The sequence below is a fragment of the Mycobacterium sp. genome (genome assembly GCF_035640695.1).
Taxonomy (GTDB): Bacteria; Actinomycetota; Actinomycetes; order Mycobacteriales; family Mycobacteriaceae; genus Mycobacterium.
In genome coordinates this window covers 57,672-115,196 of record NZ_DASQVQ010000001.1, presented here as the reverse complement: position 1 = coordinate 115,196, position 57,525 = coordinate 57,672, and the positions used below count along the sequence as shown (strand labels likewise).

At 67.1% G+C, this 57,525-nt stretch carries 55 protein-coding genes, 1 tRNA gene and 1 other RNA gene (2 of these 57 running past the window's edge); 32 read left to right on the top strand and 25 right to left on the bottom strand.

Annotated features, from left to right (window positions below; all coding sequences use genetic code 11):
- From sucB to VE759_RS00530, 5 genes are all read left to right on the top strand, one after another.
- Positions 1–180: the 3' portion of a 2-oxoglutarate dehydrogenase, E2 component, dihydrolipoamide succinyltransferase gene (gene sucB / locus VE759_RS00550; protein WP_324927168.1), read on the top strand. It extends 1,623 nt beyond the left edge of the window; 180 of the gene's 1,803 nt are visible here — the last part of the coding sequence; the start codon falls outside the window, past its left edge; the stop codon is at positions 178–180.
- 5 nt (positions 181–185) lie between these two features.
- Positions 186–1,097 carry a TIGR01777 family oxidoreductase gene (locus VE759_RS00545; RefSeq protein ID WP_324927247.1) on the top strand — a complete coding sequence of 304 codons (912 nt, stop codon included), beginning with the start codon at positions 186–188 and terminating at the stop codon, positions 1,095–1,097.
- Between the two features lie 226 nt (positions 1,098–1,323).
- The gene (gene lipB / locus VE759_RS00540; RefSeq protein WP_324927165.1) at positions 1,324–1,998 is read left to right on the top strand and encodes a lipoyl(octanoyl) transferase LipB; all 675 of its coding nucleotides are present in this window, start codon (positions 1,324–1,326) and stop codon (positions 1,996–1,998) included.
- Positions 1,995–2,954, top strand: coding sequence for a lipoyl synthase (gene lipA, locus VE759_RS00535; RefSeq protein WP_414687801.1), 960 nt, complete (start codon positions 1,995–1,997; stop codon positions 2,952–2,954). Before lipB ends, lipA begins: the two co-directional genes overlap by 4 nt.
- A 29-nt stretch (positions 2,955–2,983) precedes the next feature.
- Complete coding sequence (locus tag VE759_RS00530) at positions 2,984–3,736, top strand: DUF4191 domain-containing protein (RefSeq protein WP_324927162.1); 753 nt, start codon at positions 2,984–2,986, stop codon at positions 3,734–3,736.
- Between the two features lie 10 nt (positions 3,737–3,746).
- Here VE759_RS00530 and VE759_RS00525 read toward each other — a convergent pair whose 3' ends face one another.
- A complete protein-coding gene (locus tag VE759_RS00525) occupies positions 3,747–4,220 on the bottom strand; it encodes an RDD family protein (RefSeq protein WP_324927159.1) in 474 nt (157 codons plus the stop codon).
- A gap of 150 nt (positions 4,221–4,370) precedes the next feature.
- Here VE759_RS00525 and glnA point away from each other — a divergent pair, with 150 nt between their 5' ends.
- On the top strand, positions 4,371–5,807 hold the full coding sequence (gene glnA, locus VE759_RS00520) for a type I glutamate--ammonia ligase (RefSeq protein ID WP_324927156.1): 1,437 nt from the start codon (positions 4,371–4,373) through the stop codon (positions 5,805–5,807).
- Between the two features lie 94 nt (positions 5,808–5,901).
- On the opposite strand, the gene VE759_RS00515 is transcribed toward glnA, so the two are convergent.
- Complete coding sequence (locus VE759_RS00515) at positions 5,902–6,516, bottom strand: maleylpyruvate isomerase family mycothiol-dependent enzyme (protein WP_324927241.1); 615 nt, start codon at positions 6,514–6,516, stop codon at positions 5,902–5,904.
- Between the two features lie 32 nt (positions 6,517–6,548).
- Here VE759_RS00515 and VE759_RS00510 point away from each other — a divergent pair, with 32 nt between their 5' ends.
- Positions 6,549–7,058: a DoxX family protein gene (locus tag VE759_RS00510; RefSeq protein ID WP_324927154.1), complete on the top strand. Its 510-nt coding sequence runs from the start codon at positions 6,549–6,551 to the stop codon at positions 7,056–7,058.
- Positions 7,059–7,149: 91 nt separating this feature from the next.
- Positions 7,150–8,715, top strand: a complete 1,566-nt coding sequence (locus tag VE759_RS00505) for a phospholipase C (RefSeq protein WP_324927151.1) — start codon at positions 7,150–7,152, stop codon at positions 8,713–8,715.
- On the opposite strand, the gene VE759_RS00500 is transcribed toward VE759_RS00505, so the two are convergent.
- The 6 genes from VE759_RS00500 to VE759_RS00475 form a co-directional block, all read right to left on the bottom strand.
- Positions 8,712–9,569: a TIGR03619 family F420-dependent LLM class oxidoreductase gene (locus VE759_RS00500; protein ID WP_324927149.1), complete on the bottom strand. Its 858-nt coding sequence runs from the start codon at positions 9,567–9,569 to the stop codon at positions 8,712–8,714. The two genes, VE759_RS00505 and VE759_RS00500, sit on opposite strands and share 4 nt — an antisense overlap.
- A complete protein-coding gene (locus VE759_RS00495) occupies positions 9,566–12,529 on the bottom strand; it encodes a bifunctional [glutamine synthetase] adenylyltransferase/[glutamine synthetase]-adenylyl-L-tyrosine phosphorylase (protein ID WP_324927146.1) in 2,964 nt (987 codons plus the stop codon). The genes VE759_RS00500 and VE759_RS00495 overlap by 4 nt, the downstream gene beginning before the upstream one ends.
- An 18-nt stretch (positions 12,530–12,547) precedes the next feature.
- Entirely contained in the window at positions 12,548–13,888 is a 1,341-nt protein-coding gene (locus tag VE759_RS00490; RefSeq protein WP_324927143.1) for a glutamine synthetase family protein, read from the bottom strand.
- A gap of 52 nt (positions 13,889–13,940) precedes the next feature.
- A complete protein-coding gene (locus VE759_RS00485; protein WP_324927140.1) occupies positions 13,941–15,464 on the bottom strand; it encodes an alpha/beta hydrolase in 1,524 nt (507 codons plus the stop codon).
- 124 nt (positions 15,465–15,588) lie between these two features.
- Positions 15,589–17,133 (bottom strand): alpha/beta hydrolase, encoded by a 1,545-nt coding sequence (locus VE759_RS00480; protein WP_324927137.1) that lies wholly within the window; start codon positions 17,131–17,133, stop codon positions 15,589–15,591.
- A gap of 186 nt (positions 17,134–17,319) precedes the next feature.
- The gene (locus VE759_RS00475) at positions 17,320–18,711 is read right to left on the bottom strand and encodes a wax ester/triacylglycerol synthase family O-acyltransferase (protein WP_324927134.1); all 1,392 of its coding nucleotides are present in this window, start codon (positions 18,709–18,711) and stop codon (positions 17,320–17,322) included.
- Between the two features lie 142 nt (positions 18,712–18,853).
- Between VE759_RS00475 and panB the strand changes: the two genes are divergently transcribed.
- Positions 18,854–19,705 carry a 3-methyl-2-oxobutanoate hydroxymethyltransferase gene (panB, locus tag VE759_RS00470; RefSeq protein ID WP_324927131.1) on the top strand — a complete coding sequence of 284 codons (852 nt, stop codon included), beginning with the start codon at positions 18,854–18,856 and terminating at the stop codon, positions 19,703–19,705.
- On the opposite strand, the gene VE759_RS00465 is transcribed toward panB, so the two are convergent.
- Positions 19,702–20,358, bottom strand: coding sequence for a helix-turn-helix domain-containing protein (locus VE759_RS00465; protein WP_324927128.1), 657 nt, complete (start codon positions 20,356–20,358; stop codon positions 19,702–19,704). The two genes, panB and VE759_RS00465, sit on opposite strands and share 4 nt — an antisense overlap.
- Before the next feature lie 174 nt (positions 20,359–20,532).
- Here VE759_RS00465 and VE759_RS00460 point away from each other — a divergent pair, with 174 nt between their 5' ends.
- The 4 genes from VE759_RS00460 to VE759_RS00445 all read left to right on the top strand — a co-directional run bounded on the left by VE759_RS00460 (position 20,533) and on the right by VE759_RS00445 (position 25,564).
- Entirely contained in the window at positions 20,533–21,288 is a 756-nt protein-coding gene (locus VE759_RS00460; protein ID WP_324927125.1) for a DUF1989 domain-containing protein, read from the top strand.
- Positions 21,285–21,941, top strand: coding sequence for an urea amidolyase associated protein UAAP2 (locus tag VE759_RS00455; protein ID WP_324927122.1), 657 nt, complete (start codon positions 21,285–21,287; stop codon positions 21,939–21,941). Before VE759_RS00460 ends, VE759_RS00455 begins: the two co-directional genes overlap by 4 nt.
- Entirely contained in the window at positions 21,938–23,935 is a 1,998-nt protein-coding gene (locus VE759_RS00450; RefSeq protein ID WP_324927120.1) for a 5-oxoprolinase/urea amidolyase family protein, read from the top strand. The genes VE759_RS00455 and VE759_RS00450 overlap by 4 nt, the downstream gene beginning before the upstream one ends.
- A gap of 117 nt (positions 23,936–24,052) precedes the next feature.
- Positions 24,053–25,564, top strand: a complete 1,512-nt coding sequence (locus VE759_RS00445; protein WP_324927118.1) for a CYTH and CHAD domain-containing protein — start codon at positions 24,053–24,055, stop codon at positions 25,562–25,564.
- Between the two features lie 7 nt (positions 25,565–25,571).
- Here VE759_RS00445 and rnpB read toward each other — a convergent pair.
- An RNA gene (rnpB, locus tag VE759_RS00440) (RNase P RNA component class A) lies at positions 25,572–25,970 on the bottom strand.
- A gap of 59 nt (positions 25,971–26,029) precedes the next feature.
- Between rnpB and VE759_RS00435 the strand changes: the two genes are divergently transcribed.
- The 4 genes from VE759_RS00435 to VE759_RS00420 all read left to right on the top strand — a co-directional run bounded on the left by VE759_RS00435 (position 26,030) and on the right by VE759_RS00420 (position 28,667).
- Positions 26,030–26,482, top strand: a complete 453-nt coding sequence (locus VE759_RS00435) for an AraC family transcriptional regulator (protein WP_324927115.1) — start codon at positions 26,030–26,032, stop codon at positions 26,480–26,482.
- 10 nt (positions 26,483–26,492) lie between these two features.
- Complete coding sequence (locus tag VE759_RS00430; RefSeq protein ID WP_324927113.1) at positions 26,493–26,924, top strand: VOC family protein; 432 nt, start codon at positions 26,493–26,495, stop codon at positions 26,922–26,924.
- 79 nt (positions 26,925–27,003) lie between these two features.
- A complete protein-coding gene (locus VE759_RS00425; RefSeq protein ID WP_324927110.1) occupies positions 27,004–27,330 on the top strand; it encodes a hypothetical protein in 327 nt (108 codons plus the stop codon).
- 110 nt (positions 27,331–27,440) lie between these two features.
- Positions 27,441–28,667, top strand: coding sequence for a cytochrome P450 (locus VE759_RS00420; protein WP_324927107.1), 1,227 nt, complete (start codon positions 27,441–27,443; stop codon positions 28,665–28,667).
- Here the strand turns inward: VE759_RS00420 and VE759_RS00415 are convergent, their stop codons facing one another.
- From VE759_RS00415 to cobC, 4 genes are read right to left on the bottom strand one after another with little or no spacing between them, the layout of a single operon-like run.
- Positions 28,668–29,834: a bifunctional RNase H/acid phosphatase gene (locus tag VE759_RS00415; RefSeq protein ID WP_324927104.1), complete on the bottom strand. Its 1,167-nt coding sequence runs from the start codon at positions 29,832–29,834 to the stop codon at positions 28,668–28,670.
- Positions 29,831–30,568 carry a zinc ribbon domain-containing protein gene (locus VE759_RS00410; protein WP_324927101.1) on the bottom strand — a complete coding sequence of 246 codons (738 nt, stop codon included), beginning with the start codon at positions 30,566–30,568 and terminating at the stop codon, positions 29,831–29,833. Before VE759_RS00410 ends, VE759_RS00415 begins: the two co-directional genes overlap by 4 nt.
- Complete coding sequence (locus tag VE759_RS00405; protein ID WP_324927098.1) at positions 30,565–31,692, bottom strand: Nif3-like dinuclear metal center hexameric protein; 1,128 nt, start codon at positions 31,690–31,692, stop codon at positions 30,565–30,567. Before VE759_RS00405 ends, VE759_RS00410 begins: the two co-directional genes overlap by 4 nt.
- The gene (cobC, locus tag VE759_RS00400; RefSeq protein WP_414687800.1) at positions 31,689–32,705 is read right to left on the bottom strand and encodes an Rv2231c family pyridoxal phosphate-dependent protein CobC; all 1,017 of its coding nucleotides are present in this window, start codon (positions 32,703–32,705) and stop codon (positions 31,689–31,691) included. The genes VE759_RS00405 and cobC overlap by 4 nt, the downstream gene beginning before the upstream one ends.
- Positions 32,706–32,772: 67 nt before the next feature.
- Between cobC and VE759_RS00395 the strand changes: the two genes are divergently transcribed.
- Genes VE759_RS00395 through VE759_RS00385 form a run of 3 tightly spaced genes read left to right on the top strand, consistent with a single transcriptional unit; the run spans position 32,773 to position 34,713 of the window.
- A complete protein-coding gene (locus tag VE759_RS00395) occupies positions 32,773–33,429 on the top strand; it encodes an HAD-IA family hydrolase (RefSeq protein ID WP_324927092.1) in 657 nt (218 codons plus the stop codon).
- The gene (locus VE759_RS00390; protein ID WP_324927089.1) at positions 33,422–33,916 is read left to right on the top strand and encodes a low molecular weight protein-tyrosine-phosphatase; all 495 of its coding nucleotides are present in this window, start codon (positions 33,422–33,424) and stop codon (positions 33,914–33,916) included. Before VE759_RS00395 ends, VE759_RS00390 begins: the two co-directional genes overlap by 8 nt.
- Entirely contained in the window at positions 33,916–34,713 is a 798-nt protein-coding gene (locus VE759_RS00385; protein ID WP_324927086.1) for an SURF1 family protein, read from the top strand. Before VE759_RS00390 ends, VE759_RS00385 begins: the two co-directional genes overlap by 1 nt.
- Here the strand turns inward: VE759_RS00385 and VE759_RS00380 are convergent.
- On the bottom strand, positions 34,667–35,638 hold the full coding sequence (locus VE759_RS00380) for a cobalamin biosynthesis protein (RefSeq protein ID WP_324927083.1): 972 nt from the start codon (positions 35,636–35,638) through the stop codon (positions 34,667–34,669). The genes VE759_RS00385 and VE759_RS00380 overlap by 47 nt on opposite strands.
- A gap of 35 nt (positions 35,639–35,673) precedes the next feature.
- Between VE759_RS00380 and VE759_RS00375 the strand changes: the two genes are divergently transcribed.
- On the top strand, positions 35,674–36,489 hold the full coding sequence (locus VE759_RS00375; RefSeq protein ID WP_324927081.1) for an oxygenase MpaB family protein: 816 nt from the start codon (positions 35,674–35,676) through the stop codon (positions 36,487–36,489).
- A gap of 14 nt (positions 36,490–36,503) precedes the next feature.
- Complete coding sequence (locus tag VE759_RS00370; protein ID WP_324927078.1) at positions 36,504–36,899, top strand: VOC family protein; 396 nt, start codon at positions 36,504–36,506, stop codon at positions 36,897–36,899.
- Positions 36,900–36,914: 15 nt separating this feature from the next.
- On the opposite strand, the gene VE759_RS00365 is transcribed toward VE759_RS00370, so the two are convergent.
- From VE759_RS00365 to VE759_RS00350, 4 genes are all read right to left on the bottom strand, one after another.
- A tRNA-Val gene (locus tag VE759_RS00365) sits at positions 36,915–36,986 on the bottom strand.
- Between the two features lie 60 nt (positions 36,987–37,046).
- Positions 37,047–37,508 (bottom strand): peroxiredoxin, encoded by a 462-nt coding sequence (locus VE759_RS00360; protein WP_324927075.1) that lies wholly within the window; start codon positions 37,506–37,508, stop codon positions 37,047–37,049.
- Between the two features lie 63 nt (positions 37,509–37,571).
- Entirely contained in the window at positions 37,572–37,994 is a 423-nt protein-coding gene (locus VE759_RS00355; RefSeq protein WP_324927072.1) for a DUF3052 domain-containing protein, read from the bottom strand.
- An 88-nt stretch (positions 37,995–38,082) separates the two neighbouring features.
- Entirely contained in the window at positions 38,083–38,499 is a 417-nt protein-coding gene (locus VE759_RS00350; protein ID WP_324927069.1) for a hypothetical protein, read from the bottom strand.
- A gap of 328 nt (positions 38,500–38,827) precedes the next feature.
- On the opposite strand from VE759_RS00350, the gene aceE reads away from it, so the two are divergent.
- The 6 genes from aceE to VE759_RS00320 all read left to right on the top strand — a co-directional run bounded on the left by aceE (position 38,828) and on the right by VE759_RS00320 (position 47,115).
- Positions 38,828–41,617: a pyruvate dehydrogenase (acetyl-transferring), homodimeric type gene (gene aceE, locus VE759_RS00345; RefSeq protein WP_324927066.1), complete on the top strand. Its 2,790-nt coding sequence runs from the start codon at positions 38,828–38,830 to the stop codon at positions 41,615–41,617.
- 62 nt (positions 41,618–41,679) lie between these two features.
- Positions 41,680–42,966: a PucR family transcriptional regulator gene (locus VE759_RS00340; RefSeq protein WP_324927063.1), complete on the top strand. Its 1,287-nt coding sequence runs from the start codon at positions 41,680–41,682 to the stop codon at positions 42,964–42,966.
- 128 nt (positions 42,967–43,094) lie between these two features.
- Entirely contained in the window at positions 43,095–44,003 is a 909-nt protein-coding gene (locus VE759_RS00335) for an ACP S-malonyltransferase (RefSeq protein WP_324927060.1), read from the top strand.
- A gap of 86 nt (positions 44,004–44,089) precedes the next feature.
- A complete protein-coding gene (gene acpM, locus VE759_RS00330) occupies positions 44,090–44,392 on the top strand; it encodes a meromycolate extension acyl carrier protein AcpM (RefSeq protein WP_324927057.1) in 303 nt (100 codons plus the stop codon).
- On the top strand, positions 44,389–45,639 hold the full coding sequence (gene kasA, locus VE759_RS00325) for a 3-oxoacyl-ACP synthase KasA (protein ID WP_324927054.1): 1,251 nt from the start codon (positions 44,389–44,391) through the stop codon (positions 45,637–45,639). Before acpM ends, kasA begins: the two co-directional genes overlap by 4 nt.
- A 54-nt stretch (positions 45,640–45,693) precedes the next feature.
- Entirely contained in the window at positions 45,694–47,115 is a 1,422-nt protein-coding gene (locus tag VE759_RS00320) for an acyl-CoA carboxylase subunit beta (protein ID WP_324927051.1), read from the top strand.
- A gap of 1 nt (position 47,116) precedes the next feature.
- On the opposite strand, the gene VE759_RS00315 is transcribed toward VE759_RS00320, so the two are convergent.
- Positions 47,117–48,655, bottom strand: a complete 1,539-nt coding sequence (locus VE759_RS00315) for a glycerol-3-phosphate dehydrogenase/oxidase (protein WP_324927048.1) — start codon at positions 48,653–48,655, stop codon at positions 47,117–47,119.
- Positions 48,652–49,230: a helix-turn-helix domain-containing protein gene (locus tag VE759_RS00310; RefSeq protein WP_324927045.1), complete on the bottom strand. Its 579-nt coding sequence runs from the start codon at positions 49,228–49,230 to the stop codon at positions 48,652–48,654. Before VE759_RS00310 ends, VE759_RS00315 begins: the two co-directional genes overlap by 4 nt.
- A 47-nt stretch (positions 49,231–49,277) precedes the next feature.
- Here VE759_RS00310 and VE759_RS00305 point away from each other — a divergent pair, with 47 nt between their 5' ends.
- Entirely contained in the window at positions 49,278–50,858 is a 1,581-nt protein-coding gene (locus tag VE759_RS00305) for an FAD-binding oxidoreductase (protein WP_324927238.1), read from the top strand.
- A complete protein-coding gene (locus tag VE759_RS00300) occupies positions 50,855–51,769 on the top strand; it encodes a diacylglycerol kinase (RefSeq protein ID WP_324927042.1) in 915 nt (304 codons plus the stop codon). Before VE759_RS00305 ends, VE759_RS00300 begins: the two co-directional genes overlap by 4 nt.
- A 72-nt stretch (positions 51,770–51,841) precedes the next feature.
- Here VE759_RS00300 and VE759_RS00295 read toward each other — a convergent pair whose 3' ends face one another.
- The 3 genes from VE759_RS00295 to VE759_RS00285 form a co-directional block, all read right to left on the bottom strand.
- Positions 51,842–52,354 (bottom strand): DUF3145 domain-containing protein, encoded by a 513-nt coding sequence (locus tag VE759_RS00295; RefSeq protein WP_324927039.1) that lies wholly within the window; start codon positions 52,352–52,354, stop codon positions 51,842–51,844.
- 107 nt (positions 52,355–52,461) lie between these two features.
- On the bottom strand, positions 52,462–53,286 hold the full coding sequence (locus VE759_RS00290) for a serine hydrolase domain-containing protein (protein WP_324927036.1): 825 nt from the start codon (positions 53,284–53,286) through the stop codon (positions 52,462–52,464).
- Between the two features lie 119 nt (positions 53,287–53,405).
- On the bottom strand, positions 53,406–54,077 hold the full coding sequence (locus VE759_RS00285) for a TetR/AcrR family transcriptional regulator (protein WP_324927033.1): 672 nt from the start codon (positions 54,075–54,077) through the stop codon (positions 53,406–53,408).
- Between the two features lie 104 nt (positions 54,078–54,181).
- Between VE759_RS00285 and VE759_RS00280 the strand changes: the two genes are divergently transcribed.
- Together VE759_RS00280 and VE759_RS00275 are read left to right on the top strand one after the other, a co-directional pair.
- Positions 54,182–55,141 carry an SDR family oxidoreductase gene (locus VE759_RS00280; protein ID WP_324927031.1) on the top strand — a complete coding sequence of 320 codons (960 nt, stop codon included), beginning with the start codon at positions 54,182–54,184 and terminating at the stop codon, positions 55,139–55,141.
- Between the two features lie 27 nt (positions 55,142–55,168).
- The gene (locus VE759_RS00275; protein ID WP_324927028.1) at positions 55,169–56,248 is read left to right on the top strand and encodes an SAM-dependent methyltransferase; all 1,080 of its coding nucleotides are present in this window, start codon (positions 55,169–55,171) and stop codon (positions 56,246–56,248) included.
- 39 nt (positions 56,249–56,287) lie between these two features.
- On the opposite strand, the gene VE759_RS00270 is transcribed toward VE759_RS00275, so the two are convergent.
- A protein-coding gene (locus VE759_RS00270) for an Hsp70 family protein (RefSeq protein ID WP_324927026.1) crosses the window boundary here: on the bottom strand, positions 56,288–57,525 show its 3' portion. The gene runs 496 nt beyond the window's last position; the window shows 1,238 of its 1,734 coding nt (coding positions 497–1,734); its start codon lies off the right edge, out of view — the gene reads right to left on this strand; its stop codon occupies positions 56,288–56,290.

The following is a 57,525-nucleotide window of genomic DNA, read 5'->3' as shown; positions in this document are numbered from 1 at the left end:
CGACGCCCCCGGGTGATCGTCGACGTGAACGGCAACGAGTCGATCGGCATCAGGTCGGTCTGCTACCTGCCACTGACCTACGACCACCGACTCATCGACGGGGCGGACGCCGGACGGTTCTTGACCACCGTCAAGCGTCGGCTCGAAGAGGGAGCTTTCGAGGCTGACCTGGGGCTTTGACCGACGTGGCGGACGCACTGATCGCGATCGCGGGGTCCTCGGGCCTCATCGGTTCGGCGCTGGTGTCGGCGCTGCGTGCCGCGGACAATCGGGTTCTGCGCATCGTGCGGCGTGCGCCGTCCAATGCCGACGAACTGCACTGGAGTCCCCAAACCGGTGAATTCGACGCCGGCGCGCTGCGCGGGGTGGACGCCGTGGTCAACATGTGCGGGGCCGGGGTCGGCAACAGACGGTGGTCGGGCGAATACAAGCAACAGCTGCGCGACAGCCGCATCGTGCCGACCGAGGTGCTCTCGGCGGCGGCCGTGGAGGCCGGCGTCAAGGTGCTCGTCAACGCCAGCGCGGTCGGCTACTACGGCCACACCCGCGACCGTGTCGCCGACGAAACCGCCCCGCCGGGAACGGGTTTCCTCGCGCAGCTGTGCCAGGACTGGGAGGCCGCAACGCGGCCCGCCCAGCAGGCCGGCGTCCGAGTGGTGTTGGTCCGCACCGGTCTTGTGCTGTCACCCAACGGTGGCATCCTCGGGCGGCTGCGGCCGTTGTTTTCACTCGGGCTGGGCGCGCGGATCGGCAGTGGCCGCCAGTACATGCCGTGGATCAGCCTCGAGGACGAGGTCCGCGCCCTGTTGTTCGCGATATCCCATGACGGCGTGTCAGGCCCGCTCAACTTCACCGGTCCCGCACCCGTCACCAATGCGGAGTTCACCACCGCGCTCGGCCGCGCGCTCAACCGGCCGACACCATTGCTGGTGCCTGCGTTCGCGATTCGGACTTTGCTCGGTGAATTCGCCGACGAGGGATTGCTGTCCGGCCAGCGGGCGATACCGGCGGCGCTGGAACGCGCCGGTTTCCAGTTCCACCAGAACACCATCGGCGAGGCCCTGTCCTACGCGACCACGCCGCGCGACGGCGGCTAGTACCATGACGTCCTCGGCGCCGACTGTGAAACCTCGGCGCCGACTGTGAAACCACGGCGCCGACTGTGAAACCACGGCGCCGACTGTGCGGCCTGGGCGCACACGCCCGGCGATTCCTCGCCCTCAGCGCACACCGGACGCCACCCACTCAGACTTGACGCCCCGCACCCACACTCGACGCCACACTCGACGCCGGCGCCCAACACTTCCTAGTACCGTCAACAGTGTGACGTCTTCGATCCGCGCCGCGGCCACCCCGATCGAGGTGCGCCAACTCGGCACGGTCGACTACCGCGAGGCGTGGGAGCTGCAGCGGCGACTGGTCGAGACCCGGCTGGCCGGTGGCCCCGACACGCTGCTACTGCTGGAGCATCCGTCTGTCTACACCGCCGGACGCCGCACCGAAGCGCACGAGCGTCCACTCGACGGGACGCCGGTGGTTGACACCGATCGCGGCGGCAAGATCACCTGGCATGGTCCCGGCCAACTGGTCGGTTATCCGATCATCGGCTTGGCCGACCCCATTGATGTGGTGAATTATGTTCGGCGCCTTGAAGAGTCGCTGATCAGGGTGTGCGCCGACGTGGGCTTGCCCGCTGGCCGGGTCGCGGGCCGCTCCGGTGTGTGGCTGCCCGCCGACGACACGCGACCCGCACGCAAGGTGGCGGCGATCGGGGTGCGGGTGCAGCGGGCGACAACGCTGCACGGGTTCGCCGTGAACTGTGATTGCGATCTCGCCGCGTTTCGCCCGATCGTGCCGTGCGGCATCACCGACGCGGGGGTGACGTCGTTGACCGCCGAGTTGGGCCACCGCGTCGGTGTCGATGAGGTCCGGGCGCGGGTTGCCGAGGCCGTGTGCGACGTCCTCGATGGCCCACTCGCACTAGCATCGATACCGTGACCGTCGCTTCTGGATCCGATGTCGCTGGCCCGGCGGCTCCGGACGGCCGCAAACTTCTACGCCTCGAGGTCCGCAACGCGCAGACGCCGATCGAGCGCAAGCCGCCGTGGATCAAGACCCGCATGCGGATGGGCCCCGAGTACACCGAGCTGAAGAAACTGGTACGCCGCGAAGGGCTGCACACCGTTTGCGAGGAGGCGGGCTGCCCGAACATCTACGAATGCTGGGAGGACCGCGAGGCCACGTTCTTGATCGGCGGCGAGCAGTGCACCCGTCGCTGTGACTTCTGCCAGATCGACACCGGTAAGCCCACCGAATTCGACCGCGACGAGCCGCGGCGAGTCGCAGAAAGCGTTCAGGCGATGGGCTTGCGCTATTCGACGGTCACCGGCGTGGCCCGCGACGACCTGCCCGACGGCGGGGCGTGGCTCTACGCCGAAACCGTGCGCCAGATCAAGAAACTCAACCCGTCGACCGGCGTCGAGTTGCTGATCCCCGACTTCAACGGCGAGCCGGCGTTGCTCGAGCAAGTCTTTCAGGCAAGCCCGGAAGTGTTGGCACACAATGTCGAAACGGTGCCGCGCATCTTCAAGCGCATCCGTCCGGCCTTCCGCTACGAGCGCAGCCTCGACGTGCTGACTGCGGCCCGCGACTACGGGTTGGTGACCAAGAGCAATCTGATCCTGGGTCTCGGCGAGACCCCGGACGAGGTTCGTGCGGCGCTGACCGACCTGCGCGACGCCGGTTGCGACATCGTCACGATCACCCAGTACCTACGCCCATCGGTGCGCCATCACCCGGTGGAGCGGTGGGTGAAGCCCGAGGAGTTCACCGAGCACGCGGCATTCGCGCAAGCGCTCGGTTTCGCCGGGGTGTTAGCCGGTCCGCTGGTGCGGTCGTCGTATCGGGCCGGGCGGCTTTATGCCCAGGCCATCACGGCTCGGACCCGCGCCTGACGCTGGCGGCTCACCCGTATCCTTGGCGCATGGCGAAAACTCGTGATCCCGCCGCCATCAAGGCCGCCAAGGCGGAGGCGAAGGCCGAGCGGAAGGCGGCGTCAAAGCAGCGCCGCAAGCAGCTGTGGCAGGCGTTCCAGATGCAGCGCAAGGAAGACAAATGGCTACTGCCGTTGATGATCGGCGCGTTCGTGCTGATCGTCGCCGCCGCGACGACGGCCGGTGCGCTGTCCGGCGGCTTCACGATGGTCACGCTGATCGTGTTCGGCGTGGTGCTCGGCGCGCTGGTGGCGTTCATCATCTTCGGGCGCCGCGCGCAGAAATCGGTCTACCGCAAGGCGGAGGGTCAAACCGGCGCGGCGGCGTGGGCGCTGGACAACCTGCGCGGCAAGTGGCGGGTCACCCATGGTGTGGCCGCCACCGGGCACTTCGACGCCGTGCACAGGGTGGTCGGCCGCCCGGGTGTCATCTTCGTCGGCGAGGGATCGCCCGCGCGGGTGAAGCCGTTGCTTTCGCAGGAGAAGAAGAGGACCGCCCGGCTGGTCGGCGACGTGCCGATCTACGACGTCATGGTGGGCAACGGTGAAGGCGAGGTGCCGCTCGCCAAGCTGGAACGGCACCTGACCAAGCTGCCCGCGAACATCACCGCCAAGCAGATGGATTCGCTGGAGTCGCGGTTGACGGCGCTGGGTTCGCGCACGGGCATGGCGGCGATGCCTAAGGGACCGGTGCCGACGGCCGCGAAAATGCGCGGCGTCCAACGCACGGTGCGCAGGCGATAGCCGGCGATAGCTAACGCCGCACCACCGCGGTGCCGGTGATCCGGTCGTGCAGCCCACGGCCGTCGGAGTCGGTGAACAGCGGCGGTATCACCAGTGCGATCAACAGCCCGCGTGCGACGGCGCGACCGATGCCGACATGCCCGACGTTTCCGGCGGCGTCGATCCGTATCACGACCAGTCCGAGCGCGAGCTGCCCAGGGGTGAATCCGAAGAGCCGAACCGCAATAACGCCGAGCCCGCACCAAATCACCAACACGGCGGTCGACAACGCGGCTGTCGAATACACGCCGGCGGTGACGCCGAGCGCGGCGATTCCGTAGGCGATCAGCCAGTCGACCAGCAGCGCAGCGACGCGGCGGCCGATGTGGGCCGGTGACCGGGAACCCGTCGCTGGCAAACCCAGCCGCTCTCCCGGGTAGTCGGTCGCCCCACCCGGTTTTGCCGATTCGGGACCCGACAGCCAAGATGCGCCGGGGCGGTCCATGGCCCCAGGATAGAGGGGTCAAATGCGGGCTCAACCGGCCGCGTCTCACAATGGGATTGCGTAACGTCGGCGCAACATGCGGTTGACGAACGCGCAACATCGGCTCCATAGCGTCATCCCGCGGGTTACTAGATAAAGGAGAGCACTTCAGTGGCCGATATGACGCCCGACGACGTCTTCAAGGTCGTCAAGGACGAGGACGTTCAGTACATCGACGTCCGATTCTGCGATCTGCCCGGCGTCATGCAACACTTCACGATTCCGGCCGCGGCGTTCGACGAGAGCGTTTTCGAAAATGGGATCGCGTTCGACGGCTCGTCGATTCGCGGCTTTCAGGCGATCCACGAGTCCGACATGGTGCTGCTGCCGGACCCGGACACCGCGCAGGTCGATCCTTTCCGCGAGGCCAAGACGCTGAACCTCAACTTCTTCGTCCATGACCCGTTCACCCTCGAGGCGTACTCGAGGGATCCGCGCAACATCGCGCGCAAGGCCGAGAACTACCTGATCAGCACCGGCATCGCCGACACCGCGTACTTCGGCGCGGAGGCCGAGTTTTACATCTTCGACTCGGTTGCGTTCGACTCCACCGCCAACAGCGCGTTCTACGAGGTCGACGCGATCTCGGGCTGGTGGAACACCGGCAACGCGACCGAGAACGACGGCAGCCCCAACCGCGGCTACAAGGTCCGCCACAAGGGCGGCTACTTCCCGGTGGCGCCCAACGACCAGTATGTGGACCTGCGCGACAAGATGCTGACGAACCTGATCAACGCCGGCTTCGTCCTTGAGAAGGGCCACCACGAGGTCGGCTCCGGCGGGCAGGCCGAGATCAACTACCAGTTCAACACGCTGCTGCACGCGGCAGACGATTTGATGCTGTACAAGTACATCATCAAGAACACCGCCTGGCAGAACGGCAAGACGGTCACCTTCATGCCCAAGCCGCTCTTCGGTGACAACGGCTCCGGCATGCATTGCCACCAGTCGTTGTGGAAGGACGGCGGGCCGCTGTTCTATGACGAGTCCGGCTACGCGGGGCTGTCGGACATGGCCCGCCACTATATCGGTGGCCTGCTGCATCACGCGCCGTCGCTGCTGGCGTTCACCAACCCGACGGTGAACAGCTACAAGCGGCTGGTGCCGGGCTATGAGGCGCCGATCAACCTGGTGTACAGCCAGCGCAACCGGTCGGCGTGCGTGCGCATCCCGGTCACCGGCACCAGCCCGAAGGCCAAGCGGCTGGAGTTCCGCTGCCCCGACTCCTCGGGCAACCCGTACCTGGCCTTCTCGGCGATGATGATGGCGGGCGTCGACGGCATCAAGCGCAAGATCGAACCGCAGTCGCCGGTGGACAAGGACCTCTACGAGCTGCCGCCGGACGAGGCCGCGAGCATCCCGCAGGCGCCGACCTCGCTGTCCGCGGTGATCGACCGGCTCGAGGAGGACCACGAATACCTGACGGAGGGCGGGGTTTTCACGCCGGACCTGATCGAAACGTGGATCACGTTCAAGCGGGAGAACGAGATTGAGCCGGTTCAGATCCGGCCCCATCCCTACGAATTCGCGCTCTACTTCGACGTGTAAGCCAGCTAACTCTGACCCGCGAGCAGAGCCTCGCCAGCCAGCCCTGTGCCGTCCGCCAGCGCTTGCCCTGCGGGTTCACATCCGCTGGGACGGCCTATCCCCCGATGTGGCCGGCCAGCTTGGCTTTACCTGGACCCTCCAGATCCGCCAGCGCCGCAGGCCGCGCCGCCATCGCCATCAGCAACGCCTCTCCCGGCCCGCGCACCTCGGGGCCACGACCGGCGGCCCAGTCGAGATCGGTCGCAACCAGTCGCACCCCGCGAGCCCGCCACGCGCCGCGGATCGTCGGCGCGGTGCGTGCGAAGTTCAACGCGGCCAACAGCCGATCCGTTGCGATCGTGCGCGGAAACCCGAGGGCTCGGCGAATATCCTGCTGATGGATCATCCCGTCGGTCAACGCAATCAGGCCGCCGAAGCCAGCAGTCAACCCCGACGGCTCAGCGTGGCGGCGCATCAATTCGACGATCTCGAGCGGCGTGCGGTCGGCGAAATCGCCGACGCCAACCGCGTTGACCCGGTTCACCAGAAACAAGCCCTTGGCGAACCGCTGCACCAACCCTACGGGGCCCAACTCGTCGTAGCTGATCACGTGTGCGGCGACGTCGCGCACCCGCCATCGCTCGCACAACGTCTCCGCCTCCCACTGGTGCGGAGCAAGCCCCTCGAGCATATCCGCGAATTGTTCACGTTCCTGTCGCGCCATCGTCATTGTGTCCATGGCTCTCAGCGTATGGTCAGCTCATGACGACCAATCTCGAAGCCAGACTCAGCACCTACTCGCCCACGGTCCTCAGCATTTTCCGGTTCATGATCGGTTTACTGTTTACGCTTCACGGGACAATGGGCTTGTTCAATTGGCCTCTCGCGCTTCCCATGCAGATCCATGTCGGCGACTGGCCCGGATGGTGGGCATCCCTGATCGAGTTCGTCACCGGACTGCTGGTGATGATCGGATTGTTCACTCGACCAGCAGCATTCCTGGCATCGGGCACGATGGCGGTCGCTTACTTCTGGCAGCACTGGCCATTCAATGCGGGCCCAAAGGTGTTCTGGCCCTTTGATCGAGCCATCGGCGGCAACTCAGGAGAGTTGGCCATCCTGTTCTGCTTCTCGTTCCTCCTGATCCTCTTCGCCGGCCCGGGCGCCTATGCGATCGACAGCCGGCGACGCCCCGCCGGCACGACGGCAGCACGCGGCGGGTACGCCGATCGTGGCGTCGCCGGCTGGCGACGACGGTTCGCACGACGGTAGGCATCTCGCCGAGATCACAATTTGCGATCGCTGCTGATACAGCGGTGATTGGGATGGCGCCAGTTGCTGCGATGCGCCCTACGGTGGGCCGATGTCGGAAGGTCCGTTCGCTGGAATGTCGCGACGCGAATTCCTGGCGAAAGTCACTGCACTCGGCGGAGCCGCTCTTCTTGCGTCATGGGCAGAACCCGTCATCGAAAAGGCTTATGCCATGGGCCCCGGTCCTGGTTCTCTCGACGACATCGAGCACTTCGTCCTGTTCATGCAGGAGAACCGGTCATTCGACCACTATTTCGGCAGGCTCTCCGATGTCGAGGGGTTCGGCCACGACACGCAAAACCCCGCCCCCGTCTTCAAACAAGCGGGCTGGAACCCGCAGACGCAAAAGGTCGACCCGAACGGAGTGACGTTGCCGTTCCGCCTCGACACCACCAAGGGGCCCAGCCTGACCGGCAGTTGCACCAACGATCCCGATCACAGCTGGACCGGGATGCACGAAGCGTGGCATGGCGGCGCCAACGACCAGTGGCTGCCGATGTCGGCGAGGAGCCGCTCAGTTGGCAATACGCCGGCCTTGATGGGCTACTACCAGCGCGAGGACATTCCGATTCACTACCTCCTCGCCGACGCGTTCACCCTGTGCGACCACTACCACTGCTCGGTGCTCGGCCCGACGATGCCGAATCGGCTGTATTGGCTCAGCGCCACCCTCAACCCTGAGGGCGACAAGGGTGGCCCAATGCTGGTGCAGCCCTATGTCTTACCGAAGTTCAAGTACACCTGGCGCATCATGCCCGAGAATCTGCAAGATGCCGGCGTCAGTTGGAAGGTCTACGGCAACAAGGCAGTCGGACCGATCAGTCAGGTAATTTTCGACGGCCTGGTGGGATCGTTCAAGCAAGCGGCCAACCCCATGTCGCCACTGTTCCTGCACGGCATTGTTCCAACGTATCCGTTAATGTTCGCCGCCGATGTGGCGGCCAACAATCTGCCCCAGGTCTCGTGGGTGATCCCGCCGGTCATCGAGTGCGAGCATCCCGCACTGCCGGCCGCGGTCGGCGCCATCGGCATCGTGAACCTGCTGCGCATTCTCACCTCTAACCCGCAGGTGTGGGAAAAGACCGCGGTGATCATCAGCTACGACGAAAACGGCGGCTTCTTCGACCATGTCACGCCGCCAACGCCGCCGCCGGGCACACCGGGCGAATACATTCCCGACTCGGTCAACATCAATTCCGTGACCGGTTCGGGGGGCGTGCGTGGTCCCGTCGGGCTCGGCTACCGCGTGCCGTGTTTCGTGATATCTCCGTACAGTCGCGGCGGACTCGTCGCCCACGAAACGTTCGACCACACGTCGCAGCTGCGGTTGATCGGCAAACGGTTCAACGTGCCAGTGCCTAACCTCACCGAGTGGCGGGCCGGCGTCACCGGCGACATGACATCGGCGTTCAACTTCGCCGCCAACCCTGACCCGTCGCGCCCGGACTGGGGCAATCCGGTGCTGCGCGCTCTGCCCGAATTACCGCTATGCGCACCCAACGCGGCGCTGGGTACCGCGAACCTCGGACTCGCCTATCGCGTGCCGTACCCGCAGACCATGCCGGTACAGGAAACGACGCCAAGCCGTGGGACACCCAGCGGCTACGTCGCCGGCTAAGCCAACGCCAGGTCGCGGCGGAACTTCTTCATGTCGTCGATCTTCTGTGCCAGCGACGCGCCCGGACCCGAGTAGAACATCCACGGCATCGTCAGGATGTGGGTGATGCCGCCCGCCTCTGCACGCTCGTAATCCGCGATCGACAAAGCATCAGTCAACGGCGTCAAAATCGTGAAATCGTCCATCGACAACCCGTTTTCGGCCCGCAACTCTCGCAACCGCCGCGCCGCCGCCAGCGCACTGTCGGTGGTGATCAAGTCTCCGATCCAGCCGTCGTGGCGTGCCGCCCGTCGCAACGCGATGTCGCTGAGGCCGCCGACGAAGATCGGCACCCGCGGCGGCGTCGGCGCCATCTCCAGTCGCGGCGTCTGGTAGAACTCGCCCTCGAATTCCGTCCATCCCGGCTGCCACAGGGCACGCATCAGTTCCAGCATTTCGTCGGTGCGTTTGCCGCGACGGTCGAATCGTTGGCCCAACAACGCGAACTCCTCGGCGCACCACCCCACACCGATTCCCAGCTCAACGCGCTCGTCTGCCAAATAGGCCGCCGTGCCAATGGATTTGGCCGCCGAGTACGGGTCGCGCATCGCCGGAATGTAGACCGTTGTCACGAAATGCAGGCGCTGCGTCACTTGGGCGAGCGCGCCAACCAGTACCCATGGATCGGGCCATTGGGTGAACGGCGGCCAGCGGCGCTGCCCGTCGCGCGTGTACGGGTACGGGGTCTGCAGCCTTTCCAGATTGACCACGTGATCCGGGATCCCAATCCCTTCATAGCCGAGATCATCTGCAGCTCGTGCTATTTCGATGATCTCCTTGCCGTCCAGGTAGGCACTGCTGATGTAATACTTCACCCGAAGACCTTCCGTACGACCGCCTTTGCCCGCCGCGTCACTCGCAGGTAGTTGTCCAGGAATTCGCCGCCGTCGTTGCTCGGCCAGCCCGCTGCGGCCGCAACCGCGTTCAGCAGGCGCCCCGGGCTTGGCAGCTGATCGGTCGGCTTGCCACGCACCAGCACCAGCGCGTTACGCGCCCGGGTGGCGGTCAGCCAGGCCTGCCGCAACAGGTCTACGTCGCCCTCCGGAATCAGTTGGGCCGCGCCAATCGCATCCAGCGTCTGCAGCGTCGAAGTGTTATGCAGCGCAGGCACTTCGTGGGCGTGGCGCAGTTGCAACAACTGCACGGTCCACTCCACGTCGGCCAGCCCGCCGCGGCCAAGCTTGGTGTGGGTGTTCGGATCGGCGCCCCGGGGCAGCCGCTCGGCGTCCACCCGTGCCTTGATGCGACGGATCTCATCCACCGCCTCCCGCGACACGCCTCCCGGTGGGTATCGTGTCCTGTCGGCCATCACCAGAAACCGCTGACCCAAGCCGGGGTCGCCCGCGACGCAGTGCGCCCGCAGCAGCGCCTGCACCTCCCACGGCTGCGCCCACTGTGCGTAATACGCCTGGTACGACGCCAATGTCCGCACCAGTGGGCCGCTTCGGCCCTCCGGGCGCAGGTTCGCGTCGACTTCCAGCGGCGGGTCGGCGCTGGGCGTGCCCAGCAGCGACCGGATCTGCTCGGCGACGGTGGTCGCCCACCGCACCGCGACCGAGTCGTCGACGCCGTCCGCGGGCTCGCAGACGAACATCACATCGGCGTCGGAGCCGTAGCCCAGCTCGCTCCCACCAAGGCGCCCCATGCCGATTACCGCGATCGACGCCGGCGCCCGCCCGCTGGCCGGCGTATTGGCCCGGATGACCGCGTCCAGCGCCGCCTGCAGCACGGCCACCCAGACCGACGTCAACGCCCGGCACACCTCGGTCACGTCAAGCAGTCCCAACAAGTCGGCCGACGCGATGCGGGCGAGTTCGCGGCGCCGCAAGCTGCGCGCGGCGGCGATTGCCCGGACCGGATCGTCGTGCCGGCTCGCCGCGCTGACCAGCGACCGGGCCACCGCGTCCGGGTCGGTATCACAAAGCTTCGGCCCGTCCGGGCCGTCGCCATACAGTTGGATGACTTCCGGTGCCCGCATCAACAGCTCCGGCACGTACGACGGCGCCGTGCCGATCACATGCATCAGTCTCTTGGCCACCGCGCCCTCGTCGCGCAGCGTCGACAGATACCAGCGCTGCTCGGAAAGCGCCTCGGAGAGCCTGCGATAGGCCAGCAGGCCGCCGTCGGGATCGGCGGCCTGCGACAGCCAATCCAGCAGCGTCGGCAACAGCACATCCTGCACGCGGCCGCGTCGGCCCCGCTGCTTGGTCAGCGCCGCCAGGTGTGTCAGCGCGTTCTGCGGCGCCATATATCCGAGCGCGGCGATCTGGCGCTCGGCGGCCTCGGCGGTCATGCCCCGTATGCCGGGCCCGACGGATTCCAGCAGCGGCTGGTAGAAAAGCTTGGCGTGCAGCCGCGACACCCGCATATTCTGGCGCTTGAGTTCCTCGCGGAGTACACCGAGCGCGTCGTGCCGGCCGTCGGGCCGGATGTGCGCGGCGCGGGCCAGCCAGCGCAGCGCCTCGTCGTCGTTGGCCCTCGGCAACAGGTGAGTCCGCTTGAGCCGCTGCAGTTGTAGCCGGTGCTCGAGCAGCCGCAGAAACTCGTACGACGCGGTCAGGTTGGCGGCGTCATCGCGTCCGATGTAGCCGCCGGCGCCGAGCGCGGCCAACGCGTCGACGGTAGAGGCGACGTGCAGCGTGTCGTCGTTGCGACCGTGCACGAGCTGCAGCAGTTGCACGGCGAACTCCACGTCGCGCAGCCCGCCGGTGCCGAGTTTGAGTTCGCGGTCGCGAACATCAGCGGGCACCAATTCCTCGACGCGGCGGCGCATCGCCTGGACTTCGGGCACGAAATCCTCACGCTCGCTGGCCGTCCACACGATCGGCATTACCGCATCGATGTACTGCTGGCCCAGTTCGGCATCGCCGGCGGCGGCCCGGGCCTTCAAAAGCGCTTGGAATTCCCACGTTTTCGCCCACCGATGGTAATAGGTGATGTGCGACTCCAGCGTGCGCACCAGCGCGCCGTGCCTGCCCTCGGGCCGAAGCGCGGCGTCGACCTGGAAGAACGCGTCGGACGCCAACCGCATCATTTCCCCGGCCACCCGCGTCGCTGCGGCGTTGGCGTTCTCGGCGACGAAGATCACGTCGACGTCGCTGACGTAATTCAGTTCTCGCGCACCGCATTTGCCCATCCCGATGACGGCAAGCCGTGGCCGCGGCCCGTCCCCGCAGACCGACCGCATCGCCGCCTCGAGCGCCCCGGCCAGTGCGGCGTCGGCGAGGTCCGCCAGCGCGGCGCCGACCGTGGCGAACGGCAGCACGGGTTCGTTTTCGACCGTGGCCGCGACGTCAAGCGCGGCCAGTACCAGCAGGTGGTCACGGTAAAGTTTGTACAGCGCCTGCATCACAGGCGTTGCCGTGCTGGACGATTCGGCCGCGCAGTCCACGAATTCGCGGCGCAGGTCGTCGGCCGCTGTCAGCGTCACTGTACCCTGCAGCAAGTGCCAGTCCCTCGGGTTGGCCACCAGGTGATCGCCGAGCGCCAGCGACGAGCCGACCACCCCGAACAGCCGACCACGCAGCGAACGATCCTTCAGCAGCTCCGCGTCCAGCTCATCCCACCCGCTGCCCAACGCGTCGGCGAGGCGGACCATCGTGCGCAGCGCGGCGTCGGCGTCCGGGGCGCGCGACAAAGACCACAGCAGCTCGACGTAGTCGTCGGTGGTCCAGCCGAGCCGGGCCAAGTCGTTGGTCGCCGAGTCCGCGACCAGCCCGAGCCGGCCCACGCTGGGCACGCGGGGACGTTCGGTCGTCGGTTTGGCCACGACCACGACGTTAACGCAACGGCGCTACAGCGACAGATAGGTCTTCAGTTCGAACGGGGTGACCTGGCTGCGGTAGTTCTCCCACTCCGCGCGCTTGTTGCGCAGGAAGAAATCAAAAACGTGCTCCCCCAATGCTTCCGCGACCAGCTCGGAGTTCTCCATCTCCTCCAGCGCCACACCGAGGCTGCCGGGCAGTGAGCGGTAGCCCATCGCCTGGCGTTCCTCGGGTGTCAGGCTCCAGACGTTGTCCTCGGCCTGCGGCCCCAGCGTGTAGCCCTTCTCCACGCCGCGCAGCCCCGCGGCCAGGACCACCGCGAACGTTAAATAAGGGTTGCACGCCGAGTCGGGGCTGCGCACCTCGATCCGCCGCGACGACGCCTTGTTGGGCGTGTACATCGGCACCCGCACCAGCGCCGAGCGGTTCGCCGCGCCCCATGACGCCGCGGTAGGCGCCTCGCCGCCCTGCACCAGTCGCTTGTAGGAGTTCACCCATTGGTTCGTGACGGCGCTGATCTCACTGGCGTGCTCGAGGATGCCAGCGATGAACGACTTGCCGATGTCGGACAGTTGCAGCGAATCGTTTGGACTGTGGAATGCGTTGACCTCGCCCTCGAACAGGCTCATGTGCGTGTGCATCGCCGAGCCCGGGTGTTCACCAAACGGTTTCGGCATGAACGACGCCCGTACGCCCTCGCCGAGGGCCACTTCCTTGACCACGTATCGGAACGTCATCACGTTGTCGGCCATCGATAGCGCATCGGCGTAGCGCAGATCGATCTCCTGCTGGCCGGGCGCGCCCTCGTGATGGCTGAACTCCACCGAGATGCCCATCTGCTCGAGCGCATCGATCGCGTGCCGTCGGAAGTTCGGCGCCGCATCGTGCACGGCCTGGTCGAAGTAGCCACCGTTGTCGGTGGGAATCGGCGGCGAGCCGTCGTCAGGTCCGGGCTGCAGCAGGAAGAACTCGATCTCCGGATGCACGTAGCACGAGAATCCGAGGTCGCTGGCCTTCGCGAGTTGCCGGCGCAGGACGTGCCGCGAGTCAGCCCAGAACGGCGACCCGTCAGGCATCGTGATGTCGCAGAACATCCGCGCGGAGTGGTGTTGGCCGGTACTGGTCGTCCACGGCAACACCTGGAACGTCGACGGGTCCGGCCGCGCGACGGTATCGGATTCCGACACCCGGGCAAATCCTTCGATCGAGGAGCCGTCGAACCCGATGCCCTCCTCGAACGCACCCTCCAGTTCCGCCGGCGCGATCGCCACCGATTTCAGGAATCCGAGCACGTCGGTGAACCATAGGCGGACGAATCGAATGTCCCGTTCCTCCAGCGTGCGCAGGACGAATTCCTTCTGTCGGTCCATGCACCGCAGCGTAGGCACCGGCTGTTAATTCTGTGTTACGCGGTTGCTGCCTTTAGCACCGCAAATTATCCGGCGGTGACAGCTGATCGACGAAGAACGGCGTCACCGCGGTGTCGACGCATTGATTGCCGGTGAACACAACGGTGTGCTGAGTGCCCTCGTTGGTGATCAGCGCCGCCCCGAGCTGGTGGGCTAGGTCCACGCCGGCCTGGTACGGGGTCGCGGGATCATGCGTGGTGGACACGACGACGACCTTGCCCGGGCCCGGCGAAACGGCCTGGTGCGGTTGCGACGTGGGCGGAACCGGCCAGAATGCGCAGACGTCGCGCGGGGCAAACCCGGTGAACTCGCCGTAGGACAGGAACGGCGCGACCTGACGGATTCGCTGATCGGCGGCCGCCCAGACCGCTGGGTCCTTCGGTGCGACGTTGTCGACACAGCGGATCGCGGTGAATGCGTCCTGCAGGTTTGAGTAATGGCCGGATTGATTTCGGCCCTGGTAGTCGTCGGACAACATCAGCAGGTCGCCGGCGTCGGTGCCGCGCTGCAAGCCGAGCAGTCCGCTGGTGAGGTACTTCCAGTAGCGCTGCGTGTAGAGCGCGTTGATGGTGCCGGTGATCGCGTCCTGGTACGACAGCCCGCGCGGGTCAGTCGGCGTTGGTCTCGGCGCGCCGACGAGCGGGTCGACCAACGCGTGGTAGCGCGCCACCGCCTGCGATGCGTCGTTGCCGAGCGGGCAGCCGTCTACTTTGACACAGTCGGCGGCATAGTCGCCGAACGCTTGCTGGAAGCTTGCCATCTGGCGGACGGTCTGCTCGATCGCATCGAGGGTCGGGTCGACGGCGCCGTCGAGCACCATCGCCCGCACGTTCTGCGGGAACGCCTCGGCGTACGCCGTGCCCAACGCGGTGCCGTAGGAATACCCGAGATAGTTGATCTGTGCTTCGCCGAGCGCTTGACGAACGACGTCGATGTCGCGGGCGCCCACGGTGGTGCCCGCGTTGGCCAGAAAGTCCGTTCCATTCCGGTCGGCGCAGCGGCGGACGAGCTGTTGATAGAGCTGCTCGATGTGAGCGACGCCCGGCGGGCTGTAATCGGCCATCGGTTCGCGGCGCCACGCGTCGAATTCTTCGTCTGTGCGGCAGCGCAATTGGGGGGTGGAGTGGCCAACGCCGCGCGGGTCGATGCCGACCAGGTCGAAACGGCGGCCGATCTCGCTGTCATGGATCGACGCCGCCGACGATGCGAGAGTGTCAACGGCCGATGCGCCGGGGCCACCCGGGTTGATCAGCAGCACGCCCATGCGCGGACCTTCTGCGGGAACACGGATTACGGCCAGTTGAGCTTGCGCGCCCCTGGGCCGGCCGTAATCAATCGGGACGGAGACTGTCGCGCAGCGCGCCGCGGGGAATGCGCTGGTGTCGCCCACCCACTGCTGGCAGCCTCCCCAGTTCGGCGGTTGGACGCCGAATTGGCCGGCGTCGGGCACCGCCCGCGCCGTCGGTGATGTCGATAGGCCCAACCCCACGCACAGCAGCGCCGAGCACAAAAGTCTCACCCGCCGCATGGCTGACATGTTCGCATGCGCAACATATTTCGGGGGAACCGGAGGGCACTACGGTGACAAACCGTTACCTAGTGGCATTCCGTACAGGTCGTTGAGCACGCCCGAACGCACCGTCCGCAGCGTTTGCCGCGCATCAGCAGTGCGCATCGGGCGGCGGCACGGTGAGGTCGATCAGGTATCGGCTCACGATGTCGTCGACGCAAGCATTGCCCTGAAGTACGACGGTGTGTTGAGTGCCGTCGAACGTCACCAGGGCGCCGCCGAGCTGCTTGGCCAGGTCCACGCCCGCCTGATAGGGCGTAGCCGGATCGTTGGTCGTCGAGAACACCAGGATTGGCGGAAGACCGTGGACCGAGATCTCATGTGGCCGGCTGGTCGGCGGAACCGGCCAGAAGGCGCATGTGTTCAGCGGCGCGTGGCCGGTGAACTCGCCGTAGCTCATGAAGGGCGCCGCTTGGCGAACGCGTCGGTCCTCGTCTACGACCTTGTCCCGATCCTTCACCGGGGGCTGGTCGACACAGTTCACCGCCACCCGCACGTCGGTGGAGTTGTTGTAGTGGCCCTGCGGGTCGCGGCCCATGTACAGGTCGGCAAGCGCCAGCATGGTGTCGCCGCGACCACCCTTGAGCTCCTTGAGGCCCTGGGTGAGATGGCGCCACAGCCCCGGTGAATACAGCGGCAGGATGGTGCCTACGATCGCGTCACTGTAGGACAAGCCGCGCGGGTCCGTGGTCGGTGCGGGTTTGTCCACCAGCGGATCGACCATGCTGTGGTAAGCGTCGACGGCCTTGGCCGGGTCGGTGCCGAGCGCGCAGTCCGGGCTTTTCGCGCAGTCGGCGGCAAAGTCGTTGAACGCCTTCTGGAACGCGGCGGCCTGTCGGATGTCGGCCTCAATGGGATCGGCGTTCGGGTCGACGGCACCGTCCAGGACCATCGCCCGCACCTTCTGCGGATAGCTTTCGGCGTACGCCGAGCCGATGCGCGTGCCGTACGAGTATCCGAGGTAGGTGAGCTTCTCGTCGCCGAGCGCCGCCCGCAGCGCGTCCAGGTCCTTGACGACATTGGCTGTGCCGACGTTTGCGAGGAACGCAGTGCCCATCTTGTTGACACAGCGCTGCACGAACTCATCGGCCAGTTTTTCGATGTGCGCGACGCCCTCCGGGCTGTAGTCGACCTGCGGGTCGGCGCGCAGCCGGTCGTTGTCGGCATCGGAGTTGCACCAGACCTCGGGCATCGAATTCGCCACTCCGCGAGGGTCGAATCCGACCAGGTCGAACCGCTCGCGAATCTGCTGCGGCAGGCTAGTGACCATCGTCGCGGCGGCCTGCACCCCGGACTCCCCAGGGCCGCCGGGGTTGATCACGAGTGAGCCGATCTTGGCGCCGGTGGCCGGAAACTTGATCAACGCCATCGCGGCGGCGTCACCGTAAGGCTTGGCGTAGTCGACCGGCACGCCCAGCTTGCCGCACTGGGCGCCGGGCGGAATGTGGGATTGGCCGTCGGATGAGCTGGACTGACAGGGGTGCCACTCGATGGGCGCTCCCACCTTGGGCATCGCGATGGTCGCACGCCCGCCGACCACTCGGCTGCAGCCGCTCGCCGCGACAGCGGTGGCGATCACGACCGCCCAGGTCATCGTCTTGCCGACGACAACGGACAGTCGGCGATTGAGGATCATGGCCCACATGCTGCCATGAGCCGCCGCAGGCCAGCGGCCACCGACCTGGAGCCGGTGGCAAATGTGTCTTGTGTGGTATTCGCGACGTCGAGCCACGTCGCGGCCGAGTTGGCGTCCCATCATTGCCCCGGCCGCTCAGAAACCCCAGGGTCGCCTGCGTTAGGCGGCGCCGGATGCACGCGCGGATCATGGCCTCGCGGCGAGCAGCTCCTCCAAGCCGACGCCGAAGTCGTCGGCAAGGTCCCACAGGTCGGGCAGCAGCTCCGGGCACGAGATGATCCCGACGTCGAGCTTGCCGTTCAACGACATCACGGTGATGTTCAGCCCGGAGCCGTGGAAGATCGGCCCGAGCGGATACATCGCCCTGATCTCAGCGCCAAGGAAGTACAGCGGCATCTGCGGTCCGGGCACATTCGAGACAACCAGGTTGTGCACGGGCCTGCTTTCGGTCAGCCGGCTACTGGTGTAGACCCGCATCGCGATCCCGTACACCGCGGGTGCGGCGAACTGCGACCAGTCCTGCAACAGCGTCGCCGAGATCGCCGAACTGTGTTCCTTTGCAGTCGAATTGGCCGTGGCAATCGATCGTAACCGCTCGGCGGGATCGGCGATATGCGTTTCCAGGCTGGAGAACATGCCCGAGACCTGATTACGGCCCGCCCGATCCGACTTCTCGCGCACCGACAGCGGCACCATGGCCACCAAGGGTTCCTCTGGTAGCTCCCCGCGGTCGAGCAGGAACTGCCGCAAAACGCCGGCGACCAAAGCCATCACCACGTCGTTGACCTTCACGCCGAACCGGTTTTTCACCGTCTTGATGTCCTCCAGGTCAAGTTGGGCGTACGCGACGTTGCGGTGACCGGAGACCTTGGCGTTGAACGCCGTCTGCGGCGCCCGGAAAGGTCGGGTCATCGCCTGATTGCTCATGGCCCGACGGATGGTCTCCACGACGCTGGCGGCGGTCGTGGGCAGCACATTGGCGAGCTGCAGCGGCCGGGTCGCGAACCGCAGCAGCCCGCTCGCAGCCAGTTCGAATTGGTTGGCCCCGCCGACGCCCTCGACCGGATCCGGCGGCGGTGCGTCGGGCTCCGTGCTGCACAGCACCGACATCAGGTTCGCGCCGCTGACGCCGTCGACACCGGCATGGTGCACCTTGGTCATCACTGCCAGCCGTCCGCCATGGCCGGCATCGGTGCCGGCGACGCCCTCGATCACCCATGTCTCCCACAGGGGTCTGCTCCGGTCCAGCTGCAACGACGCAATATGACCGCAGATCTCGGCCAACTCGCGGCGCCCACCCGGGGCCGGCACGCCGATGCGGTGCACGTGGCGATCTACGTCGAAATCCTCGTCATCGACCCACACCGGATGATCGAGATTGAACGGGCTGTCGAGAACCTTCTCCCGAAAGATCGGGATTCCCTTGGCGCGCAATGACATTTCATCGCGCATCCGGTCGAAGGTGTAACCGCCGGGCATCGTCGAGGTGTCCAATTCGAGGATCGAGCAGACATGGAGCGGTTGTTTGGCCGATTCCAGGTATAAGAAGCTTGCGTCGAGCCCGCTGAGCCGTTGCATGAGGGTGATCGTAAGTGTGAGGAAGTCCACTCGCTGGCGGTTTCCACTTCAGCCAGCGCGGATGGCACACTGAACTTGTCAGACGAGCCCGGGGACCCGCATGGGCCACGAGGATCGACCCGACCACCCACGAGGGACAACGATGTCTGAGCAGTCGGTTTACGGCGCTGCGCCGAGCGCAGGTACTTCGGCCACACCGCGGAGCAAGGTCCGCACGCATCACTTGCAGAAGATGAAGGCCGAGGGCCACAAATGGGCCATGCTGACGGCCTACGACTACTCCACCGCACGCGTTTTCGACGACGCCGGTATTCCGGTTCTGCTGGTTGGTGATTCGGCCGCCAACGTCGTCTATGGCTACGACACCACCGTGCCGGTCACCATCGACGAACTGATTCCGCTGGTGCGCGGCGTCGTTCGCGGCGCGCCGCACGCATTGGTGGTGGCTGACATGCCATTCGGCAGTTACGAGGCCGGACCCGCCGATGCGCTTGCATCGGCGACCCGCTTTATGAAGGAGGCCGGCGCGCACGCGGTCAAGCTGGAAGGCGGTGAACGCGTCGCCGACCAGATCGCTGCGCTGACCGCAGCCGGCATTCCGGTGATGGCCCACATCGGTTTCACGCCGCAAAGCGTGAACACGCTCGGCGGCTTCCGCGTCCAGGGCCGCGGCGACGCGGCCGAGCAGACCATCGCTGACGCGATCGCGGTCCAAGAGGCCGGCGCGTTCTCAGTGGTCATGGAGATGGTGCCCGCCGAGCTGGCCACCCAGATCACCGGCAAGCTGACCATCCCGACGATCGGCATCGGCGCAGGCCCCAACTGCGACGCTCAAGTGCTGGTTTGGCAGGACATGGCGGGGCTCACCGGCGCCAAGACCGCCCGGTTCGTCAAGCGCTTCACCGAGGTGGGCGCCGAATTGCGTCGCGCCGCAATGCAGTACGCGGAGGAAGTGGCCAGCGGGGCGTTCCCCGCCGACGAGCACAGCTTCTAATAGGCCAGATTCAGCCGGTCCGCCGTCGACTTGCGCAGCCGCGCGAAGTCGCCGCCCCAGCCCAGCGTGCGCAGCGCGCCGTCGGCGATCACCCACGCATACTCCGGTGGGCACACGCTTTCGTCGGAGCGTCGGTTGATCACCGACTCGACGAGCCGGAACGGCAGATCCTCGGCGTCCGGCGGCCCGTCGCATTCCGTGCTGACCCCGTGGGAAAGCCGGCGGTAGTTGGCGCGTAGCTCGTCGCGGCGCAGCCGGAACATCTCAAAGCGGTCGATGCGCAGCTCGGGCAGCAGGTAGAGCGCGCCGAGGTTCCACCGGCTGCGGCACAGCTGTGTGGCGTCGCTGACCACGAGTGCGTGCAGCCGAGGTGCGCACGGGCCGTCTTCGCCGAGCAGCTCGATGGCCAGCCGCAGCGGGTCGTCGACGGTGCCGGCCAGCAGCGCGTCAAGGATGTCGTCCTTGGTGGCGAAGTGGTGATACAGCGAGGCCTGGCGAATGCCCACGGCCTCGGCGATGCGCCGGGTCGATGTGCTCGCGTAGCCGAGGCTGGTGAACAATTCCGCCGCGGCGTCGAGGATCTCGTCCCTGGCGGTCTGGCCCGGCCGGCGGGACCGCTCCAGTCGCGGACGTCCCCTTCCGTCGGTGTGCATGCCTCATTCTTGCACCGCACGCAGGCCTTTCGGTCGGGTTGGCATATTTCCTGTCATTTGATAGAAATAGTTGTCAACGCACTCGTTACAACCACGACACCGGGCGGGAATGCGGTCTGCCAAAACTTTCACTTGACAGGTAACAGGCCTCGGCCCGGACCAGGAGACCAGCCCGTGAGCACGGCGTCCACCGACGGAGCGCGATCGCACGCCCGCGCTCAGGCCGAGCACGCGGCGATGCGGATACCGGACACCCCGGCGGACATCGACCCGTCGCGACTGGTCTGGGCGGAGTCGATTCCGGCCGAGAGCTACGCCACCAAGGTGCTCGGCCGGGGCTGTCGCGTGCGACTGGTCGATCCGGGCGGCGGCGCGTGTGCTCACCTGCTGATGTACCGCGCCGAGGCGCCGTGGGAGCGGCTGAATGTGGCCGACACGATGAAGGTGCCGTGGCAGGCGTACCTGGGCGCGGGCCATCCGCTGCTCTCCGACCAGGGCAGGCTGCTCGCCACCGTGGTCGCCGATTCCTCGGGCCACCACGACACCTTGTGCGGGCCGACCGCGACCGGCCGCGGCCTGATGCTGCTGGGCGCGATGAAGCACGGCCTGGACGTGCGCGATGTCGCGCCGTCGGTGTCGTTTTTCCGCGGCATTCGCGTCGATCCGACCAGCGGCGCGCTGGAGTTCACCGGATCGGCCGGGGCCGGCGCCGCGGTCGACCTGCTGGTGCACCTGCCGGTCGCGCTGGTGATCGCCAATGCCGCCCACCCGCTGGACCCCAGCCCGTCGGTGACGCCGCTCGACGTCATCGCCTGGCGCGCTGGCCAGGAGTTGGCGACGCCGATCAACGCCGACCCCGAATACCTGCGTGCCGTGTTCAACACCGAAGCGGCGTGGGTGGCGGCCGGCGGTTCGGAGGCGGCGAATTGACCGCCACCGTGAAAGCCGGGATCGTTTCCGACGAGGTGGTGGCCGCCCGTGCGCCATGGTCGGCGGTGGTGCGGACCGGCCAGCAACTGCAGATCATCGACCTGCACGGCAACCAGGCGGTGGATTGCCTGTTGTATGCCGCCGACGATCACACCGTGCGCTACAGCGCGCAAGCCACCGTCACCGCGCAGCGCAACATCTTCCTGACCACCGGCTCGGTGCTGCGGGCCGCGGACGGCACGCCGCTGATGACGGTGGCCGCCGATGACGTCGGCAACCATGACACGATCGCCGGCGCCTGCTCGAAGGAGTCGAACACGCTGCGCTACGGCCATCACACCGCCCACCAGCACGCGTGCGTCGAGAATTTCCTGGCCGAGGCCGCCAAGTGGGGCCTCGGCAAGCGCGACATCGTGTCGAACATCAACTGGTTCATGAACGTTCCGGTCGAGGCCGACGGCACTCTCGGCATCGTCGACGGGTTGTCGGCGCCGGGCAAGAAGGTCACGCTGCGCGCCGATATCGACACGCTGGTGTTGGTGTCGAACTGCCCGCAGATCAACAATCCCTGCAACGGGTTCGATCCGACGCCGGTGCGCATGGTGATCACCGAGACTGGATCTCTTTACGCCAGCGGCTCACCGGCGTCATGACCCAAATCGAGGTCCTTCGGCCGGGAATGCTGACCACCGTGCAGGACTGGCCGGGTCGGATCGGCTACTGGCACGTCGGCGTACCGCCGTCGGGCCCGATGGACGACCTGTCGTTTCGGATCGGCAACCGAGTGCTCGGCAACGCAGAGGGCGCCGCCGGGCTCGAATGCACGAAAGGCGGCCCCTTGCTGCGCTTTTCGGGCGATGCGCAGGTATGCGTGACAGGCGCCCCGGTGCCGGTGACGGTCGACGGCGCGCCCGTGGCACAGTGGCAGTCCGTCCGGATACCGGCGGGTGGTGTGCTGGACGTCGGGATGATCACCGGCCCGGGCATGCGGTGCTATGTGCTCGTAGAGGGCGGATTGTGCGAACCGCAGTATCTCGGCAGCGCAGCAACTTTCACGCTCGGCGCGTTCGGCGGCCACGACGGCCGCCCGCTACTCGCCACCGATCGGCTGACGGCCAACGGCGCGCCGGCGTCGACCAACGGCGAGCGGGCAGCCCGGGCGGCCAACGAGGACCAGCCCAGCATCGGCAGCAGGTGGGAAGTCGCGGTGACCGAGGGCCCACACGCCGCGCCGGAATTCTTCACCCGTGCCGACATCGAGACGCTGGTGGGCACGGACTACACCGTGCACTTCAACTCCGATCGCACCGGCGTGCGGCTTGTCGGCCCGAAGCCGCAGTGGGCCCGCAGCGACGGCGGCGAGGCCGGCCTGCACCCGTCGAACATCCACGACACCGCGTATTGCATTGGCGCCCTTGACTTCACCGGTGACACTCCGATCCTGCTCGGGCCCGACGGACCGAGCCTTGGCGGGTTTGTCTGCCCGATCACCGTGGTCGAGGGCGACCGGTGGAAGCTCGGCCAGATGGCGCCCGGCGACGCGGTGCGGTTCGTGCCGGTGCGGGCCGATCGAGCACCGTCACTGCGGTCGCTGGACTTGCGGCGACGGGCGTCGTTCCCACTCGTGATCTCCACGTCCAGCGATGGCGACGATGGCGTGCTGACCCGCTATACGGCGGCCGACGGCACCGAGGTCACGTTCCGACGGGCCGGAGACGGCGGCGTACTCGTCGAATACGGGCCGATGGCGCTCGACCTGGCCATGCGGGCGCGTGTGCACGTGTTGTACGAGAAGCTGCGAGACCGCGAGGTGCCCGGGCTGCTGGAGCTGACGCCCGGCGTGCGATCGCTGCAGGTGCAGTTCGCGCCGGAGCAGCTGTGCATCGCCGACGTCACCGAGCTGCTGGGGGGCATGGACGCCGCGCTGCCGGCCTCCGACGAACTCGTCGTGAGCAGCCGCTTGGTGCGGTTGCCGTTGTCGTGGGACGATCCGGCGACGCACGAAGCGATCCAGCGCTACCTGAACGGTGTGCGAGCAGATGCGCCGTGGTGCCCGTGGAACATCGAGTTCATCAGGCGCATCAACGGTCTCGACGATGTGTCGCAGGTGTACGACATTGTCTTCAACGCCGACTACCTGGTGCTCGGGCTCGGCGACGTTTACCTGGGCGCACCGGTTGCCACTCCCCTGGATCCGCGGCATCGGCTGGTGACGACGAAGTACAACCCGGCGCGCACGTGGACGCCGGAGAATGCGGTCGGCATCGGCGGCGCCTACCTGTGCATCTACGGCATGGAGGGTCCCGGCGGGTATCAGTTCGTCGGTCGGACGACGCAGGTGTGGAATCACCGTCACCCGCGCGAAACCGAGTCGTTCGAGCCGGGAACACCGTGGCTGCTGCGTTATTTCGACCGGATCAGCTTCTACCCGGTGGGCGCCGAGGAATTGTTGGCGCTTCGCGCGGACATCGCCGCCGGTCGCGGCCGGGTGGATATCAGCGACGGCTCGTTCTCGCTGGCCGACTATCACCGGTTGCTCGCCGACAACGCCGACAGCATTGCCGACTTCCGGCAGCAGCAGGCCGTTGCATTCGGCGCCGAGCGCCGGGCCTGGGACGCGGCCGGCGAGTTCACCCGCGCCTCTTAGCAAGCCGTTGCGCGCGGCTCGCCCGCTCGCCTAGGCGGCTGTTTACCTTTCTGTGGCACGCTGTCAAACTGCTGTTCACGGTCATTGTTGGCACCGAAAGGAAAAATGACTTCTACCATGGCGAGTTCCGCAGCAGGCGATTCGGCCTCCCGTCACCTCGAGGTTGAGCGCAAGTTCGACGTCGTCGAGTCAACGGTCACACCGTCATTCGATGGGATCGCCTCGGTCGCGAGGGTGGAACGCGCGCCGGCCCAGACGCTCGATGCCGTTTACTTCGACACGCCGGCCCGCGACCTCGCCGCCCACCACATCACGCTGCGGCGGCGTACTGGCGGCACCGACGCCGGCTGGCACCTGAAGCTGCCGGCGGGCCAGGGGGCCCGCACCGAGGTTCGCGAACCGCTGGGCGACGGCGACGACAACGAGGTGCCGGCCGAGTTGCGTGACGTGGTATTGGCGATTGTGCGCGACCGCCCGCTGACGCCGGTCGCCCGGATTCACACGAACCGAACGGTCGACGTGTTGTACGGGGCGAACGGCACCGCGCTGGCCGAGTTCGCCGACGACCAGGTCCGCGCGTGGTCGAACGGCGACGATGACCAGCAATGGCGGGAGTGGGAGCTCGAGCTCGCCGAGGAAGGCATCGCCGAAGGCAATGCCGACGGGGAGCTGCTCGAGCGGTTGAGCAACAGGTTGCGGGATGCCGGCGCGGTCCCGGCCGGGCACGGCTCGAAGCTGGCACGGGTGCTGGACTCGTCAGCGCCGGCCGAAGAATCGGCGCCGGTGCCGGACGAACCGGTGCATCGCGCGGTGGCCGAGCAGATCGATGAACTGCTGACATGGGACCGGGCGGTGCGCGACGACGCCCATGACTCGGTGCACCAGATGCGGGTGACCACACGCAAGATTCGAAGCCTGTTGCAGACTTCGGGATCCGAATTCGGGCTGTCCGGCGACGCGTGGATCCTTGATGAGCTACGCCAGCTGGCCAGCGTGCTGGGTGTGGCCCGCGACGCGGAGGTGCTCGCCGAACGGTACGAGCAGGCCCTCGACGAGTTGCCCAAGGAGTTGGTGCGTGGCCCGGTGCGCGAGCGCCTGGTCGACGGAGCCAGCCGCCGCTACCGCTCGGGGTTACGGAAGTCATTGAGCGCGATGCGCTCTCAGCGTTACTTTCGGCTGCTCGACGCGCTGGAGGCGCTCGTGGTCGCAGAACCGCCGCCTCCGCCGCCGGGTGAGGAACCGCCCACCGACACGACGATCGGGGCGGCCTACAAGCGGGTCCGCAAGCACGCCAAACGGGCGGCGAAGGCCGAGGCTGAAAACCGCGACGAGGCGCTGCACCGAATACGCAAGGGCGCCAAGCGACTGCGCTATACCGCCGCAGCTACGGGGGCGAACAAGACGTCCGATGCGGCGAAGAACATTCAGTCGCTGCTCGGCGATCATCAGGACAGCGTGGTCAGTCGTGCGCACCTGAGCCAGCAGGCCGATGCCGCGCACGCGGCCGGCGAAGACACGTTCACCTACGGTCTGCTGTACCAGCGGGAGGCCGACCTCGCGCAGCGCTGCCGCGAGCAGCTCGACGATGCGCTGAAGGCGTTGGACAAGGCCGTCAACAAAGAGCTCTAACGGCGGGCGGACGAGTTGGCCTGTAAGCCGGATTCTGTTCCGCGCCGCAGCGCATAACCACGGCGGCGCGGCGGCGACCATCCATCTGGACACACCGTCACCGGGTGCCTCGAGCGGCCTACCCGCAGGCTCGGGCGAGCAACCCTCGGACGCCTGCGCAGCCGCACTTGGTGCGGCCTTCTTGGCCTTGCTTCGGGTGGGGTTTGCCTAGCCATTCCGGTCGCCCGGAATGCTGGTGCGCTCTTACCGCACCGTTTCACCCTTACCACCCAATGGGTGGCGGTCTGTTTTCTGTGGCACTTTCCCGCGAGTCACCTCGGATTGCCGTTAGCAATCACCCCGCTCTGCGAAGTCCGGACTTTCCTCGTTTCACCGTGTGGTGATCCGCGGCCGCCCGGCCAACTCGTCCGCAATATAAACGTACTGCGTCGAGCGTGTCTTCCGCGAGGGGGCGATACTTATTCAATGCCGCAGGTGCCCCCGGCCCGTTACCTTCTCCGCGCCAAAGATTTCGTGGACGCGCGCTACGCGGAGGACATCACGGTGGAGGACCTGGCCGCGGCGGCGGGGCTGTCGCGGGCGCACTTCAGCCGAATGTTCAGCCGAACGTTCGGCGAGTCCCCGCGCGCTTATTTGCAGACGCGGCGGCTGGAACGGGCCGCCGCGTTGCTGCGCTACACCGATCGCTCCGTGGCCGACATCTGCGTGATGGTGGGCCTGCACAGTGTCGGGTCGTTCACCACGACATTCACCCGGGTGTACGGCATGCCGCCGGCCGCCTATCGTACGAGCCTGCCGCCGGCGAGCATCTATGCCCGGGTGCCCAGCTGCATCCTGCAGCGTGACACCCGCCCACCGGCTGACAGCCGGGTCAAGACAGCACACCGGGAGAAGACGCGAGGCGGGGGCCGACCGTAGCGTCGGATGCATGATCAAAATCTCCACCGCCCAGCTTTGGGTACACGACCAAGACGTTGCACTTAAGTACTGGACCGAGAAGGTGGGCATGGAAGTCCGCCAAGACGTTTCGCTGCCCGACGCCGGCGATTTCCGATGGCTGACCGTCGGGCCGCCCGGACAGGGCGACGTGTCGATCGTGCTGATGGCAGTTCCCGGCCCGCCGGTGATGGACGAGACCACCCAGGCCGAAGTGCTGAACCTCGTCGCCAAGGGCTTCGCCGGCACGGTGTTCCTGACGACCGACAACTGCCAGGCGACCTACGAGAAAATGAAAGCCCGCGGCGTGGAGTTCACCGAAGAGCCCCATCAGATGCCGTACGGCATCGACTGCGGCTTCCGCGACCCGTCCGGCAACAGCGTGCGACTCACCCAACTCGCCGAGTCGTTTGCGGGCGCCTGATTCCGCCCAACGCCTGGCGGCGTGCAGTTCCGGTAAACCGTCCCTCCGCGGACGGCCCAGCGGAGGAGAATGGTGGTCCATGGCGACCCCATTGCAGCCGCTCGGCCGCCGCCAGGCGCGACGAATGAGCCGGCGCTTCGCCGACGTGGGGATCGGAATTCCGCCGGCACGGCTGCAGGAGATCGCCGCCGGCGCACCCTGCCTGGACGCCGAATTGACTAACGTCAACTTCGCACTTGTCGCGACCGAGATACAGCACCAGCAACGTGTTGCCAGATCTGCACGCCAACACCGCTGCGTCATCCACTGGTTGATTGTTGTGGGCCTGATTCTCGTGGTGCTTAATGCGCTGATCTGCATGGGCTACGCCATACTCAGCCTCGTGGAACCTGCATCGTCGTTCTGAATGTTTCATCAGCAGATCGGGGCGGATCGATCGTCCGACCCGCCAAATCGAACATACTTGCGATAATGACCGTCGCCACCGACAAGCCCGACAAATGAGAACGTATTGATGTGCATGACGACGTCGACCTGACCGACCTGGACCGCTTCGCCAGGGGCTTCCCTCACCATGTGTTCGATGAGCTGCGGCGCGCGGCTCCGGTCTGGTTTCACCCACCGACCGCTCACAGTCCCGGCGGCGAGGGATTCTGGGTGCTGAGCCGATACGCCGACATCGTCGACGCCGCCGCGGACGCCGAGACGTTTTCCTCGGAGACGGGCGGCGACCGCGAGGGCGGCGGCACCACGCTCGAGGACATGCCCGCGGGCTACGCCGTCGGCGTGCTGCTGAACATGATGGACGACCCGCGGCACGCCCAGATCCGCCGCCTGCTCACACCCAGCACGGCTCCGCGCGCGCTACAACACATCGAGACGGATCTGCGGCACCGGGCCGCCGACATCGTCGACGCGGCGTTGTCGAAGGGTAACTGCGACTTTCTCGTCGACGTCGCCGGGGAATTGCCTCTGCAGGCCGTCGCGCAGCTCGTCGGCGTGCCCCAGGAAGACCGCCATGAGTTGATGAGCTGGGCCAATGTGACGCTCGACTACGAGGACCGAGAGGTTGGCGAGACAACCGAACGTCTCGCGCAGGCACAGGCACGGATGTTTACGTACGCTACAAATCTATTGCAGCGTAAGAGAACCCAGCCGTCGAACGACCTGCTCTCCATCGTCACACGCGTGAGCATCGACGGCCAACCGCTGACCGCTGAAGAGCAGCGGATGTTCTTCAGCCTCATCATCGCCGCCGGCAGTGAAACAACTCGCAACTCCATCGCAATCGGAATGTTGGCGCTGGCAGGCGATCGCGACGCCTGGGAGCGGCTGCGCCAGCACCGAGCCGGATTGCCCACCGCTGTCGAGGAGATGCTGCGCTGGGCATCGTCGACCCCGTACAACCGGCGCACGGCGACCCGCGGGGTCGAACTGCACGGCAAACACATCAAAGCCGGTGACAAGGTGACGCTGTGGTGGGCGTCTGCGAATCGCGACGATCAGACATTCCAAGACCCGCACCGGTTCGATATCAGCCGAAACCCTAATCCGCACTTAGCATTTGGTCGAGGCAGCCACTTCTGCCTCGGCGCCGCTCTCGCGCGGATGGAGATGCGGGTCATGTTCGACACACTGCTCGACCGCGTCGGTGCGATCACCCTAACCGGTCCGGTCGAATACGTCCGCAGTAACAAACACGCCGGCGTGCGGCACATGCCCGTCAAGATCGAGGCCCGCTGACTACAAGTACGCCGTCTGGTTCACCAGCCGTACCGACGACGCACCGTCGGGATAGAACTCGGCGATGCTCAACGACGCCAAGTCCAGATGCAACCGGTACAAAATGCCCGGCCCGGCGTCGAGTGCGATCCGCAGCATCGTCTTGATCGGCGTCACATGCGACACCACAACCACCGTCGCGCCGCCGTATGCGGTGATGATCCGGTCCCGCGCCCGCCGCACCCGCTCGGCGACGCTGTCGAAGCTTTCGCCGCTCGGCGGCGCCACACCCGTGTCGCGCAGCCAACGGCGATGCAGTTCCGGGTCGCGTTCGGCCGCCTCACCGAAAGTCAACGCTTCCCAATCGCCGAAGTCGGTTTCGATCAGGTCCTCATCGACGACGACGTCGACGCCCAGCGCGTTGGCGGCCACGGCGGCCATGTCGCAGGCTCGCTGCAACGGCGACGTGATGACGGCCGTGATCCCGCCGCGCTCGGCCAGATACTTCGCGGCCGCGTCGGCTTGCCGCCGACCCAGATCCGTCAGCGCCGGATTCCCGCGCCCCGAATAACGCCGCTGCGCCGATAGCTGCGTCTGGCCGTGGCGTAAGAGCAGCAGCCGCGTCGGCGCACCCCGGGCCCCGGTCCAACCCGGCGGTGACGACGGCGGCGGTGCCGAAACCGACACCGGTGCCGAAACCGACGGCGGTGCCGAAGCCGACGGCGGCGCCGAAGCCGACACCGGCGCCGAGGCCGATCCGTCCGGTGGCGCGGACTGCGCCAATTCCGCTGCCGCGTCCATCGCCTCGTTCGCCAGGCGGTCGGCATGTGCGTTCTGCGCCCGCGGAATCCACCGGTAGCTCACCCGCTCAAACCGTGCGGCAAGCCGTTGCGCCTCACGATGCAGCTCGGCCAGGTCGGGGTGCTTGACCTTCCAGCGCCCCGACATCTGCTCGATGACGAGCCTAGAATCCATCGCGACCGCCACCTCGGTGGCTCCGAGATTGGCGGCCTCGGCCAAACCCGCGATCAGGGCACGGTATTCCGCGACGTTGTTCGTGGCCCGGCCGATCGCCTGCTTGCTTTCGGCCAGCACGGTCGAGTGGTCCGACGACCACACCACCGACCCATATCCGGCAGGCCCCGGATTGCCGCGCGATCCGCCGTCCGCCTCGACGATCACTTTCACGAGTCGGAGCCCTTCACCCGCAACAGGATTGCGCCGCATTCCGGACAACGCAGCACATCGTCCTCGGCCGCCGCGGAAATCCGCGCCAGCTCCCCGCGGTCCAGCTCCATTCGGCATGCGCCGCACCGCCGGCCCTGCAGTGGGCCCGCTCCCACGCCCCCGGTCGTGCGTTGCCGTTCGTAGATCCTCACCAGCTCGGGGTCAAGGCCGGCGATCAGTTCCGCTCGCCGCTCGGCACGGGTCCCGCGCGTCTGCTCGATCTCTGCCATCGCCGCGTCCCGGGCCTGCTGCGCGCCGGCCAACTCGGTCTGCAGCCCGTCGATCATGCTCAGCTCGCGGGCCTGCTCTGACTGCAGCTCCTCGCGGCGCTCCATGACCTCCAACAGTGAGTCCTCCAGGCTTGACTGACGGCGCTGCAGCGTGTCCAGCTCGTGCTGTAATTCGGTCAGCTGCCTGGCATCTGGCGATCCGGTCTCCAGCAACGAGCGGTCACGGTCCTCGCGCTGGCGCACCGCGTCGATCTCCGACTCGAACCGGGAAATGTGGGCGTCGAGGTCGTCCAGTGCAAGCCGCAGCGCGGCCAAGCGGTCGTTAGCGGCGCGGTGATCCGCCTGCACCTGCTCGTATCGCTGTTGCTCGGGCAGATGTGACTCGCGGTGCGCGATCCGGATCAACTCCGCATCGAGCCCGGCCAGCTCGGCCAGCGAACGCTGCTGTGATATTTCAGCTTTCATGGCTCTTCGTCCTCGATATTCCACGGATCGGTGCGTACGTGCGACACCCGCACGCGAAGCGATGAGCCGAATTGGCCCGTCAGCAGGTCGGCGGCTTGCGCACACCACGGGAATTCACTTGCCCAGTGTGCGACATCGACGAGTGCCACCTCGGATGCGCGACGGTGCTCGTCGGCCGGGTGATGGCGCAGGTCGGCGGTCACATACGCGTCGACTCCGGCGCGCGCGACGACATCTAGCAGCGAGTCGCCCGCCCCGCCGCACACCGCCACGCGCGACACCAACGCATCAGCATCACCCGCGGCCCGCACACCCCACGATGTGGCGGGAAGCGCACGTGAGACCCGAGAAGTGAACGCGCGCAAGGACTCAGGAACGTCCAGTGTGCCGATCCTGCCGAGGCCGACGTCACCCGGCAGCGGTGCGAGCGCGAACACGTCGAACGCCGGCTCCTCGTAGGGGTGAGCCGAGCGCATCGCGGCCAACACAGCCGCGCGCATCGACACCGGGGCGATCACCTCAACCCGGTCCTCGGACACCCGCTCGACCGTCCCGACGGATCCGATAGCAGGCGATGCGCCGTCGCGCGGCAGAAACTGACCGGTGCCGGTGACGCTCCAGCTGCAATGCGAGTAGTCGCCGATCCGGCCCGCGCCGGCGCCGAACATGGCTTCCCGCACCGCATCCGCATTCTGCGGCGGTACAAAGACCACCCACTTGTCCGCCTCCGGCCGGTCCGGAACCGGCGACAGCACGTCCTCGACGACCAGGCCCAGCCCCGCGGCGAGCGCATCGGATACTCCTGGTGACGCCGCGTCGGCGTTGGTGTGCGCGGTGAACAGCGAGCGGCCGGTGCGGATCATCTCGTGTACCAGCGCGCCCTTGGGCGTGCTGGCCGCGACGGTGTCCACGCCGCGCAGCAGCAACGGATGATGCGCCAGCAACAGCCCTCCATGGGGCACGTCGGCGACGACGGCACGGGTGGCGTCGATGGCGATCGTCACGGTGTCGATGTCGTCGTCGGGATCGCCGCACACCAGCCCCACCGAGTCCCAGGACTGGGCAAGGCGCGGCGGATAGGCCTCGTCGAGCACCCCGATGACGTCGGCCAGCCGCACCCTCACCGCAGCACCTCGGCGACGGCGCCGACCAGTACCGGCCACTCCGGACGCACCGCCGCGCGCAGATACCGGCCGTCGAGGCCGACGAAGGTATCGCAGCGACGCACCGCAATACCTCTGGCTTCCAAATGCTTCCGTACCAGCTGTGCATCCGGGACGCCGAAGAGCACGAAGGGTGCGCAACCGTCGACCACGTCGGCGCCGGCCGACGTCAGCGCGGCCGCCATTTCCGCGCGCATCGCCGCCAGCCGCTGCGCACCCGCAACGGCGTCAGACACCGCACCCGCTGCGCAGCACGCCGCTAGCGCCTCCAGCTGTAGCGTGCCAAGCGGCCAGTGTGCGCGCTGCGCCGTCAACCGCGCCAGCACCTCGGGGGCACCCAGTGCGTAACCGACACGCAACCCGGCCAGTGCCCACGTCTTGGTCAGGCTGCGAAGCACCACCACGTCGGGCAGACGGTCGCCTGCCAACGACTCCGGCTCACCCGGCATCGCGTCGGCGAACGCCTCGTCGACGACGACGATCCGGCCGGGCCGGCGCAAGGCCAGAACCTCCGCACGCCGATGCAGCACCGCTGTCGGATTGGTCGGGTTGCCCACGATGACCATGTCGGCCTCGTCCGGCACGTCGGCGTCGGCCAGCCGAAACGGCCGAGGCAGCACCACGTGCGCCAGCGCGACGCCCGCGGCGGCCAGCACAGCCTCGGGCTCGGTGAATGACGGCGCAATCAGCGCCGCACGGCGCGGCTTCAGGTTCGCCAGCAGCGCAAAACCCTCGGCGGCACCGGCCAGCGGCAGGACCTCGTCGACACCTTTACCGTGCCGTTCGGCCACCGCCGCGACCGCCGCCCGTTGGTCGCAATCACTCGGGTAGCGGCCAAGTTCGGACAGCCGCGCGGCTAACCTGCTGACCAGCCATGACGGCGGGGCGTCATGTCGCACGTTAACGGCGAAATCGAGCATGCCCGGCCCGACGGCTTGGTCACCGTGATAGCGGGCTGCCGCGCGCAAGGTCACACGAGAACAGTAATGCGCCGCCGGTGGCCCGGGTGGGCCTCGCATCCGAATCAGGGAGAATGAGCGTGTGCATCCCCGCCCGCAACTGGTGATATTCGACCTCGACGGCACGTTGACCGATTCGGCGCGCGGCATCGTGTCGAGCTTTCGCCACGCACTCAACGAGGTCGGCGCGCCCGTGCCCGAGGACCGGGACCTCGCCGGCATGGTCGTCGGTCCGCCGATGCACCAGACGCTGCGGTCGATGGGTCTGGGTGAGCGCACCGAGGCGGCGATCGCCACCTACCGCGCCGACTACACCACCCGCGGCTGGATCCTCAACGAGGTGTTCGACGAGATTCCCCAGCTGCTCGCCGACCTGCGGGCCGCCGGGGTGCGACTGGCCGTCGCGACCTCCAAGGCCGAGCCAATCGCCGAACGCATCCTCGAGCACTTCGGCCTGCACGAACATTTCGAGGTGATCGCCGGATCGAGCGTCGACGGCGTCCGCTCCAGCAAGGCCGATGTCATCGCACACGCGCTGTCGCAGCTGGAGCCGATGCCCGAGCACGTGCTGATGGTCGGCGACCGGTCGCACGATGTCCACGGCGCCTCGCACCACGGCATCGACACGATCGTCGTCGACTGGGGCTATGGCCGCGCCGATTTCGAAGACCCGGCCAGCGACCGGTCCGTGCAGCACGTGGGAACCGTCGCCGACCTGCGCGAGGTGTTGGGTGTCTGAGCCGCTGCACATCACGTTCATCTGCACCGGCAATATCTGCCGCTCCCCGATGGCCGAGAAGATGTTCGCCCATCAAATCCGCGAACGCGGCCTGGCAGACCTGGTGCGGGTGACCAGCGCGGGCACCGGCGACTGGCACGTCGGCAGCGGGGCCGACGAGCGCGCGAACCGGGTGCTGCACGCACACGGCTACCCCACGACCCACACCGCCGCGCAGCTCGACCCCGATCATCTGTCTGCCGATCTGATTGTGGCGCTGGGCCGCAACCACGCCCGGATGCTGAGACAAATGGGCGTGCCGCCCAACAAGATTCGATTGCTGCGGTCATTCGATCCGCGCGCCGGCGCGCATATCCCCGACGTCGAAGACCCCTACTACGGTTCGCATGCCGACTTCCAGGACACGTTCGCCGCGATCGATGCGTCGCTTCCCGGACTGCACGACTGGGTCGACGAGCAGCTCGCCGAGCGGGGTATCGCGAGCTGATGCGGCGCTGTGCCTTCCTGCTGCGGCCGGGTTGGCTGGCACTGGCGGTCGTCGTGGTGGCCTTCGCCTACCTGTGTTTCACCGTGCTCGCCCCGTGGCAGCTCGGCAAGAACACCCGCACCTCACGGGAGAACAACCAGATCGCGCAGTCGCTGAACGCGGATCCGGTGCCCCTGCAAACGGTGCTGCCACAAGCCGGCGACGCGCAGTGGCGACGGGTCACCGCGACCGGAAGGTACCTGCCAAATGTGCAGGTGCTTGCGCGGCTGCGGGTGATCGACGGCCAACCGGCGTTCGAGGCGCTCGTGCCGTTCGTCGTGGACGGCGGTCCGACGATCCTGATCGACCGCGGCTATGCACGGCCGCTGCAGGGATCGCACGTGCCGCCGATTCCGCCGCCCCCGGGCGACCCGGTGACGATCACGGCGCGGCTGCGCGACTCCGAACCCCGCGCCGAGGGGAAGGACCCGTTCCGGCAAGACGGCGTGACGCAGGTGTATTCGATCAACACGCAGCAGGTCGGCCAGCTCACCGGCACCGCGGTCGCCGATCCATACCTGCAGCTGGTCGACAATCAGCCCGGCGGCCTCGGCGCAATTCCGCTGCCCCACCTCGACGCAGGCCCGTTCCTGTCCTACGGAATCCAGTGGATCGCCTTCGGCGTCATCGCGCCGATCGGATTGGGCTACTTCGTCTACGCCGAGGTCCGTCAGCGCCGCAGCGAGAAGCCGACCCCCGAACGCGTTCCGGTCACGCGCGAGGAAAAGCTGGCCGACCGCTACGGCCACCGACGCTGAGCACCGCGACCGCGATGACCAGGGCGGCAGCCTGTACCGCATGAGACAGCCGCACCGCCCGCCGCAGGTCGGCAATCTCTGGTGCGCGGCCGTCGCCGAGTGTCGGACGAATCTGCAGCCCGTAGGCGTACTGCGTGGGCCCGCCCAGCCGCAGCCCGAGAGCTCCGGCGAATGCAGCCTCGACGACACCGGCGTTCGGGCTGGGATGGCGTGCGGCATCACAGCGCCAGGCCCGCAGCGCCCCTACCGGGGATCCGCCGGCCGCCGGGGCGCACAGCGCCACAAGCACGGCGGTGAGACGTGCCGGCACTACGTTCGTTACGTCATCCAATCGCGCTGCGGCCCAGCCGAAATGGAGGTAGCGCGGCGAGCGGTGGCCGATCATCGCGTCAAGCGTGTTCAGGCCGCGGTACACCAGAACGCCGGGCGCATCGACGATCGCGGCCCACAGCAGCGGGGCGACCTGCGCGTCGGAGGTGTTCTCGGCGACCGATTCCAGCGCGGCCCGCGTCAACGCGTCGGCGTCGAGCACGTCGGGGTCGCGCCCGCACAGCGACGGCAGCAGCCGCCGGGCCGCGTCGACGTCGTCGCGCTCGAGTAGTTCAGCCATAGCGCGGCCGGTCAGGTTCAGCGACGTGCCGCCGAGCGCGGCCCACGTCGCCGCGGCGGTGATGCATGCCGGCCCATACATCCCGAACCGGGCGGCCAGCTTTTGCGCCGCGGCCCCGGCAATGCCGAGCGAAACAAGCAGCGCAGCGGTGTGCACCACCCCGGCCCACCGCGCGTCGCGGTAGGTCGCGCGCTCGAGCCGTGTCGCGCCGGCGCCGAACAACGCGACCGGGTGCCCGCGCCGCGGATCGCCGACCAGCGTGTCGGCGAGGTACCCGGCCAGGATGGCCAGCGCACGCGTTCTTAGCGCAAACACATGGGCAGCGTCTCACAACCTGATCTACTGGCAGCATGGCACGCCGCCGCAGCCGAGTCGCCGATCTGCTGAACCCGGCTGCGGTGCTACTGCCCGCGGCGAACGTGATCATGCAGCTGGCCATGCCCGCCGTCGGATACGGCGTGCTGCAAAGCCCCGTCGATTCCGGCAACGTCTACAAGCACCCGTTTAAGCGGGCACGCACCACGGGCACGTATCTGGCCGCGGCCACCGTCGGCACCGACACCGACCGGGCGATGATCCGCCACGCCGTCGACGGCGTGCACGCCCGGGTACGGTCGGGGCCGACAAGCCCAGTGTGCTACAACGCGTTCGATCCGCGGCTGCAGCTGTGGGTGGCGGCCTGCCTCTACCGCTACTACCTCGACCAGCACGAGTTCTTGTACGGTCCGCTCGACGACGCCGCGGCCGATGCGGTCTATCAGGACGCGAAGCGGCTAGCCACCACCCTTCAGGTGCGTGACGACATGTGGCCGCCCGACCGGGCGGCGTTCGACGAGTACTGGAAACGAAGCCTCGACGAGCTTCGAATCGACCCACCGGTGCGCGAACATCTCTACGGCGTAGCGAGTTTGGCGTTTCTGCCGTGGCCGCTGCGGCTGACGGCCGGCCCGATCAACCTGTTCGCGACCACGGGTTTCCTGCCGCCGGAATTCCGGTCCTTAATGCGGCTGCGGTGGACCAACAAGCAGCAGAGGCGATTCGAATGGCTGTTGGCGGGCCTGCGAATCGCCGATCGAGTCATTCCGCCGAGGTTGTGGACCTTCGGTTACGAGCTTTACTTGCGGGACATGCGTTCTCGCGCCCGGCGTGGTAAGCGGATTGTTTAAAAGGAAGGACACCAATGACGTTCCCGGCCCTCAACCATGTCGCCGTCACCGTGCGTGACATTGAGACCAGCGCCCCTTGGTATCAGGCGCTGATCGGCTCGGATCCCGTGCTGGACGAACACACCGACGCCGGATTCCGCCACGTCGTCTGGGCGTTTGACGGCGGCACCCTGTTCGGCATCCATCAGCATGAGCGGTCGGCGCCCGACGAGAAGTTCAGCGAGTTCCGCGTCGGCCTCGACCACGTCGGATTCGGCGTCGCCAACCGTGGCGAGCTCGAGAACTGGTTGCAAAAACTCAACGAGCTCGGCATTCGGCACGGCGGCATCGTGGACGCGGGCTACGGCTCGGGAGTCAGCTTCCGCGATCCCGATGGCATCGCGCTGGAGCTCTTCGCGCCGCCCGGATGAGCGTCGGTTGACCAGTGGGCGCACCCAGGATCGAACTGGGGACCGCTGGTGTGTAAAACCAGAGCTCTACCACTGAGCTACACGCCCTTTGCCGCGCAGGCTACACGTCTGGCCGTCCGGCGGCGAACTCCTTCGCGACTGCGGTCTTCACCCGCGCAGCGCGGCCAGCGCCTGCGTCCAGACCTTCTGGTCGCGCTGCTCGCCGGGCCCCTTCATCTCGGCGAACCGGATCACGCCAGAGCGGTCGACGGCGAATGTGCCGCGGTTGGCGTACCCGGCGTCCGGGTTGAACACCCCATAGGCCTGGCTGACCGCGCCGTGCGGCCAGAAGTCGGACAGCACCGGGAACATGTACCCGTTCTCGGTGGCCCAAATCTTGTGTGTCGGAGGCGGTCCCACCGAGATGGTCAGCGTCTGCGTGTTGTCGTTCTCGAACTCGGGTAGATGATCGCGGATCCGGTCCAGCTCGCCCTGGCAGATGCCGGTGAATGCGAGCGGGAAGAACACCAGCAACACGTCTTTGGCATCGCGGTAGTCGCTTAGCGACACCTTCTGATTGTTCTGGTCGCGCAGCGTGAAGTCCGGAGCCGGCCTGCCCACCTCTAACATCAGTGCCTTCTGTTCTTCGCGCGAGCGCTCATCAGTGCCTTCTCTTCTTCGCGCGAGCGCTCATCAGCGCCGCCCGGCCCTCGATTTCGGCTGCACCAGCCTGCTGGCGCTCCAGTCGCCGAGGTTGGCCGATGACGTCTGCATCAGGCCAGCGGTCGGCGCCGACTCGGCGATTTCGGCGGGCAACACGTGCCCGGGCTTGCCAGTCTTCGGTGTGAGCACCCAGATCACGCCATCCTCGGCCAGCGGTGTAATCGCATCCATCAGCCGATCCACCAGGTCGCCGTCGCCGTCGCGCCACCACAGCAACACGACGTCGATGACCTCGTCGGCGTCTTCGTCGAGCAGTTCGCCGCCGCAGGCCTCTTCAACGTCGGCCCGGATGTCGTCGTCGGTGTCCTCATCCCAGCCGAGCTCCTGGACAACCTGATTTTGCTGGACGCCCAGTCTGCGGGCGTAGTTCGGCGCGTCACCCGCCGCGGCCACCTTGAAACCTCCTCACATCTGGACCGGCGTGTCCGGCCCTATCGTCGCACGCCGCGGTGTCACCGACGGCCACCCTCGCGGGGATTGGTCAATATGCGGCGTCGCACAAGTTCATCGCGTCCGACCTCGCGCCGTTCAGCTTGTTGACCTGATCATTGAATTCTTGGCTCGGGGCATGCCGTTTGATCGCGTCGCCAACCGCTCTCGACGCGTTCACATACGCCGTCAGCCCGTCGCGCAACTGGGTGGACAGCACGTCGGTCAGGCTCGAAGAGACCAGGTCGGCGCTCTTATTCAGCGCATCGATCGCCGGGCCCTCCTTGGCCCCCGCGTCGCCCCCGCTGTTGACTGCGCTGACGAACGCGTTGACCGCTGTGACCGCATTGACGCTGCTGCTGCTCAGCGCGTCACACGAGTTGTGCACGGCCTGGGTGGTCAGCGAGTCCATACGCTTGGATTCGCGCTCACTGGAACTGGCCGCCGACGCCGATACCGACGCAGACATGGACGTCCGGTATGCGGGGGCTTCCGTCCCGTTGCCCACGGCCTTGCCACTCGTGACGCTCGTGCAGCCAACCACGATCATCAGCGCTGCGGACAGCATGCCGGCAACCGATCCGCCGATTCGCCAGCGCCGCAAGGCAGCCGCGGTGCGACCGTGGCGCCCCGGTCCCAACGGCGGGAGGGCCGATCCGTTCAGCACGGTGAATGACGTTACCGGTTCGCTGGTCCGATCGTCGGTACTGGGCAGTAACCACCACCGGTGGTGCATGTGCGGCACGATGGGGGGACGATAGGCAGGTGAGCCTGCACCGCCTACCAAGGAGCGGAAGTTGACCACCGAGTTCGTGCGCCAGGATCTGGCGAAAAACTCAAGCACGCCAAACGAATCAGACCGCGTGCGAGTGATCCGCGAAGGCGTGGCATCGTATTTGCCGGACATCGACCCCGAAGAGACCGCCGAGTGGCTGGAGTCATTCGACGAGCTGCTGGCGCGATCCGGCCCGGCGCGGGCCCGTTATCTGCTGCTGCGGATGCTTGAGCGGGCCGGCGAGCAGCGGGTCGCCATTCCGGCGTTGACGTCCACCGACTACGTCAACACCATCCCGACCGAGTTGGAGCCGTGGTTCCCCGGCGACGAGGAGGTCGAACGCCGATACCGCAGGTGGATACGGTGGAATGCGGCGATCATGGTTCACCGGGCGCAGCGGCCGGGCGTCGGCGTCGGCGGGCACATCTCGACCTACGCATCGTCGGCGGCGCTCTACGAGGTCGGCTTCAACCACTTCTTCCGGGGCAAGTCGCATCCCGGCGGGGGCGACCAGATATTCATCCAGGGTCACGCCTCCCCCGGCATCTACGCCCGTGCCTACCTGGAGGGCCGGCTGACCGCCGACCAGCTCGACGGTTTCCGTCAGGAGCACAGCCATCCCGGCGGCGGGCTCCCGTCGTACCCGCATCCGCGGCTGATGCCCGACTTCTGGGAATTCCCCACGGTCTCGATGGGCCTCGGCCCGCTGAACGCGATCTACCAGGCGCGATTCAACCATTACCTGCACGACCGCGGCATCAGGGACACCTCCGACCAGCATGTCTGGGCGTTCCTCGGCGACGGCGAGATGGACGAGCCCGAAAGTCGCGGGCTGGCCCATGTCGCGGCTCTGGAGGCGCTCGACAACCTGACCTTCGTCGTCAACTGCAACCTGCAGCGACTCGACGGCCCAGTGCGCGGCAACGGCAAGATCATCCAGGAGCTGGAGTCGTTCTTCCGCGGTGCCGGCTGGAACGTGATCAAGGTGGTCTGGGGACGCGAGTGGGACGCCCTGCTGCACGCCGACCGCGACGGTGCACTGGTGAACCTGATGAACACCACGCCCGACGGGGACTACCAGACGTACAAGGCCAACGACGGCGCCTACGTGCGCGAGCACTTCTTCGGCCGCGACCCGCGGACCAAGGCGTTGGTGCAGAACATGTCCGACCAACAGATCTGGGATCTCAAGCGCGGCGGCCACGACTACCGCAAGGTGTATGCCGCCTACCGCGCGGCGATGGAGCACAAGGGCCAGCCCACCGTCATTCTCGCGAAGACCATCAAGGGGTACTCGCTGGGCAAGCACTTCCAGGGCCGCAACGCCACCCACCAGATGAAGAAGCTGGCGATCGAAGACCTCAAGTACTTCCGCGACGCGCAGCGAATCCCGGTGTCCGACAAGGAACTCGAGGAAAATCCATACCTGCCGCCGTACTACCACCCCGGGCCCGACACCCCGGAGATTCGCTACCTGCTGGACCGCCGGCGCGCGCTCGGCGGCTTCGTGCCGGAGCGCCGGACGAAGTCCAAGGCCCTGACGCTGCCCGGCCGTGACACGTACAAGGCTCTCAAGAAAGGCTCCGGCAGCCAGGAAGTCGCGACCACGATGGCCACGGTGCGGACATTCAAAGAACTCTTGCGCGACAAGGAGGTTGGCCCTCGCATCGTGCCGATCATTCCCGACGAGGCACGCACATTCGGCATGGACTCGTGGTTCCCGTCGCTGAAAATTTACAACCGCAACGGCCAGCTCTATACCTCCGTCGACGCCGAGTTGATGCTGGCCTACAAGGAAAGTGAAGTCGGCCAGATCCTGCACGAGGGCATCAACGAGGCCGGCTCGACCGCCTCATTCACCGCCGCCGGCACCTCGTATGCCACACACAACGAGCCGATGATCCCCGTGTACATCTTCTATTCGATGTTCGGTTTCCAGCGCACCGGTGATGGCTTGTGGGCCGCGGCCGACCAGATGACGCGCGGCTTCGCGCTCGGTGCGACGGCGGGTCGCACCACGCTGACCGGAGAGGGCCTGCAGCACGCCGACGGTCATTCGCTGTTGCTGGCGGCGACCAATCCCGCTGTGGTGGCCTATGATCCGGCATTCGCCTTTGAGATCGCCCACATCATCGAAAGCGGTCTCGCCCGAATGTACGGCGAGAATCCGGAAAACGTATTCTTCTACCTCACCCTCTACAATGAGCCGTACGTGCAGCCGCCCGAACCCGATAGCCTCGACGTCGAGGGCCTGCTGCGCGGCATCTACCGCTACCGGCCCGCACCCGAGAAGCGCTCCTACGCCGCGCAGATTCTGGCGTCCGGCGTTTCAATGCCCGACGCGTTGCGGGCCGCCGAAATGCTGGCCGCCGACTGGGACGTGGCCGCCGATGTCTGGTCGGTCACCAGTTGGGGTGAACTGAACCGCGAGGGTGTCGAGATCGACAAGGAAAAGCTGCGCCACCCCGAGCGCCCGGCGCGGCTGCCGTTTGTGACGCAGGTGCTGAACGACACCCGTGGGCCCGCGGTGGCGGTGTCGGACTGGATGCGCGCCGTGCCAGAGCAGATCCGGCCGTGGGTGCCCAACACGTTCATCACCTTGGGCACCGACGGGTTCGGGTTCTCCGACACCCGGCCGGCCGCACGCCGTTACTTCAACACCGATGCCGAATCGGTAGCGGTCGCGGTGCTCGAGGGCCTGGCACGCGACGGAGAGATCGACCAGTCCGTCGCGGTCGAGGCCGCCAAGCGCTACAGGATCGACGACGTGTTGGCCGCGCCCGAGCAGACGTCCGACCCGGGCGTCGCGTAAAGCGCGTGGGTGGCGAGCGCGAGTTGGCGAAAACGTCCAGAAAAGTGGCGTAGGTTTTAGGCATGACCGACAACCGGTTTGTGCCGCCCCGCTCGTCGCTACAGCTGCTCGAGAACGTGCCGGAATCGTTGCTGCGGAAACTCAAGCAATATTCCGGGCGCTTCGCCACCGAGGCGGTCGCGGCCATGCAGGACAAGCTGCCGTTTTTCGCCGAACTTGAGGCGTCGCAACGTGCCAGCGTGCATCTGGTGGTGCAGACGGCGGTGGTGAACTTCGTCGAGTGGATGAGCAACCCGGCGAGCAACGTCGGATATACGGTGCAGGCCTTCGAGGTGGTTCCGCAGGACCTGACCCGGCGCATCGCATTGCGGCAAACGGTCGACATGGTCCGCGTCACGATGGAGTTCTTCGAAGAGGTCGTGCCGATGCTGGCCCGATCGGAGGAGCACGCGACTGCGCTGACCGCCGGAATTCTGCGGTACAGCCGCGACCTTGCGTTCGCCGCGGCCTCCGCCTACGCCGACGCCGCGGAGGCCCGCGGCGCCTGGGACAGCCGGATGGAGGCCAACCTCGTCGATTCAGTGGTACGCGGCGACACCGGCCCCGAGTTGCAGTCTCGCGCGGCGGCGCTGAACTGGGACACCACCGCGCCCGCCACGGTGATCGTCGGCCTGCCCCGGCCCGACCGCGTCGATATCGCCACCGAAGACGTCCGTGACATCGCAAACCAGCACGGCCGGGCGGCGCTGTCCGACGTGCACGGCACCTGGCTGGTGGCGATCGTCTCGAGCGCGCTGGCGCCCGCCGATCGGTTTCTCGCCGACCTGTTGACCGCTTTCTCCGACGGACCTGTGGTGATCGGCCCCACCGCACCGACTTTCACCGCGGCGCACCGCAGCGCAACCGAGGCGATCGCCGGCATGAACGCGGTCGCCGGCTGGAGTGGCGCGCCGCGCCCGGTGCTGGCCCGAGAGCTACTGCCCGAACGCGCACTGCTGGGCGACGCATCCGCGATCGCTGCGCTGGATGCCGAGGTGATGCGGCCGTTGGCCGACGCCGGGCCCGCGCTCACCGAGACGCTGGACGCGTATCTGGACTCCGGCGGCGCGATCGAATCCTGTGCCCGCAAATTGTTCGTTCATCCAAACACGGTGCGCTACCGCCTCAAGCGCATCACCGACTTCACCGGTCGCGATCCGACGTCGCCGCGGGATGCTTATGTCTTGCGGGTCGCCGCGACCGTCGGTCGACTTACCTTTCAGGCGACAAACCCCAGCACAACATTCGCTCCTGTCGGCCCGGTCGCATCCGGCTCCGACGCGCCATCGGCCGTCAACCGTGCGGGCTGACAAATTGCAGAACGGTCTCAATGGCGTCCCATCACATGCTGTTTTGTGGAGCATCCACAAAAAAGTAAGAGAAGGTTCATAATCTCTTACACCGCGTAAATCCAGTTTCACAGTGTTCTCTTAGAGACGTGATTGCGTTGCTTGCGCCCGGCCAGGGATCGCAGACCCCAGGGATGTTGTCTCCGTGGCTTGAGCTGCCCGGTACGGCCGCCCAAATCGACACGTGGTCCAAGGCCAGTGGCCTGGATCTGGCCCGCCTCGGCACCACCGCGTCGGCCGACGAGATCACCGACACCGCCATCACCCAACCGCTCGTGGTCGCGGCCACCCTGCTCGCTTATCAGGAGCTGACGCGACGGGACCTGTCGATCGACGACGAGACGGTGGCCGCCGGGCACTCCGTCGGCGAGATCGCTGCCTACGCGATGGCGGGCGTCATCTCCGCCGACGACGCGGTCACGCTGGCCGCGACCCGCGGCGCCGAGATGGCCAAGGCCTGCGCTAACGAGCCGACCGGCATGGCCGCCGTGCTCGGCGGCGACGAAGCAGAGGTGCTGAGCCGGCTCGACGAGCTGGAATTGGTCCCGGCGAATCGCAACGCCGCCGGTCAGATTGTCGCCGCAGGCCGGCAGACGGCACTCGAAAAGCTTGCCGAGGATCCGCCGGCCAAGGCCCGGGTGCGCCCGCTGGCCACCGCCGGCGCGTTCCACACCCCGTTCATGGCTTCCGCCCTCGACTCGTGGGCCGCCGCGGCGGAGAGCATCGACATCACCGAGCCGACGATCACCCTGTTGTCCAACGCCGACGGACAGCCGGTAGCCTCGGCCGCGGACGCGATGACGAAGCTGGTGGCGCAGCTGATCCGGCCGGTGCGCTGGGACCTGTGCACCGATACCCTGCGTCAGCGCGACGTCGACGCGATCATCGAGTTTCCGCCGGCTGGGACGCTCGCCGGCATTGCCAAACGAGAACTTCGGGGGGTGCCGGCGCACGCCGTCAAATCCCCCGCAGACCTGGATGGGCTGACCGAGCTCTAGGCAGGACTGAGAACCCCCGGCTTGCCGGGCCACAACCGCATATCGACTTTGTTGCAAGTAACAACACCAATGAAGAAGGAGCCACTGTGCCCGCCACTCAGGAAGAAATCATCGCCGGTCTCGCGGAGATCATCGAAGAGGTCACCGGCATCGAGCCGTCCGAGGTGACCGTCGAGAAGTCCTTTGTGGACGACCTGGACATCGACTCACTGTCGATGGTCGAGATCGCGGTGCAGACCGAGGACAAGTACGGCGTGAAGATTCCCGACGAGGACCTCGCTGGTCTGCGCACCGTCGGTGACGTCGTCTCCTACATCCAGAAGCTCGAGGAAGAGAACCCCGAGGCCGCCGAGGCCCTTCGCGCCAAGATTGAAGCCGATCGCGCATGACCCGACCCTCAACTGCCAACGGCGGTTTTCCAAATGTCGTAGTCACCGCCGTCACGGCGACAACAGCGATTTCGCCCGACATCGAGACCACTTGGAAAGGCCTGTTGGCGGGCGAGAGCGGCATCCACACTCTCGAAGACGACTTCGTAACGAAGTTTGACCTGCCGGTGCGGATCGGTGGCCATCTCAAGGAGGGCATCGACATCCACATGACGCGGCTGGATCTGCGGCGCATGTCGTATGTGCAGCGGATGGCCAAGCTGCTCGGCGGCTGGGCGTGGGACGCCGCCGGCGCACCGGAGGTGGATCAGGAACGGTTCGCGGTCGTAATCGGCACCGGGCTTGGTGGCGGCGAGAAGATCGTCGAGACCTATGACCTGATGAACGAGGGCGGCACCCGCAAGGTGTCGCCGCTCGCCGTTCAGATGATCATGCCCAATGGCGCCGCGGCCGTCGTCGGCCTGCAGCTCGGCGCGCGTGCCGGCGTGATGACCCCGGTTTCGGCGTGTTCGTCGGGCTCGGAGGCGATCGCACACGCCTGGCGTCAGATCGTGATGGGCGATGCCGACATCGCGGTCTGCGGCGGCGTGGAGGGTGCCATCGAGGCGTATCCGATCGCGGCGTTCTCGATGATGCGCGCGATGTCGACCAACAACGAGAACCCGGAAAACGCGTCCCGCCCGTTCGACAAGAACCGCGACGGGTTCGTATTCGGCGAGGCCGGTGCGCTGATGGTCATCGAGACCGAGGAGCACGCGAAGGCCCGTGGCGCCAAGCCGCTGGCCCGGCTAATGGGTGCGGGCATCACGTCGGACGCCTACCACATGGTGGCGCCGGCGCCCGACGGGCAACGTGCCGGATATGCGATGAAGCGGTCGATGGAGACTGCGGGGTTGTCCCCCAAGGACATCGACCACATCAACGCGCACGCGACGGCCACGCCGATCGGTGATACGGCAGAAGCCAACGCGATTCGGGTCGCCGGTGTCGAGCACGCCCCGGTGTATGCGCCGAAGTCGGCGCTCGGCCACTCGATTGGTGCAGTGGGTGCGCTCGAGTCGGTGCTGACCGTGCTCACGCTGCGTGACGGGGTCATCCCGCCCACACTGAACTATGAAACACCCGATCCAGAGATCGATCTGGACGTCGTTGCGGGCGAGCCTCGTTACGGCGATTACAAGTACGCCATTAACAACTCGTTCGGGTTCGGTGGGCACAACGTGGCGCTCGCCTTCGGTAAGTACTGATTTGATGCTTACCGGGGCTGACGCCGATCCCCGACGCGCTTCCAGGAGGTTCCAATGACCATCATGGCACCCGAGGCCGTCGGCGAATCGCTTGACCCCCGCGATCCGCTGCTGCGCCTGAGCACGTTCTTCGACCACGGCAGCGTCGCGTTGCTGCACGAGCGCGACCGCTCTGGCGTGCTGGCCGCGGCCGGCACCGTCAACGGCGTGCGCACCATTGCGTTCTGCACCGACGGCACCGTCATGGGCGGCGCGATGGGTGTCGAAGGCTGCCGGCACATCGTCGACGCCTACGACACCGCCATCGAGGAGCAGAGCCCGATCGTGGGCATCTGGCACTCCGGCGGTGCCCGGCTGGCCGAGGGCGTAAAGGCACTGCACGCGGTCGGTTTGATGTTCGAGGCGATGATCCGGGCATCCGGCTACGTGCCGCAGATCTCGGTGGTTGTCGGCTTCGCGGCGGGCGGCGCGGCGTACGGGCCGGCGCTGACCGACGTCGTCGTGATGGCGCCGGAGAGCCGCGTGTTCGTCACCGGGCCCGATGTGGTGCGCAGCGTGACCGGCGAGGATGTCGACATGGCCTCGCTTGGCGGCCCGGAGACACACCATAAGAAGTCGGGCGTGTGCCACATCGTCGCCGACAATGAACTCGACGCGTACGAGCGTGGGCGCCGGCTGGTCGGATTATTCTGTCAGCAAGGACATTTCGACCGCGGCAAGGCCGAGGCCGGTGACACCGACATCGCGGCGCTGCTGCCCGAGTCGGCGCGGCGGGCCTACGACGTGCACCCGATCGTCACCGCGGTACTCGATGACGACGCGCCGTTCGATGAGTTCCAGGCCAAGTGGGCACCGTCGATCGTCGTCGGGCTGGGCCGGCTTTCAGGCCGCACCGTCGGAGTGCTGGCAAACAACCCGCTACGGCTCGGCGGTTGCCTGAACTCCGAAAGCGCGGAGAAGGCCGCACGTTTCGTGCGGCTGTGCGACGCGTTCGGGATTCCACTGGTCGTCATCGTCGACGTGCCCGGCTATCTGCCTGGCGTTGACCAGGAGTGGGACGGCGTGGTTCGCCGCGGTGCCAAGCTCCTCCATGCCTTCGGCGAGGCCACGGTGCCCCGCGTAACGCTGGTGACCCGGAAGATCTACGGCGGGGCCTACATTGCGATGAATTCCCGGTCGCTGAACGCGACGAAGGTGTTCGCTTGGCCCGATTCCGAGGTCGCGGTGATGGGTGCCAAGGCTGCCGTTGGGATTCTGCACAAGAAGAAGCTGGCCGCCGTGCCCGAGCATGAGCGCGAGGCGTTGCACGAACAGCTTGCCGATGAGCACGAGAAGATCGCCGGCGGCGTGGACGCCGCGATCGATATCGGCGTGGTCGACGAGAAGATCGATCCGGCGCACACCCGGAGCAAGCTGACGCAGGCGCTGGCGGAGGCGCCGGCCCGCCGCGGCAGGCACAAGAACATCCCGCTGTAACTTAGCCCACCCGGTCCAGGAATTCCTCCGCCACCCCGACGACGCGGTCGCGGTCGGCGGGCACCAGGCCGATCCGGGTCCGGCGATCGACGATGTCGTCCACATCGAGCGCGCCCTCATGGGTCACCGCGTATTCGAACTCGGCGCGGGTCACGTCGATGCCTTCGGCCACCTGATCGGTCGGACGCGCGCAGGCTGCGGCCGCGACGACGTTCGCGGCCTCGGCGCCGTAGCGGGCGACGAGCGACGACGGCAGCCGGCCGCCCTCGATGACCCTCGACACGGGGTTCGCCGGCGCGCCGACCAGCGGCAGGTTCCGCGTCCGGCAGCCGCGCGGATCGAGGCCCCGCAACTGCACCGCTCGGTTCAGCACGTCCTCGGCCATGTACCGGTACTCGGTGAGCTTGCCGCCGATCACGCTGATGACGCCGGTTGACGACTCGACGACCGCATGATCCCTGGAGATGTCCGCGGTATTGCCGGCACCGGTATCGGCCAGAGGCCGCAGGCCGGCGTACGCGCCGACGACGTCGTCGATAGTCAGCGCGGTGGCCAGCCCGGCGTTGACGGTGTCGAGCAGGAAGCTGATCTCCGTCGCAGTCGGTTGCGGCACATCGGGAATCGCGCCGAGCGCGTCTTCGTCGGTCAGGCCGAGATACACCCGGCCAAGCTGCTCGGGCATCGCGAACACGAAGCGGTTGAGCTCGCCCGGGATTGGAATAGTCAGCGCCGCAGTGGGATTACCGAATGCCTCCGCGTCGAACACCAAATGTGTTCCGCGGCTGGGCCGTAACCTGAGCGACGGGTCGATTTCTCCGGCCCAGACGCCCGTCGCATTGATCACCACTCGCGCCGACACGTCGAAAGCGTCGCCCGAACGCTGGTCGTTGAGCCGGACGGAGTCGCCGGTCACCTTGGAGGCCGCGACGCGGGTGACGATTCTGGCGCCGTGCTGCGCGGCGGTGCGCGCGACCGCGACGACTAACCGCGCGTCGTCAATCAATTGCCCATCATAGGCGAGGAAACCGCCGTCGAGGCCATCCCGTCGAACCGCCGGAACCAGCTCGACCGCCCACGACGCCCCCACACGACGCGACCGCGGCAATGCGGACGACGGCGTACCGGCCAGCCGCCGCAACGCATCCCCGGCCAGAAAGCCCGCACGCACCATCGCCCGCTGGGCACGCCCCATCGACGGGAACAGTGGCACCAGCTGTGGCATCGCGTGCGCGAGGTGAGGAGCGTTGCGCGTCATCAGAATTCCGCGTTCGACGGCGCTGCGCCGCGCGATACCGACATTGCCGGTCGCCAGATACCGCAACCCGCCATGGACCAACTTGGAACTCCAGCGACTCGTGCCGAACGCGAGATCGTGCTTTTCCACCAGAACAACGCTCAGCCCACGACTGGCGGCGTCCAAAGCGACGCCGGCTCCGGTGATTCCGCCGCCGATCACCACCACGTCGACGCGCCCGTTGTCGGCCAGGGCCGCGAGTTCGGCGGCGCGACGAGCAGCGTTGAGCGCGGTGGAGCTGGTCATGACAGATATCCGTTCAATGAATAGCCGAGTTCGGTTGCGAGCGTGTCGTCATCGAGGATCGGTTTGACGATTTGTGCCGACTGGATCGTCGACTGCGTGATCAGTAGCACCATCGCGGCGAGCTGGCGTGGGTCGCCGGCGCGCACGCTGCCGTCGCGTTGTCCCGCCAGCAGCTCCGCGGCCACCGCGTCGATCATGATCTGCTGGCTGCTGCCGAGGCGATCGGCGATGTAGATCATCGCCAGGTCGGGCGCCGACCGGAGCACCGACGTGATCACGTCATCGTGTCGCAGCCGATCGGCCACCGCGACGATCCGCGCGACCAGCGCTTCGCGGCCCGTCCCCCGCGACGGCACGTCGCGCCACGCGCCGGTAATGCGGGCGGTGAGCAGCGCGGCCAGGATCGACCTGGTATCGGGCCACCGGCGGTAGACGGTCGGGCGGCTGACTCCGGCCCGCCGTGCGATTTCCGCGAGGGTCACACGGTCGACGCCGAAGTGCCGGACACAGGTGGCGGCGGCGTCGAGAATCCGGTCGGCGATGTCGACCGATTCAGCGTTACTGATTGACAGCATCTGTAATACTGTAACGCATGCGCGACCTTGATGCCTTACTTCCGCCGATGAAGTGGAACGCCTGGGGCGATCCAGCGGCGGCCAGGCCGCTGTCCGAGGGAATTCGCTCGCTGTTGAAACAGGCGCTCGGCGTCCAGGAGTCGCCGTTGGCCGCGCCCGAGATCCACGACGTGAGGGTGCGGCCGTCGGCGCTGTCGGCGGCGGATCGCGACGCGTTGGCCGACATCGTCGGCACCGAATTTTGCCGCGTCGACGATCGCGGCCGGCTGCTGCACGCCGGCGGCAAGTCGACGCTCGATCTGCTGCGCCGCAAGGACACCGGCGTGCAGGACGCGCCCGACGCAGTGCTGCTACCCCGCGACGAGGACGAGATCGCCGCGACCCTGCGCCACTGCGCCGAGCACCGCATCGCGGTCGTCCCGTTCGGCGGAGGCACCAGCGTGGTGGGTGGGCTCGATCCGGTTCGTGCTGAGTTCGGCGCCGTCGTGTCCCTGGACCTGCGGCGGTTCGACCAACTGCATGCGCTCGACGAGGTTTCCGGCGAGGCCGAACTCGGCGCGGGTGTCACCGGACCCGACGCCGAGCGCCTGCTCGGCGACCTCGGCTTCTCGCTGGGCCATTTCCCGCAGAGCTTTGAATTCGCGACCATCGGCGGCTTCGCAGCGACCAGGTCCTCGGGGCAGAATTCGGCCGGCTACGGCCGCTTCAACGACATGATCCGCGGTCTGCGCGTGATCACGCCGGCCGGCGTGCTCGACCTCGGCCGGGCTCCGGAATCGGCCGCCGGACCGGACCTTCGCGAATTGCTCACCGGATCGGAGGGTGTGTTCGGCATCATCACCCGAGTGCGGCTACGTGTGCACCCGATCCCCGAAACCACTCTGTACGAGGCGTGGTCGTTTCCCGACTTCGACACCGGCACAACAGCATTGCGCGCGGTCACCCAGATCGGCACGGGGCCCACCGTGATCCGGCTGTCCGACGAAGCCGAGACCGGCGTCAACCTCGCCACCGCCGAGGAGATCGGCGAAAAGAGCATCACCGGCGGCTGCCTGGCCATCACGGTGTTCGAAGGTACCGCCGCCCATACCGAGAGCCGCCACGCCGAGACGCGCGCGGTGCTGGCAGCCCACGGCGGCACGTCGCTTGGCGAGGCGCCGGCGCGGGCGTGGGCACGTGGCCGGTTCAGCGCGCCGTACCTGCGCGACTCGCTGCTGGCAGCGGGTGCACTGTGCGAAACGCTTGAGACGGCGACCAACTGGTCAAATATCGCCGCCATGAAAGCCGCGATCACCGCAGCACTCACCAGCTCGCTCGGCGATTCCGGCACACCCGCGCTGGTGCTGTGCCACATTTCGCATGTGTATCCCACCGGCGCGTCGCTATATTTCACCGTCGTCGCGGGCCAGCGCGCAAACCCGATCGACCAGTGGCGCCGCGCCAAGGCGGCCGCGTCGGAGGCGATGGTGCGGTGCGGTGCGACGATCACGCACCACCATGCGGTGGGCGTCGATCACCGGCCGTGGATGCGCAACGAGGTCGGCGACCTCGGCGTCGCGGTGTTGCGGGCGGTCAAGGCGACGCTCGATCCGGCCGGAATCCTCAACCCGGGCAAGCTAATACCTTGAGCCAGCGGCACGATATCGGCAGCGTGACGCTGCTAACCAATCCGATGTCCGGGCACGGCAACGCCCCACACGCTGCCGAGCGGGCGATTGCCCAGTTCCAGCGCCGCGGCGTCGAGGTCTGCGAAATCGTCGGCACCGACGCCGACCACGCGCGCCGGCTGATCGACGATGCACTGGCCCGCGGCACCGATGCGCTGGTGATTGCCGGCGGTGATGGTGTCATTTCCCTCGCGCTGCAGGCGCTTGCCCGCACCGATATCCCGCTCGGCATCATCCCGGCCGGCACCGGCAACGACCACGCGCGCGAATACCGGCTGCCCGCAGGCGATCCCGAGGCCGCCGCGGACGTCATCGCCGACGGCTGGGCCGAAACCGTCGACCTTGGGCACATCCGCGCCAGCACGGGAACGGAGAAGTGGTTCGGCACCGTCATGGCCGCCGGTTTCGACTCGCTGGTCAGCGACCGCACCAACCGGATGCGCTGGCCGCACGGCCGAATGCGGTACAACGTCGCGATGCTCGCCGAGCTGTCGCAACTGCGGCTGCTCCCGTTCCGCCTCGTGCTCGACGGCGGCGAGGAGATCGCCGCCGACCTGACGCTCGCCGCGTTGGGCAACACCAAAAGCTATGGTGGCGGCATGTTGATCTGCCCGAATGCCGACCATTCCGACGGTCAACTCGACATCACGATGGTCCGCACGTCGTCGCGGACCAAGCTGGTTCGGCTGTTCCCCACGGTTTTCAAGGGCACGCACATTCACCTCGACGATGTCACCACCGCTCGCGCGAAGTCGATCCACGTGGAGTGCCCCGGCATCAACGCCTACGCCGACGGCGAGTTCGCGTGCCCGCTGCCCGCCCAAGTGTCGGCGGTTTCCGGCGCGCTGAAGATGCTGAGGCCAAAGACCTAGCCCGAGTGTGAATGTGCCGATGCCACACGCCGCGGCCGCATAGCTATGTTCGCACTCGCGGGTGCCACGCCGCTAACCCACTCCCCGGCTGAGCCAAGACACCTCGGCGCCGTCCCCACCGTTTCGATACGGCTCGAGCGCCTCGTCCCATGCCGTGCCCAGCACCGAGTCCAGTTCGGCCAGCAACGTGTCGGCGCCCGCGGCCATCAGCGTGCGCAGCCGCATCTCCCCGACCACGATGTCGCCGTTGGCGCTCATCGCGCCGCCCCACAATCCGAGCTGCGGCGTATGGCAGAAGCGATGCCCGTCGACGCCCGCGCTGGGATCCTCGGTGACCTCGAACCGCAGCACCGGCCACGACCGCAGCGCGTTGGCCAGCCGGGCGCCGGTCCCCACCGGGCCGACCCAGTTCGTGACCGCACGCAGCTGTCCAGGCATCGCCGGCTGAGGAGTCCACTTCAGGTCCGCGCGGGCCTGCAGGGTCGACGACAGCGCCCACTCGACATGCGGGCACACCGCCGCGGGCGAGGCGTGGATGTAGACCACGCCGGTCGTCGCGTCGGCGAACTGGTTCGACGCACGCATCTGTTGCTCCTTCGGCTCCACGAGGGACGTCTTCCCCAACGACCTGGCGAAACCGACGAGCAGCTGTGCCGTGCGTGCCTATTGTGCCTTGTGAGGCATGTGTTGCGCTAGTCTGCGGCAAATTCGGCGAGAACCGTGTCTGAGAACCGGGGCCAGCAATCGCGTGCCCAGTCGTCGAAGTTGCGGTCCGCGAGCACGACGAGGGCCAAGTCACGCGCGGGATCAACCCATATGAAGGTGCCGGACTGGCCGAAATGCCCATATGTGCGCCCTGAATTCGTAGCGCCGGTCCAGTGCGGCGACTTGTCGTCCCTGATCTCGAAGCCGAGGCCCCAGTCGTTGGGCCGCTGCACTCCGAAGCCGGGCAGCACCCCGTCAAGTCCCGGAAACTGCACCGATATCGCTTCGTCGTGCAACTGTGTCGAAACCGTCGCCGGCCGCAGCAAGTCGCCGGCGAACACGGCCAGGTCCGCCACGGTGGAGCTAGCACCGAACCCCGCGACCTCCGCGCCGCCGCCCAGCGTGGTTTCCGCCATGCCCAGCGGTTCGAAGATCGCCTCGCCCAGATACCGGGAGAACTCGATGCCGGACTTCTGTTCGACCGTCTCGGCGACCACTTGGAAGCCGTAGTTGGAGTACACGCGGCGCTTGCCCGGCTCGGCCATCTGGTCGTCCGACCGCATCGACAGCCCGGACGCATGCGACAGCAGATGCCGCACCGTCGACCCCGGCGGGCCCGCCGGCGTATCCAACTCGACCACGCCCTCTTCCACCGCGACGTGTACCGCGCGCGCAACCAGCGGCTTGGTCACCGACGCCAACCGGAAGCGCCGACGCGTGTCGCCGTATTCGGCCAACACACCCGACGTCCCGACAACGGCCGCGGCCACATTCGAGCACGGCCACTCAGCGATGGCGTCAAGCGCGGACATCCCGACCAGCTTAGAGGCCTTCACCGTTGAGCCACATAGTGATGCGGCGGCGTCGCGGTGTTCTGTTGCGGGTCGTCATGTGGCCGAAGCTACGCCGACGCCACCTCCGACGCGGTGATTCAGCCGCTCCGAACGGCCGCGCCGACGAGCCAGGTCACCAGCCCGTCGCGCAACCCGTCGGCGAATCGCTCCCGCGGATTGGGCATGCCGATTTCGGCCATCGCGATCCGCACCGACTCGGTCGGCATCGAGAACGGATACATGCCGGCGGCCAGCGCCAGTGCCCCCTCGGCAAAGAGAGCCGCCGATTCCGGCGCAAGCCACGGCAGCTGGCGGCTTACCAACCGCGCCAACGCATCGATGTCTTCCATCGCACGCACCTTGAAGTCCCGGGCAAAGGAAGTCGAGATGTTGCGCTCCAGCACGCCTGCCATCGCGCTGATCAACTCACACAGCAGCGGTCGATCCGCCAGCGAGTCGGCAATCGTCGTGCCGACCCGGAACTCGTTGGCGTAGCTGCTCTTTCGCGGCCGAGGCTTGCCGAGCAATGCTTCCAGCTCCGCCAGCCATGACCGAATCTCCTCATCGAGCAACTCGAGAAAAATCGCCTCCCGGCTGTCGAAGTAGCGCAGCACGTTGGACTTCGCCAGCCCCACCCGTGCGCTGAGCTCGCGCAGGCTGATTTCGGTGACGCCCTTCTCGGCCAGCATCGCCCGCGCCGACTCCAGAATCGCCGCCCGTCGGGCTGCCATCTGTTCGGGCCGCCGAGCCCGCTGGAAGGTGAACGTCACGTCTCTAAACTATCAGACCGCTGGACTCTTGTTATCAGCCCATCGGTCCGTTATTATCGGGGCAGCCAAGACAAACGAGGCAGCCCAGACCAAGGAGTGATGCCATGGCTCGCGAAACCTTCGACACCGACGTTCCCAACTTGTCCGGAAGGATGGCCGTTGTGACGGGCGCCAACAGCGGGCTCGGGTTCGGCCTCGCCACTCGGCTGTCGGCGGCCGGCGCCGATGTGGTGATGGCCATCCGCAACCAGAGCAAGGGCGAAGCCGCCATCCAGCGGATCCGCCAACAGGTGCCCGACGCGAAGCTCACCATCAAGCGCCTCGACCTGGCGTCGCTGGCCAGCGTCAAGGCGCTCGCCGAGGAACTCAATGCCGAGGGCCGCCCAATCGACATCCTGGTCAACAACGCGGGCATCATGCAGCCGCCGCAGCGGGAAGCCACCGAGGACGGTTTCGAGCTGCAATTCGGCTGTAATCACCTGGGGCACTTCGCATTGACCGGTCAGCTGCTTCCCCTGTTGCGGGCCGCAGGCAGCGCACGGGTGACGTCGCTTTCCAGCATTGCCGCCCGACTGGGCGGGATCAACTTCGATGACATCAATTGGGAGAAGCACTACAACCCCACCGGCGCCTACAACCAGTCCAAATCGGCGACGCTGATGTTCGCGCTCGAGCTCGACCGGCGCAGCCGTGAGGCCGGCTGGGGCATCGTGTCCAACGCGGCTCACCCCGGCCTAACGAAGACCAACCTGCAGCTCAGCGGGCCGTCACACGGCCGAGAGACCCCGTCGCTGTTGGAGCGGTTCTACCGGCTCACCCGCGTCGTCGCTCCGTTCGTCTGGCAGGACATCGAGGTGGGCATCCTGCCCGCGCTGTACGCCGCGACCAGTCCACAGGCCGAGGGTGGCGGCTACTACGGGCCAAGGGGTATCGGTGAGCTGACCGGCGCGACCGCGCGCGCCGCGATCCCGGATCGTGCAAGTAACCCGGCCGACCTGAAGCGGTTGTGGGAGATCTCCGAACAGCTCACGGGCGTGGTGTATCCGAAAGGAAACTCCGTGTAGCAGCCGATCCGGCGCTAATGTCTCGGCATGTCACCGGACGTGCCAGTTCGGCCGGCGCCGTTGGAGGCAGGCGGTGCCTATAACCGCAGGTCCCGCGTACAAGCGGCCGGCCTGTTGCCGGCCGTGGGGCTCTTCGAGGACGCGGCCGCGCACGTCGAGCTGCCTCGGGCCCCACAGCCGATTGTCATCGCCGATTACGGCGCGTCGGCCGGACACAACTCGCTGCTGCCCATCGGCGCGGCGATCACGCGCCTGCGCAAGCGCGCAGAGCCGGGTCGCGCGATCTGCGTCCTGCACACCGACGTGGCCGAGAACGACTACACGACTCTGTTCCACACACTCGCCACGGACGCCCATAGCTATCTGCGTGACGATCCCGCCGTTTTCCCCTCCGCGGTGGGTAGGTCGTTCTACCAACAGATTTTGCCGTCCAACACCGTGACACTCGGCTGGAGTTCGTGGGCGGTGCACTGGCTCAGCCGCGTGCCTGCCTCGATTCCGGATCACATACAGATCGCCTACAGCCGCGACGACGCAGCCCGCGGTGCCTACACCCGGCAGGCCGCCGACGATTGGATCGCGTTCCTGACGGCCCGCAGCCGCGAGCTGGTGCCAGGCGGTCAGCTCGTGGTGCTGACGATGGCACTCGACGACGGCGACTTCGGTTACACGCCACTGCTTCAAGGCATCGTCGCCGAGCTAGCCGGCATGGCCGGCGAGGGCGCGGTCAGCCGGGACGAGGTGAGCAGGATGGCGCTGCCGACCGTCGCGCGCAGCGAGGCCGACCTCACCGCACCATTCGCACCCAGAGGGCGCTTCGCCGGACTGACGATCGAGCATTTCCAGACATTCGTTGCAGACGACGAGATTTGGCGAAGATTCGCAACCGATCGCCAGGCTGACGATTTTGCTGCTCGCTGGACGGCCTTCGCACGCGCATCGGTGTTTCCCACGCTCGCAACGGCGTTGGACGACGGGCCGCAGCGTGTCCGGCAGTTCTTCGACCGGCTGGAATCAGGCCTTACTACGCGCCTCGCCGCAGCACCGGAACCCATAAAGATCCCGTTGGCCAAAATGCTTCTGGTCAAGCAGAGTTGGCCGCGCTGACGGCCGCTACCTAGAACCCGACGCTGGCCAGTCTGCGCATCACGGGCCTGCCGGCGCTTGAGGTTGAGGGATGAACGGCGGCAGTCCCGGAATCGTCGGGATCGGGGGGATCGTCGGGATAAGCGGCCCTTGAGTCGTCGACGGAGGTTGGGTCGTCGGCGCTGGGGCCTCCGAGGTGGGCGTTTCGGTGGACGGCGGCGGCGCGGCCGGCGGCGGGGCTGCGGGCGGCGCCTGGGTGCTCGGCGCCGGCGGCGGGACGGTGACCGTGCGGGTTTTCGGCGCCTGCGGCTCAACCGGGGCGGGAGCCTCCGTCGCCGGCGGCGGTGTCGTGGGCGCCACGGTCGGGGCCGGGGTCGGCGTGGTTGTGGTCGTCACCGAAGTTGGACTGGTGCCGTGGCGCAGAGCCATAAACGCGATGACCGCGCACAGCAACAGCACCGCGAGTAGCGCCCCGATCACCGGCAGTGGGCGGCGGTACCAGCGCGGTTTCGCTTGCGCCTCCTCGTACGCATCGCCTTCCGGCTGCTCAAACTCGACGAGCGGACGGGCGCCGGTGGCACCGCCGGCTGTCGGATAGTCGCCGGAATAATCGCCGGCGTAATCGGTGAAGTCCTCGGTTTCGTCGTCGGCTTCCGACCAGGCCAGCGCCCGGAAGGTGCCCGACGGTTCGCCCGCATACGGCACCGCGGCCAACGGTGCGGCCGCGGCCAGAGCCGTCGCGCCCTCGTCGGCCGGCCCGCGTCCGCCGCGAAGCGCCGCGCCCGTGGCGGCCGCCAATTCCGGCCGAGGCGCGGTGATCACCGGCACACGCAGATGTTCGGACAGCGTGGTGATGACCGCCGGGATGTTCGCGCCCCCACCGACTGCGGCAACAGCGACCAGGTCAGCCGGACGAATCCCGCTGCGGTCCATAGTGTCTCGCACCACAGCGATGCATTCCTCAAGAGGCGGGCGGATTTCGTCCTCGAGCTCATTGCGAGTGAGCCGGATATCGCTGCGAGAGCCCGGCAAGTCTGCGACCAACGACGTCACCGTGGCGCCCGACAGCCGCTCCTTGGCCGCTCGGCACTCGGCACGCAGCCGGTTCAGCGAACCGATGGCCGAGGTGCCGGAGACGTCGACCGATCCGGCGCTTGACAGGTCGGCGATCACGTGCCTCAACAGCGCCTGGTCGACCAGATCGCCGGAAAAGTCGACATGGCGAACCGTCGGGCCGACTGGCTGAAAGCCGTTCGCCGCGTCGGCCAGCGTGATGCTGGTGCCGGTGCCGCCGAAGT

Bases quoted from the DNA above. Each gene is read 5' to 3' on its own strand.
- VE759_RS00530 (WP_324927162.1), top strand. From the start codon at position 2,984: ATGGCGAAAACTCGTGATCCCGCCGCCATCAAGGCCGCCAAGGCGGAG.
- VE759_RS00525 (WP_324927159.1), bottom strand. From the start codon at position 4,220: ATGGACCGCCCCGGCGCATCTTGGCTGTCGGGTCCCGAATCGGCAAAA.
- VE759_RS00515 (WP_324927241.1), bottom strand. From the start codon at position 6,516: ATGACGATGGCGCGACAGGAACGTGAACAATTCGCGGATATGCTCGAG.
- VE759_RS00510 (WP_324927154.1), top strand. From the start codon at position 6,549: ATGACGACCAATCTCGAAGCCAGACTCAGCACCTACTCGCCCACGGTC.
- VE759_RS00505 (WP_324927151.1), top strand. From the start codon at position 7,150: ATGTCGGAAGGTCCGTTCGCTGGAATGTCGCGACGCGAATTCCTGGCG.
- VE759_RS00490 (WP_324927143.1), bottom strand. From the start codon at position 13,888: ATGGACCGACAGAAGGAATTCGTCCTGCGCACGCTGGAGGAACGGGAC.
- VE759_RS00485 (WP_324927140.1), bottom strand. From the start codon at position 15,464: ATGTCAGCCATGCGGCGGGTGAGACTTTTGTGCTCGGCGCTGCTGTGC.
- VE759_RS00480 (WP_324927137.1), bottom strand. From the start codon at position 17,133: ATGATCCTCAATCGCCGACTGTCCGTTGTCGTCGGCAAGACGATGACC.
- VE759_RS00475 (WP_324927134.1), bottom strand. From the start codon at position 18,711: ATGCAACGGCTCAGCGGGCTCGACGCAAGCTTCTTATACCTGGAATCG.
- panB (WP_324927131.1), top strand. From the start codon at position 18,854: ATGTCTGAGCAGTCGGTTTACGGCGCTGCGCCGAGCGCAGGTACTTCG.
- VE759_RS00465 (WP_324927128.1), bottom strand. From the start codon at position 20,358: ATGCACACCGACGGAAGGGGACGTCCGCGACTGGAGCGGTCCCGCCGG.
- VE759_RS00450 (WP_324927120.1), top strand. From the start codon at position 21,938: ATGACCCAAATCGAGGTCCTTCGGCCGGGAATGCTGACCACCGTGCAG.
- VE759_RS00445 (WP_324927118.1), top strand. From the start codon at position 24,053: ATGGCGAGTTCCGCAGCAGGCGATTCGGCCTCCCGTCACCTCGAGGTT.
- VE759_RS00435 (WP_324927115.1), top strand. From the start codon at position 26,030: ATGCCGCAGGTGCCCCCGGCCCGTTACCTTCTCCGCGCCAAAGATTTC.
- VE759_RS00430 (WP_324927113.1), top strand. From the start codon at position 26,493: ATGATCAAAATCTCCACCGCCCAGCTTTGGGTACACGACCAAGACGTT.
- VE759_RS00425 (WP_324927110.1), top strand. From the start codon at position 27,004: ATGGCGACCCCATTGCAGCCGCTCGGCCGCCGCCAGGCGCGACGAATG.
- VE759_RS00410 (WP_324927101.1), bottom strand. From the start codon at position 30,568: ATGAAAGCTGAAATATCACAGCAGCGTTCGCTGGCCGAGCTGGCCGGG.
- VE759_RS00385 (WP_324927086.1), top strand. From the start codon at position 33,916: ATGCGGCGCTGTGCCTTCCTGCTGCGGCCGGGTTGGCTGGCACTGGCG.
- VE759_RS00375 (WP_324927081.1), top strand. From the start codon at position 35,674: ATGGCACGCCGCCGCAGCCGAGTCGCCGATCTGCTGAACCCGGCTGCG.
- VE759_RS00370 (WP_324927078.1), top strand. From the start codon at position 36,504: ATGACGTTCCCGGCCCTCAACCATGTCGCCGTCACCGTGCGTGACATT.
- VE759_RS00360 (WP_324927075.1), bottom strand. From the start codon at position 37,508: ATGTTAGAGGTGGGCAGGCCGGCTCCGGACTTCACGCTGCGCGACCAG.
- VE759_RS00350 (WP_324927069.1), bottom strand. From the start codon at position 38,499: ATGTCTGCGTCGGTATCGGCGTCGGCGGCCAGTTCCAGTGAGCGCGAA.
- VE759_RS00340 (WP_324927063.1), top strand. From the start codon at position 41,680: ATGACCGACAACCGGTTTGTGCCGCCCCGCTCGTCGCTACAGCTGCTC.
- kasA (WP_324927054.1), top strand. From the start codon at position 44,389: ATGACCCGACCCTCAACTGCCAACGGCGGTTTTCCAAATGTCGTAGTC.
- VE759_RS00320 (WP_324927051.1), top strand. From the start codon at position 45,694: ATGACCATCATGGCACCCGAGGCCGTCGGCGAATCGCTTGACCCCCGC.
- VE759_RS00315 (WP_324927048.1), bottom strand. From the start codon at position 48,655: ATGACCAGCTCCACCGCGCTCAACGCTGCTCGTCGCGCCGCCGAACTC.
- VE759_RS00310 (WP_324927045.1), bottom strand. From the start codon at position 49,230: ATGCTGTCAATCAGTAACGCTGAATCGGTCGACATCGCCGACCGGATT.
- VE759_RS00305 (WP_324927238.1), top strand. From the start codon at position 49,278: ATGAAGTGGAACGCCTGGGGCGATCCAGCGGCGGCCAGGCCGCTGTCC.
- VE759_RS00295 (WP_324927039.1), bottom strand. From the start codon at position 52,354: ATGCGTGCGTCGAACCAGTTCGCCGACGCGACGACCGGCGTGGTCTAC.
- VE759_RS00290 (WP_324927036.1), bottom strand. From the start codon at position 53,286: ATGTCCGCGCTTGACGCCATCGCTGAGTGGCCGTGCTCGAATGTGGCC.
- VE759_RS00280 (WP_324927031.1), top strand. From the start codon at position 54,182: ATGGCTCGCGAAACCTTCGACACCGACGTTCCCAACTTGTCCGGAAGG.
- VE759_RS00275 (WP_324927028.1), top strand. From the start codon at position 55,169: ATGTCACCGGACGTGCCAGTTCGGCCGGCGCCGTTGGAGGCAGGCGGT.